General features: G+C 73.6%; 50 protein-coding genes (1 of these 50 running past the window's edge). 28 read left to right on the forward strand and 22 right to left on the reverse strand.

From position 1 onward, the window contains the following. Positions 1-62: 62 nt before the first annotated feature. Both ABT129_RS27050 and ABT129_RS27055 read right to left on the reverse strand, forming a co-directional pair. Positions 63-1,892: an ABC transporter ATP-binding protein gene (locus ABT129_RS27050; RefSeq protein WP_351906795.1), complete on the reverse strand. Its 1,830-nt coding sequence runs from the start codon at positions 1,890-1,892 to the stop codon at positions 63-65. Between the two features lie 71 nt (positions 1,893-1,963). Further along, entirely contained in the window at positions 1,964-3,661 is a 1,698-nt protein-coding gene (locus ABT129_RS27055) for an ABC transporter ATP-binding protein (RefSeq protein WP_351906797.1), read from the reverse strand. Positions 3,662-3,900: 239 nt separating this feature from the next. Here ABT129_RS27055 and ABT129_RS27060 point away from each other — a divergent pair, with 239 nt between their 5' ends. From ABT129_RS27060 to ABT129_RS27085, 6 genes are read left to right on the forward strand one after another with little or no spacing between them, the layout of a single operon-like run. Further along, positions 3,901-4,998: a FecCD family ABC transporter permease gene (locus ABT129_RS27060; protein WP_351906909.1), complete on the forward strand. Its 1,098-nt coding sequence runs from the start codon at positions 3,901-3,903 to the stop codon at positions 4,996-4,998. Continuing rightward, on the forward strand, positions 4,995-6,137 hold the full coding sequence (locus ABT129_RS27065; protein WP_351906798.1) for a FecCD family ABC transporter permease: 1,143 nt from the start codon (positions 4,995-4,997) through the stop codon (positions 6,135-6,137). The genes ABT129_RS27060 and ABT129_RS27065 overlap by 4 nt, the downstream gene beginning before the upstream one ends. After that, positions 6,134-7,045, forward strand: coding sequence for an ABC transporter ATP-binding protein (locus ABT129_RS27070; RefSeq protein WP_351906800.1), 912 nt, complete (start codon positions 6,134-6,136; stop codon positions 7,043-7,045). The genes ABT129_RS27065 and ABT129_RS27070 overlap by 4 nt, the downstream gene beginning before the upstream one ends. A gap of 26 nt (positions 7,046-7,071) precedes the next feature. Beyond that, entirely contained in the window at positions 7,072-8,643 is a 1,572-nt protein-coding gene (locus ABT129_RS27075) for an amidohydrolase (protein ID WP_351906802.1), read from the forward strand. Then, entirely contained in the window at positions 8,640-8,876 is a 237-nt protein-coding gene (locus ABT129_RS27080; protein ID WP_351906804.1) for a hypothetical protein, read from the forward strand. Before ABT129_RS27075 ends, ABT129_RS27080 begins: the two co-directional genes overlap by 4 nt. Continuing rightward, positions 8,867-9,592 (forward strand): 4'-phosphopantetheinyl transferase family protein, encoded by a 726-nt coding sequence (locus ABT129_RS27085; protein WP_351906806.1) that lies wholly within the window; start codon positions 8,867-8,869, stop codon positions 9,590-9,592. Before ABT129_RS27080 ends, ABT129_RS27085 begins: the two co-directional genes overlap by 10 nt. An 81-nt stretch (positions 9,593-9,673) precedes the next feature. On the opposite strand, the gene ABT129_RS27090 is transcribed toward ABT129_RS27085, so the two are convergent. Next, positions 9,674-9,820, reverse strand: coding sequence for a hypothetical protein (locus ABT129_RS27090; RefSeq protein ID WP_351906808.1), 147 nt, complete (start codon positions 9,818-9,820; stop codon positions 9,674-9,676). A 96-nt stretch (positions 9,821-9,916) separates the two neighbouring features. Here ABT129_RS27090 and ABT129_RS27095 point away from each other — a divergent pair, with 96 nt between their 5' ends. Then, on the forward strand, positions 9,917-10,747 hold the full coding sequence (locus ABT129_RS27095) for an N-formylglutamate amidohydrolase (RefSeq protein WP_351906810.1): 831 nt from the start codon (positions 9,917-9,919) through the stop codon (positions 10,745-10,747). 59 nt (positions 10,748-10,806) lie between these two features. Here ABT129_RS27095 and ABT129_RS27100 read toward each other — a convergent pair whose 3' ends face one another. From ABT129_RS27100 to ABT129_RS27125, 6 genes are all read right to left on the reverse strand, one after another. Beyond that, positions 10,807-12,042 (reverse strand): acetylornithine transaminase, encoded by a 1,236-nt coding sequence (locus ABT129_RS27100; protein WP_351906812.1) that lies wholly within the window; start codon positions 12,040-12,042, stop codon positions 10,807-10,809. Continuing rightward, positions 12,039-12,956: an acetylglutamate kinase gene (argB, locus tag ABT129_RS27105; protein WP_351906911.1), complete on the reverse strand. Its 918-nt coding sequence runs from the start codon at positions 12,954-12,956 to the stop codon at positions 12,039-12,041. Before argB ends, ABT129_RS27100 begins: the two co-directional genes overlap by 4 nt. 98 nt (positions 12,957-13,054) lie before the next feature. Then, positions 13,055-14,206: a bifunctional glutamate N-acetyltransferase/amino-acid acetyltransferase ArgJ gene (gene argJ / locus ABT129_RS27110; RefSeq protein WP_351906814.1), complete on the reverse strand. Its 1,152-nt coding sequence runs from the start codon at positions 14,204-14,206 to the stop codon at positions 13,055-13,057. Then, complete coding sequence (gene argC / locus ABT129_RS27115; protein WP_351906816.1) at positions 14,203-15,243, reverse strand: N-acetyl-gamma-glutamyl-phosphate reductase; 1,041 nt, start codon at positions 15,241-15,243, stop codon at positions 14,203-14,205. Before argC ends, argJ begins: the two co-directional genes overlap by 4 nt. Before the next feature lie 242 nt (positions 15,244-15,485). Then, positions 15,486-16,217, reverse strand: a complete 732-nt coding sequence (locus ABT129_RS27120) for a hypothetical protein (protein ID WP_351906818.1) — start codon at positions 16,215-16,217, stop codon at positions 15,486-15,488. A gap of 176 nt (positions 16,218-16,393) precedes the next feature. Then, positions 16,394-17,131 (reverse strand): beta-glucanase, encoded by a 738-nt coding sequence (locus ABT129_RS27125; RefSeq protein ID WP_502981924.1) that lies wholly within the window; start codon positions 17,129-17,131, stop codon positions 16,394-16,396. Positions 17,132-17,308: 177 nt separating this feature from the next. Here ABT129_RS27125 and ABT129_RS27130 point away from each other — a divergent pair, with 177 nt between their 5' ends. The 5 genes from ABT129_RS27130 (at position 17,309) to ABT129_RS27150 (ending at position 22,590) form a co-directional block, all read left to right on the forward strand. Beyond that, a complete protein-coding gene (locus ABT129_RS27130) occupies positions 17,309-17,998 on the forward strand; it encodes a TetR/AcrR family transcriptional regulator (RefSeq protein WP_351906820.1) in 690 nt (229 codons plus the stop codon). Between the two features lie 65 nt (positions 17,999-18,063). Continuing rightward, entirely contained in the window at positions 18,064-18,840 is a 777-nt protein-coding gene (locus ABT129_RS27135; protein ID WP_351906821.1) for an SDR family NAD(P)-dependent oxidoreductase, read from the forward strand. Positions 18,841-18,920: 80 nt separating this feature from the next. Beyond that, positions 18,921-19,961 (forward strand): NAD(P)-dependent alcohol dehydrogenase, encoded by a 1,041-nt coding sequence (locus tag ABT129_RS27140; RefSeq protein ID WP_351906822.1) that lies wholly within the window; start codon positions 18,921-18,923, stop codon positions 19,959-19,961. Between the two features lie 132 nt (positions 19,962-20,093). Then, on the forward strand, positions 20,094-21,752 hold the full coding sequence (locus ABT129_RS27145) for an FAD-dependent monooxygenase (RefSeq protein WP_351906823.1): 1,659 nt from the start codon (positions 20,094-20,096) through the stop codon (positions 21,750-21,752). A gap of 121 nt (positions 21,753-21,873) precedes the next feature. Beyond that, a complete protein-coding gene (locus ABT129_RS27150; protein WP_351906825.1) occupies positions 21,874-22,590 on the forward strand; it encodes a TetR/AcrR family transcriptional regulator in 717 nt (238 codons plus the stop codon). A 161-nt stretch (positions 22,591-22,751) separates the two neighbouring features. On the opposite strand, the gene ABT129_RS27155 is transcribed toward ABT129_RS27150, so the two are convergent. Beyond that, positions 22,752-24,320, reverse strand: coding sequence for a pectate lyase family protein (locus ABT129_RS27155; protein ID WP_351906827.1), 1,569 nt, complete (start codon positions 24,318-24,320; stop codon positions 22,752-22,754). 424 nt (positions 24,321-24,744) lie between these two features. On the opposite strand from ABT129_RS27155, the gene ABT129_RS27160 reads away from it, so the two are divergent. The 3 genes from ABT129_RS27160 (at position 24,745) to ABT129_RS27170 (ending at position 29,204) form a co-directional block, all read left to right on the forward strand. Next, positions 24,745-27,048, forward strand: a complete 2,304-nt coding sequence (locus tag ABT129_RS27160; protein ID WP_351906829.1) for an MMPL family transporter — start codon at positions 24,745-24,747, stop codon at positions 27,046-27,048. A gap of 4 nt (positions 27,049-27,052) precedes the next feature. Further along, positions 27,053-28,417: a sensor histidine kinase gene (locus ABT129_RS27165; protein WP_351906831.1), complete on the forward strand. Its 1,365-nt coding sequence runs from the start codon at positions 27,053-27,055 to the stop codon at positions 28,415-28,417. Between the two features lie 181 nt (positions 28,418-28,598). Beyond that, entirely contained in the window at positions 28,599-29,204 is a 606-nt protein-coding gene (locus ABT129_RS27170) for a response regulator (RefSeq protein WP_351906915.1), read from the forward strand. Positions 29,205-29,238: 34 nt separating this feature from the next. On the opposite strand, the gene ABT129_RS27175 is transcribed toward ABT129_RS27170, so the two are convergent. Continuing rightward, a complete protein-coding gene (locus ABT129_RS27175; RefSeq protein WP_351906833.1) occupies positions 29,239-29,952 on the reverse strand; it encodes a hypothetical protein in 714 nt (237 codons plus the stop codon). 367 nt (positions 29,953-30,319) lie between these two features. Between ABT129_RS27175 and ABT129_RS27180 the strand changes: the two genes are divergently transcribed. Beyond that, the gene (locus tag ABT129_RS27180; RefSeq protein ID WP_351906835.1) at positions 30,320-30,694 is read left to right on the forward strand and encodes a VOC family protein; all 375 of its coding nucleotides are present in this window, start codon (positions 30,320-30,322) and stop codon (positions 30,692-30,694) included. Between the two features lie 97 nt (positions 30,695-30,791). Here ABT129_RS27180 and ABT129_RS27185 read toward each other — a convergent pair whose 3' ends face one another. From ABT129_RS27185 to ABT129_RS27195, 3 genes are all read right to left on the reverse strand, one after another. Further along, positions 30,792-32,174 carry an amidohydrolase gene (locus ABT129_RS27185; RefSeq protein ID WP_351906837.1) on the reverse strand — a complete coding sequence of 461 codons (1,383 nt, stop codon included), beginning with the start codon at positions 32,172-32,174 and terminating at the stop codon, positions 30,792-30,794. A 50-nt stretch (positions 32,175-32,224) separates the two neighbouring features. Further along, complete coding sequence (locus tag ABT129_RS27190) at positions 32,225-33,520, reverse strand: amidohydrolase family protein (RefSeq protein WP_351906839.1); 1,296 nt, start codon at positions 33,518-33,520, stop codon at positions 32,225-32,227. 190 nt (positions 33,521-33,710) lie between these two features. Beyond that, the gene (locus tag ABT129_RS27195) at positions 33,711-34,406 is read right to left on the reverse strand and encodes a GntR family transcriptional regulator (RefSeq protein ID WP_351906841.1); all 696 of its coding nucleotides are present in this window, start codon (positions 34,404-34,406) and stop codon (positions 33,711-33,713) included. A gap of 264 nt (positions 34,407-34,670) precedes the next feature. Between ABT129_RS27195 and ABT129_RS27200 the strand changes: the two genes are divergently transcribed. Beyond that, a complete protein-coding gene (locus ABT129_RS27200; RefSeq protein WP_351906917.1) occupies positions 34,671-36,374 on the forward strand; it encodes a BCCT family transporter in 1,704 nt (567 codons plus the stop codon). Position 36,375: 1 nt separating this feature from the next. Here ABT129_RS27200 and ABT129_RS27205 read toward each other — a convergent pair whose 3' ends face one another. From ABT129_RS27205 to ABT129_RS27215, 3 genes are all read right to left on the reverse strand, one after another. Beyond that, positions 36,376-37,665: a sugar ABC transporter permease gene (locus tag ABT129_RS27205; protein WP_351906843.1), complete on the reverse strand. Its 1,290-nt coding sequence runs from the start codon at positions 37,663-37,665 to the stop codon at positions 36,376-36,378. Then, a complete protein-coding gene (locus ABT129_RS27210) occupies positions 37,662-38,441 on the reverse strand; it encodes an ATP-binding cassette domain-containing protein (protein ID WP_351906845.1) in 780 nt (259 codons plus the stop codon). Before ABT129_RS27210 ends, ABT129_RS27205 begins: the two co-directional genes overlap by 4 nt. A gap of 113 nt (positions 38,442-38,554) precedes the next feature. After that, a complete protein-coding gene (locus ABT129_RS27215) occupies positions 38,555-39,646 on the reverse strand; it encodes a sugar ABC transporter substrate-binding protein (protein ID WP_351906847.1) in 1,092 nt (363 codons plus the stop codon). Between the two features lie 214 nt (positions 39,647-39,860). Between ABT129_RS27215 and ABT129_RS27220 the strand changes: the two genes are divergently transcribed. Then, on the forward strand, positions 39,861-40,625 hold the full coding sequence (locus ABT129_RS27220; protein WP_351906849.1) for an ankyrin repeat domain-containing protein: 765 nt from the start codon (positions 39,861-39,863) through the stop codon (positions 40,623-40,625). A gap of 48 nt (positions 40,626-40,673) precedes the next feature. Here ABT129_RS27220 and ABT129_RS27225 read toward each other — a convergent pair whose 3' ends face one another. From ABT129_RS27225 to ABT129_RS27240, 4 genes are all read right to left on the reverse strand, one after another. Further along, positions 40,674-41,438, reverse strand: coding sequence for a hypothetical protein (locus ABT129_RS27225; protein WP_351906851.1), 765 nt, complete (start codon positions 41,436-41,438; stop codon positions 40,674-40,676). Positions 41,439-41,641: 203 nt separating this feature from the next. Continuing rightward, positions 41,642-42,529 carry a DUF4436 domain-containing protein gene (locus ABT129_RS27230; protein ID WP_351906853.1) on the reverse strand — a complete coding sequence of 296 codons (888 nt, stop codon included), beginning with the start codon at positions 42,527-42,529 and terminating at the stop codon, positions 41,642-41,644. A gap of 32 nt (positions 42,530-42,561) precedes the next feature. After that, the gene (locus ABT129_RS27235) at positions 42,562-43,743 is read right to left on the reverse strand and encodes an agmatine deiminase family protein (protein WP_351906855.1); all 1,182 of its coding nucleotides are present in this window, start codon (positions 43,741-43,743) and stop codon (positions 42,562-42,564) included. A 225-nt stretch (positions 43,744-43,968) separates the two neighbouring features. After that, positions 43,969-44,580 carry a TetR/AcrR family transcriptional regulator gene (locus ABT129_RS27240; RefSeq protein ID WP_351906857.1) on the reverse strand — a complete coding sequence of 204 codons (612 nt, stop codon included), beginning with the start codon at positions 44,578-44,580 and terminating at the stop codon, positions 43,969-43,971. Positions 44,581-44,755: 175 nt separating this feature from the next. On the opposite strand from ABT129_RS27240, the gene ABT129_RS27245 reads away from it, so the two are divergent. Both ABT129_RS27245 and ABT129_RS27250 read left to right on the forward strand, forming a co-directional pair. Next, positions 44,756-46,345, forward strand: coding sequence for a serine/threonine-protein kinase (locus ABT129_RS27245; protein WP_351906859.1), 1,590 nt, complete (start codon positions 44,756-44,758; stop codon positions 46,343-46,345). A 54-nt stretch (positions 46,346-46,399) separates the two neighbouring features. Continuing rightward, entirely contained in the window at positions 46,400-46,981 is a 582-nt protein-coding gene (locus ABT129_RS27250; RefSeq protein ID WP_351906861.1) for a TetR/AcrR family transcriptional regulator, read from the forward strand. A 38-nt stretch (positions 46,982-47,019) separates the two neighbouring features. Here ABT129_RS27250 and ABT129_RS27255 read toward each other — a convergent pair whose 3' ends face one another. Continuing rightward, on the reverse strand, positions 47,020-47,811 hold the full coding sequence (locus ABT129_RS27255) for a class E sortase (RefSeq protein ID WP_351906863.1): 792 nt from the start codon (positions 47,809-47,811) through the stop codon (positions 47,020-47,022). A 211-nt stretch (positions 47,812-48,022) separates the two neighbouring features. On the opposite strand from ABT129_RS27255, the gene ABT129_RS27260 reads away from it, so the two are divergent. From ABT129_RS27260 to ABT129_RS27295, 8 genes are all read left to right on the forward strand, one after another. Continuing rightward, positions 48,023-49,153 (forward strand): hypothetical protein, encoded by a 1,131-nt coding sequence (locus tag ABT129_RS27260; RefSeq protein ID WP_351906864.1) that lies wholly within the window; start codon positions 48,023-48,025, stop codon positions 49,151-49,153. A 334-nt stretch (positions 49,154-49,487) separates the two neighbouring features. After that, positions 49,488-50,504, forward strand: a complete 1,017-nt coding sequence (locus ABT129_RS27265) for an agmatine deiminase family protein (RefSeq protein WP_351906866.1) — start codon at positions 49,488-49,490, stop codon at positions 50,502-50,504. Between the two features lie 55 nt (positions 50,505-50,559). Next, positions 50,560-52,248 carry an ABC transporter substrate-binding protein gene (locus ABT129_RS27270; protein WP_351906868.1) on the forward strand — a complete coding sequence of 563 codons (1,689 nt, stop codon included), beginning with the start codon at positions 50,560-50,562 and terminating at the stop codon, positions 52,246-52,248. After that, positions 52,245-53,204 (forward strand): ABC transporter permease, encoded by a 960-nt coding sequence (locus tag ABT129_RS27275; protein WP_351906870.1) that lies wholly within the window; start codon positions 52,245-52,247, stop codon positions 53,202-53,204. Before ABT129_RS27270 ends, ABT129_RS27275 begins: the two co-directional genes overlap by 4 nt. Beyond that, positions 53,201-54,064: an ABC transporter permease gene (locus ABT129_RS27280; RefSeq protein ID WP_351906872.1), complete on the forward strand. Its 864-nt coding sequence runs from the start codon at positions 53,201-53,203 to the stop codon at positions 54,062-54,064. The genes ABT129_RS27275 and ABT129_RS27280 overlap by 4 nt, the downstream gene beginning before the upstream one ends. A gap of 41 nt (positions 54,065-54,105) precedes the next feature. Further along, the gene (locus tag ABT129_RS27285) at positions 54,106-55,197 is read left to right on the forward strand and encodes an ABC transporter ATP-binding protein (RefSeq protein WP_351906874.1); all 1,092 of its coding nucleotides are present in this window, start codon (positions 54,106-54,108) and stop codon (positions 55,195-55,197) included. Beyond that, positions 55,190-56,032, forward strand: a complete 843-nt coding sequence (locus ABT129_RS27290; protein WP_351906876.1) for an ABC transporter ATP-binding protein — start codon at positions 55,190-55,192, stop codon at positions 56,030-56,032. The genes ABT129_RS27285 and ABT129_RS27290 overlap by 8 nt, the downstream gene beginning before the upstream one ends. Then, positions 56,029-56,687, forward strand: partial view of an agmatine deiminase family protein gene (locus tag ABT129_RS27295; protein ID WP_351906878.1) — the 5' portion only. Its footprint extends 535 nt past the window's final position; 659 of the gene's 1,194 nt are visible here — the first part of the coding sequence; it begins with the start codon at positions 56,029-56,031; the stop codon falls past the right edge of the window. The genes ABT129_RS27290 and ABT129_RS27295 overlap by 4 nt, the downstream gene beginning before the upstream one ends.

The following is a 56,687-nucleotide window of genomic DNA, read 5'->3' on the forward strand; positions in this document are numbered from 1 at the left end:
GGGCGGTACGACCTTCGTCGTACCGCCCCCTCCCGCGTGGCCGAAAGGCCGCGACGCGGAACTCAGACGACCGGTGAGACCTGGGTGTCCGGGTCCGCGGCCGGGTGCGGGACCTTCTCCCCGGGCTCCTCACGGCTGGCGGACCAGGCGGCCCACAGGTCGGCGTACCGGCCGCCCGCCGCCACCAGCTCCTCGTGGGTGCCGGTCTCCACGACGCGGCCCTGGTCGAGGACGACCACCCGGTCGGCGGCCGCGGCCTGCGGCAGCCGGTGCGCGACGAGCAGCCCCGTGCGGCCTTCGAGCGCCCGCGCGGCCGCCTCCTCCAGGACGCGCGCGCCGGCGCTGCCCGCGTCGGCGGTGGCCTCGTCGAGGATCGCGATGGGCGGGTCCGCCAGGACCAGCCGGGCCAGCGCGAGGTGCTGCGCCTGCGTCACCGTCAGCCGGTGCCCGCCCTCGCCGACGACCGTGGCCAGGCCCTCGGGAAGTGCCTTCGCCCACTCCAGGGCGCCGACGCGGTCGAGCGCCGCGTGCAGCGCCTCGTCGTCGGCGTCGGGCCGGGCGAGGCGCAGGTCGTCGGCGAGGGTGCCGGCGAAGACGTGCACCTCCTGGCTGATGAGCGCCACGGCGCGGCGGACCCCGGCCGGGCCCAGCGTGCCGACGTCGACCCCACCGAGGGCGATCGAGCCCCCGGTCGGGCTGTGCACGCCGGCGATGAGCTTGGCCAGGGTGGTCTTCCCGGCGCCGCTCGCGCCCACCAGGGCCACCCGCTCCCCGCCGCGGACCCGCAGGTCGACCTCGTGGAGGACCGGGGCCCCGGAGCCGTACGCGTGGCTGAGTCCGGACACCTCGACCGTGCCGTCGGCGAGGGAGTGCGCCTCGCTCTCGGCCCGCTCCGCCGGGAGGTTCGACACGCCGACGAGGCGGGCGAAGCTCGCCCCCGCCGACTGCGCGTCGTCCAGGAGGAACAGGGTCGCGTTGATCGGGTTGAAGAGGCTGTGGAAGTACAGCGCGGCGGCCGTGGCCGTACCGATGCTGACGGAGCCGTTGTCCACGAGGACGAATCCGGTCGCGAGCATCGCGGCGAGCCCGATGAACTCGGCGAGGTTGAGACGCGAGAAGAAGCCGGTGACGATGTGGATGCCCCGCAGGCCCAGGTCGCGGGCGGCCGCGGACCGCTGCTCCAGCAGGTCGGCGTGGGTGCCGTTGAGGCGGAACGCCCGTACGGTCCGGACACCGCCGACGCTGTCGAGCAGCTGGTGCTGCAGCGCACCGGTGGCGATGCGGTGCTCGCCGTACACGGGCGCGGCGCGGCGCATGTACCAGCGCACCGAGAGCACCTGGACCGGGGAGGCGAGGAGCGCCGCGATCAGGAAGCGCCAGTCGAGCACGGCGAGTCCGACGAAGGTGAGCAGGATCGTCAGGGCCGAGCGGCTGAACTCGGGCAGGGCCTGCCGGACCGACTTGCCGATCATCGACACGTCGCTGGTGACCCGGGAGACGAGGTCGCCCGAACCGGCGGCCTCGACGCGTTCGAGCGGCAGCCGCAGCGCCCGCTCGATGAACTGCTCGCGCAGCGCGGCGAGGACCGTCTCGCCGAGCCGGGCCACCAGGGTGCTGCCGACGGCCGCGGCCGCGCCGCGTGCCACGGCCACGACGACGAGCAGGACCAGGGGGAGGGTGAGGGCGGCCGCGCCGCGCTTGTCCACCACGAGGTCGACGATGTGTCCGAGCAGGGGAGCGGTGAGCAGCCCGATGGCGGTTCCGGCGACGAGGACGGCGATCGACACCGCGGCGAGGGCCCGGTGGCCGTGCAGCATGGTGCGGAGCGCCGCGACGGACTCGGCGGCGGTGGCGGTCGGCAGCAGCACGCGGTCCGGGCTGGTTCCGCTCATGGTCTGTTCCGTCTCTCTCGTGCGTCCTTCGTCCTCCGGTGCCCGGCGGTCGGCCCTCTCGTCGGCGAGCGTCATGCGAGCACCGCCGCACGGTAGGTCGCGTCGGCCGCGAGGAGTTCGGTGTGGTGGCCGGTCGCCTGGACGGCGCCGTCCTCCAGGACCACCACGCGGTCGGTCACCGCGAGGAGCGCCGGGCTGGTGGTGACCAGGATCGTGGTGCGGTCCCGGCGGACCTCGCGCAGCCGCGCGGCGATGTGGGACTCGGTGACGGTGTCCACCGCGGTGGTCGGGTCGTGCAGCACGAGGACGGGCCGGTCGGCGGCGAGCGCGCGGGCCAGGGCGACGCGCTGGCGCTGACCGCCGGAGAGGGACCGGCCGCGCTCGGCGAGGAGGGTGTCCCCGCCGTCCGGGAGGAGCTTGGCGACGTCGTCGGCGGCGGAGGCCCTGAGGGCGCGCTCGACCGACGCGGTGTCGTCGCCGGCACCGGCCCGGACGTTGTCGAGCAGTGTGCTCTCGAAGAGGTCCGCGTCGTGGTGGGCGACGAGGACCGCCTTGCGCAGCGCGTCGGGGTCGAGCGAGGTCAGCGGGGTGCCGTCGAGCTCGATCGCGCCCTCGGCGGGGTCGGCCTCACGGGCCAGGCAGACGAGGAGGTCGTTGGCGGCGGCCGCGTCCCGGGCGACGATGCCGGTGAGGCTGCCGGCCGGGAGTTCGAGGTCGACGCCCCGGAGCGTGCCGAGCGTCACCCCGCGCAGGGTGACGTGTCCCGCGGTGCCGGCGGCGGGCGCCTGGTCCCCGGCCTCGACGGTGACGGGGGAGGCGAGCACCTCGGCGATCCGCTTGGCCGACGCGCGGCCCTGGGCGAGTTCGGCGTTGACGTAGGCGAGCAGCTGGAACGGGCCCAGGAGGAACTGCGCGAGACCGACGGCGGCCACCAGGTCGCCGACGCTGATGCTGCCGTCCATGGCGAGGTAGGCGCCCACCACACCGATGACGGCGATGAAGACGCCGGTCAGCGCGAGGACGGCGCCCTCGTGTCCGGCCCGGCTGCGCGCGGCGCGCAGGGCGGCGGAGAGCGAGTCCTGGCTCGTGGTGCGGTAGCGGGCCACGGCCGCCGACTCGGCGCCCATGCCCTTGAGGACACGGAGTCCGGAGACGAGGTCGGCGGCGACGCCCGAGGCGTGGGCGGCCCGCTCCTGCTCGGCCTCGCTGCGCTGTTCGAGCGGACGGCTGATGCGGTGTCCGAGCCAGAGCAGCGGCGGGATGCCGAGGAGGACGAGGAGTCCGAGCGGGACGGAGATCCTGAGGAGGGCGACGGCGCTGATCACGAGGGCGGCGACCGCCGACACCCCGTACGCGATGGCGGTGGCCACCGAGCCCACGCGGCGGGCGTCGTTGGTGGCGATGCTGGTCAGCGCGCCGGGGAGGCGGTTCGCGTCGGCGCCGCCCCGGGGGTCGAGCACCCGCGCGGCCAGGTCGAGCCGGAGCCGGTGCGCGGCGAGTTCGCCGCTGCCCTCGGTGATCCGGGCGCTGGTGCGGTAGCAGGTCGACAGGACCAGGAACAGCACGGCGAGGACGATGAGGAGGCGCAGCAGCGCCTCGGAGGAGCCGGTGGCCACCGCCGTGTCGATGGTGGCTCCGATCACCACCGGCACCAGGGCCTCACAGCCCTGGTGGGTCATCCCGAGCAGAGATGCCGTGATCACTCGGCGGCGTTGCCCTCTGATCGCCTGGCGGAGGACAAGTCCCCCCGTCGGTCCGCCCGTTGGCATGAGACTCCTTCACGGAGGTAGATGAGAAGATGATTGGTTAGGTAAGCCTACTCTGAGTTCGGAGCGGGTCGGTGTGGGTCGTGGGGAGTTGTGGAGAAGCCTCCGGCCGGGGCGCCGGGCGGGTCCTGTCCGGCGCGTTGACCTCGGGACACGGTTCGGTTAGCCTCACCTAAGTCGTGATCCGTCGGTCTGCGCACCGCCAGGTTCTCGCCGTACATCTGAACCGCCGCCAGGGGGAGTTGTCGTTGTCCGTCGAATCCCGGGTGGTGTCGGGACAGCAGCCCCAGGAGCACCCCGCGGAGAAGGGCACCGATCCCGCGGCGGCGCGCTCGGGCCGCACCGGCGCCGCGTTCCGGGGACTCGGTCTCGTCCTCGGCCTCGCCGCCCTCGTCCTCGTCGGACTCCTCAGCGTATGGGTGGGCACCCGGGGCATCCCCTTCACCGCCACCTGGCACGCCCTGTGGAACCCCGACGGGTCGGAGACGTCGGTCATCATCCACGACTACCGCATCCCCCGGACCCTCCTCGGCATCCTCGTCGGCATGGCGCTCGGTCTGGCCGGCGCCCTGATGCAGGCCCTCACGCGCAACCCGCTCGCCGACCCCGGCATGCTCGGCGTCAACCTCGGGGCCTCCGCCGGTGTGGTCGTCGCCATCGCCTTCTTCGGAGTCGCCGCACCCCTCGGCTACGTGTGGTTCGCCCTCGTGGGCGCCGCCGCCGCGTCCGTCGGCGTCTACCTGCTCGGCTCCTCCGGACGGAAACTCGCCTCGCCCGAGCGGCTGGTCGTCGCCGGAGCCGCCGTGACCGCCGTGCTGTACGCCTTCAACTGGGCGATCCTGCTGCTCAACCCGAGTGCCTTCGACCAGTTCCGCTTCTGGACCGTGGGCTCCCTCGCGGGCCGCTACTACGACATCGTCCTGATGGCCCTGCCGTTCGTCGCCACCGGCCTCGTCGTCGCCCTCGTCCTCGCCCCCTCGCTCAACGCCCTGGCCATGGGCGACCAGATGGGCCGGGCCCTCGGCGTGAACGTCGGCCGGACCCGCGCCCTGGGCGCCGTCGCCGTGATGCTCCTGTGCGGGGCCGCCACCGCCGCCGCCGGACCGATCGGCTTCGTGGGCCTCGCCGTACCGCACATCGCGCGCTTCGTGGTCGGCTCCGACCAGCGGTGGGTGTTCGCCTACTCGATGCTGATCGCCCCCGTCCTGCTCCTGGGCTCGGACGTCCTCGGCCGGGTGCTCGGCGCCCCCGGCGAGCTCCAGGTCGGCATCGTCACCGCGTTCATCGGCGCCCCCCTCTTCATCGCCCTGTGCCGTCGCCGAAAGCTGGTCATGCTGTGACTGCCGTACGGGAGGCGAAGGCCTCCGCGCCCGAACCGGCGCCCCGCAAGGTGCCCGGAGAGGCGTCCGGGCCCGCGACCGCCCCGGCCCTGCCCCGCGTCATCACCGGCCGGGTCCTCCGTACCCGCCGCGGAGGCGTCTCCCTGCGGGTCCGGGGCCGGACCCTCGCCGCCACCGCGGGCCTCCTCGTCGCGCTCCTCGTCGTCGCCGGCATCACCCTCACCACCGGCGACTTCGACCTCTCCGTCGGCGAGGTCGTCCAGGCGCTCACCGGAAACGGGAACGGGATCGCCGACTTCGTCGTCAACACCCTGCGCATGCCACGACTCGTGACCGCGCTGTGCGTCGGCGCGGCCCTCGCCGTGAGCGGCGCCATCCTGCAGAGCATCACGGGCAACCCCCTGGGCAGCCCCGACATCATCGGCTTCACCAACGGCTCCGCCGTCGGCGCGCTCGTCGTCATCGTCATGCTGCACGGCAGCATGACGCAGATCGCGCTCGGCGCCCTGGTCGGCGGACTCGCCACGGCCCTCGCCGTCCACCTCCTCATGATCGGCCGGGGCATCCAGGGCTTCCGCCTCGTCGTCGTCGGCATCGGCGTCAGCGCCCTGCTCCTCGCCGTCAACTCGTACCTGATCACCCGCGCCACCTTCCAGGAAGCCCTGGAGGCGCAGTCCTGGCTGATCGGCAGCCTGGGCAACCGGCTCTGGACGCACGCCCAGGCCATCGGCATCGCCGTCGCCGTGCTGCTGCCCCTCGCCTTCTTCCTCTCCCGCCGCCTCTCCATGGTCGAGATGGGCGACACCACCGCCATGGCCCTCGGCGTCAACGTGTCGCGCACCCGCACCGCGCTGCTCGTGATCAGCGTCGCCCTGGCCGCGTTCGCCACCGCGGTGACCGGACCCATCTGGTTCGTCGCCCTGGCCGCGCCCCAGGTGGCCCGCAGGATCACCGGCTCCTCCGGCCCCGCCCTGCTGCCCTCCGCCCTCATGGGCGCCGTCATGCTCGCCCTGAGCGACCTCGCCGTGCAACGGATCTTCGCCCCCGCGCTCCTCCCGGTCGGCACGGCGACCGGCTGCGTCGGCGGCCTCTACCTCATCTGGCTACTGGTCACCGAGTCGCGAAAGAGCCGCGCATGACTGCAACGAACCCTCCGGCCCCCCGCCTGCGCGCCGAGAACCTGACCCTCTCCTACGACCAGCGGACGGTGGCGAGCGACCTCGACGTCGAGATCCCCGACCGCTCCTTCACGGTGATCATCGGGCCGAACGCCTGCGGCAAGTCCACCCTGCTCACCGCCCTCGCCCGGATGCTCAAGCCGCGCACCGGACAGGTCTTCCTCGACGGCGCCGCCATCGCCTCGTACCGCTCCCGGGAGGTCGCCCGCCGGCTCGGCCTGCTCCCGCAGTCCTCCACCGCGCCCGGCGGCATCACCGTGGGCGACCTGGTGGCCCGGGGCCGCTACCCCCACCAGGGGCTGCTGAAGCAGTGGTCCGCCGACGACGAGGCGGCCGTGGTCGAGGCCATGCGCCAGACCGGCGTCCTCGAACTCGCCGACCGGCCCGTCGACGACCTCTCCGGCGGCCAGCGCCAGCGCGTCTGGCTCTCCATGGTCCTGGCCCAGCAGACCTCGATCCTGCTCCTCGACGAGCCGACCACCTTCCTCGACATCGCCCACCAGGTCGAGGTCCTCGACCTCTGCGCCGAACTCCACGCCCGCCGGGGCCACACGATCGTGGCCGTCCTGCACGACCTCAACCAGGCCTGCCGGTACGCCACCCACCTCATCGTGATGCGCCCGGGCGGCATCATCGCGGCCGAGGGCGACCCGTCGACGGTCATGACCGCCGAACTGGTCGAGGACGTCTTCGGCCTGCCCTGCCGGATCATCCCCGACCCCGAGACCGGCACGCCGCTCATGGTGCCCGCCGCACCCCGGGGGTACGCCCGGGCCGAGGGGACGGACCCGACCGACGCCGGCCTCGACGGGACGGCGACCGGGAACGGGCCGGCCCCGGCGGACACCGTGATGGCCAAGACCTCCTGACGACCGCGACCGGGAACGGACTGCCCATGCTCTGTACGAGGCTGACGAACGCGCGCGTTCTCACCATGGACCCGGACCACCCGGTCGCCCACGACCTCGGCATCTGGCGGGGCCGGATCGTGGGTCTGGACGCGGCCGTGACCTCGCTGCCCGCCCGCGAGGTCGTCGACCTCCAGGGCGCCACGGTGCTGCCCGGCTTCATCGACAGCCACGTCCACCTCGCGTGGGCGGGACTGAAGGCGACCACCCCGAGCATCGCCCCGTGCGAGCGCGTCGAGGACGTGCTCGCCGTCGTCGCCGAAGCCGTCTCCCGCAAGGCGCCCGGCGCCTGGGTCGACATCGCCGGCTACGACCAGCGGGCCCTGGGACGCCACCTCACCGCCACCGAACTCGACCGGGTCGGCCAGGGCCGCAAGATCTTCCTCATGCACGACTCGGGCCACGCCTGCGTCGTCAACAGCGCCGTCCTCGACCTCCTTCCGGCCGAGGTCCCGCACGAGGACGGCTTCCTCGCGGAGAGCGCCATGACCGCCGTACGGCGGCTCCGGCTCCCGTACTCCCAGGAGGAACTCGCCGACGCGATCGAACGCGCCGGCCGCGCCTGCCTCGCCGAGGGGATCACCGCCGCCGCCGAAGCGGGCATCGGCGGCGGCCTCCTCGGGCACAGCCCCGTCGAACTCGGCGCCTACCAACTCCTCAGGGACCAGGGCCGACTGCCCCTCCGCGTCCAGCTCATGGCCGCCGGCGACACCCTGCGCCCGCTCGCCGCGCACCGCGACGACGGCATCCCGCGCGCCCTCGACCTCGGCCTGCGCACCGGCTTCGGCGACGACTGGCTCTCCCTCGGCGCCCTCAAGATCTACACCGACGGCGGCATGATGGCCCGTACGGCGGCCCTCACCGCCCCGTACGAGGGCATGTCCACCACCGGACAGTTCCAGGACGACCCCGAGCGGATCGCGGAGCTCATCGTCGACGGCCACCTCGCCGGCTGGCAGCTCGCCGTCCACGCCATCGGGGACCGCGCCGCCGACCTCGCCCTCGACGCCCTGGAGCGGGCCCAGGGACGCAGGCCCCGCCCGGACGCCCGGCACCGGGTGGAACACGCCGGCCTGATCCGCCCGGACCAGCTGCCGCGCTTCGCCCGGCTCGGCGTCAGCGCCGTCGTCCAGCCCAACTTCCTCCGCTACTTCGGCGACGACTACGCGAACGTCATGGGGGAGGTGCGGGCGCCCTGGATGTACCGGGGCCGGGGATTCCTCGACCACGGCGTCACCCTCGTCGGCAGCTCCGACCGGCCGGTCACGGACGGCTCGCCGCTCCGCGCCATCCAGTTCATGGTCGAGCGCGCCTCCACCTCCGGCCGGCTGATCGGACCGGACGAGGGCATCACCGTCGACGAGGCCCTGCACGCCTACACCGCCGCCGGCGCGTACGCCTGCCACTGGGACGACAGTGCCGGAAGCCTCGCGCCGGGCAAGCGCGCCGACCTCGTGGTGCTCGGCGACGACCCCCGCCGCGTCGACACCTCACGCATCGGGGACATCGAGGTCGTGGCGACGTACGTCGACGGGCGCACCGAGAAGGAGAACCGGTGAGCGGGGCGGAGCCGGCCGGGCGGCACCTGGAACGCTTCGCGCCCCTGTGGGACGCGCCCGCCTCGCCGCCCCGGTGGGTGATCTGGCACCCGGACACCGACACCATGGTCTTCGACCGGGAGCTGAACCTCCCGGTGCACGTCGACGACGCGTCCCTGGACGAGGTCCTGCGCCGGATGCGCGAGGCCGGCGTACCGGAGAGCGACGAGTACCCGGGACGAGCGTGCGGATAGCGACCTCCGCGCCGGCGGAGCTGGGCACGGACCCGCTGCCCGCTCCCTGGCGGCGCGGCTCGGGCCCCCGCCTCTGGATCGTGCGGGTCGGCGCCTACACGGAACGGGCCGCCGCACGCCAACGGGTCCTCGACCCCGAGGAGTCGAGCCGGTGCCGGAGCTTCGTCCGCCCCGCCGACCGCGAGCGGTACCGGGCCGCGCACGTGGCGCTGAGGGAGTTGCTCGGCGCGTACCTGGACCGGGATCCCGCGGCCGTCCGCCTCGTCCGCGAACCGTGCCCGGGCTGCGGCGACGGCCACGGCCGACCCGCGGTGGAGGGGACCCCGCTCCACTTCTCCCTCTCGCACTCCGGTGACGCCGCCCTGCTGGGCTTCGCGGACACCCCGATCGGCGTCGACGTCGAGACGGAGCCCTCGCCCGAGGCCGCCGGGGAGGTGGCCGCCGCGCTCCACCCGCACGAGCGGGCGGAGTTGGCGGCCCTGCCGGCACATGACCGGCCGACGGCGTTCGGCCGTTGCTGGGCCCGGAAGGAGGCGTACCTCAAGGGCGTCGGCATCGGCCTGGGCGAGGACCCGTCCCGTACGTACGTGGGCGCGGGTCCGGCGCCCGGCGTGCTCCCCGGCTGGTCCCTGACCGACGTCCCGGCGTTCCCCGGGTACGCGGCGGCCTGCGCGATCCGGACGCCGGGGACGGGGGAGACGGCGGGCCCGGCGTGAGCCGACGCGACCTGTCCGTCGCGGGCGCCGGCGGGCCCGGTGCTCGCGCGGTTCCCACCGGCACCTGACCTCCCGAGGCCGTTACCGGCGTCCCCGCAGCCGTCCGAGCAGCCTGCGGGCCTGGTCGCGCTTGCGCGGGTCGGCGGCGGCCCGCCGGGCCGACGCGATCGTCCGCTGCCCCTGCGGGCTGCGGGTGAACTGCTTGATACGGGCTATCAGTCCGGACATGGGTCCTCCTCGGGACGTGTACCGTCCCCCTACCCTGGGCTGCCACGACCATGTCCGGGTCACCTCACCGGAACGCGACGCACAGCGAGGAACCAGATGAACGACGGCCCTCCCACCCCTCCTTCCTCCCTGTCCTCCGCAGCCCCGGCGTTCCGGCTCCACCCGGGCGCGCCCGACTCCCCGGTGATCCTCCACGTCCCCCACTCCTCCCGCGTCGTGCCCCCGGACGTGCGCAGCGGGATCACGCTCGACGAAGCGGCCCTGGCGCGGGAGTTGGACCACATCACCGACGCCCACACGGCGGAGGTGGCCGCCGCGGCGGCCGCGGCCGCCCCGCTCACGCCCTGGCGGTTCGTCAACGGGCTCTCGCGTCTGGTGGTCGACCCGGAGCGGTTCCCCGACGAGCGCGAGGAGATGCTGGCGGTGGGCATGGGCGCGGTCTACACCCGCACCACCCACCGCGAGGAGCTGCGCCCGGACGGTTTCGACGGACAGCCGCTGATCGACCGCTACTTCCGGCCCTACGCGCGGGCCGTGACGGACGCCGTCGCCGAGCGCCTCGCGGCGGTCGGGCGCGCGGTGATCATCGACGTCCACTCGTACCCGACGAAGGCCCTGCCGTACGAACTCCACGGCGACGGGTCCCGCCCGCCGATCTGCCTGGGCACGGACCCGTTCCACACCCCCGCGCCGCTGCTCGACGCGGCGCGCGAGGCCTTCGCCGGCTTCGGCGGCACGGAGCTGGACAGCCCGTTCGCGGGCACGTACGTGCCCCTGCGGCACTACGGGAAGACCCCGGAGGTCAGCGCGCTGATGGTCGAGATTCGGCGCGACCTCTACATGGACGAACCGGGCGGCCCCGCGGGGCCCGGACTGGAGAGGCTGGCGGACGCGCTCGCGGCCCTCGTCGCGCGGGCGTCCGCCTGACACCCTTCCTTCCTTCCGGCACCGGCACCGGCACCGGCGCCGGCACCACCGTCCGTGCGCTACGGGCGGCGCACGGCGGCCCGGTCGAGCACGGCGTCCAGGACCGCGGGCAGCGCCTCCACCAGCTCCCCGACCTGCCGCTCGGAGACGGTGAGCGCCGGAGCCAGCCGTACGGTCACGGGACCGGCGGCGTTGACGAGGAACCCGGCCTCCTGCGCCGCCGCCTGGACCAGGGCGGCGACCGGCTCCGTCAGCACCACACCGAGCAGCAGCCCCGCGCCCCGCACCTCCGCCACCAGCGGGTGCTTCAACGCCTCCACACCGGACCGCAGCAGCTCACCCATCCGTACGGTGTGACCGAGGAGGCCCTCCGACGCGATGGTCTCCAGGACGGCGGAACCCGCGGCGCAGGCCACCGGATTGCCGCCGAACGTGGACCCGTGCTGGCCGGGACCGAGCAGCTCGGCCGCGGCGCCGAACGCCACCGTGGCCCCGATCGGCAGGCCGCCCCCCAGCCCCTTGGCCAGGGTCACCACGTCCGGGTCCACCCCCGCCTCGGCCTGGTGCGCGAACCAGTGCCCGGTGCGGCCGATCCCGGTCTGCACCTCGTCGAGGACGAGGAGGCTCCCCGCCGCCCGGGTGATCTCGCGGGCTGCCCGCAGATAGCCCTCGGGCGCGGGGATGACGCCCGCCTCGCCCTGCACCGGCTCGACGAAGACCGCCGCGGTGTCCTCCGAGACGGCCGCGCGGAGCGCTTCCACGTCCCCGAAGGGCACGTGCGTCACCTCCCCGGGCAGCGGCAGGAACGGCTCGCGCTTCGCCGGCTGCCCGGTGAGCGCCAGGGCGCCCATCGTGCGGCCGTGGAAGCCGCCCTCCATGGCGACGACATGGGGGCGCCCGGTCCTGCGGGCCGCCTTGAAGGCCGCCTCGGCCGCCTCCGCCCCGGAGTTGGAGAAGAACACCCGGCCCGGCCGGCCGAAGAGCGCGAGGAGCCGTTCCGCCAGGGCGACCGGCGGCCCCGCGACGAACAGGTTCGAGACGTGGCCGAGCCGCGCGATCTGGTCGGTGACGGCCGCGACCACGGCCGGGTGCCCGTGCCCGAGGGTGTTGACGGCGATCCCGCCGGTGAAGTCCGTGTACGCGCGCCCGGATTCGTCCCGGACCGTGCAGCCCTCACCTTCGACCAGGGCCAGCGGGGGAGTGCCGTAGGTGTCCATCATGACGGCGCGCCAGCGGTCCGTCAGCGGGGACGCCGGAGCGGTGGCCGTCCCGGGGACGGTGGCCGGGGCGGTCATGCGGGCGTCTCCTCGTCGTGGGGTGCGTCATCGGGCGCGCTGTCGGGCAGGACCGTGGTGCCGGGGCTCTCCTCGGTGAGGACGCCCCGCAGGACGGCGTGCGGGGTGCGCCCGTCGAGGACGTGGACCCGTCCGACCCCCGACCGGACCGCCCGGAGGCAGCCCTCCATCTTCGGCAGCATGCCGCCCGCGAGTCCGGGGAGCAGCGCGTCCAGTTCCTCCGCGGTGAGCCGGGGGATGACCTCGGTGCTGCGGGGCCAGTCCGCGTAGAGCCCGGGGACGTCCGTGAGCATCACGAGCCGGTCGGCGCCGAGGGCGACGGCCAGGGCCGAGGCCGCGAGGTCGGCGTTGACGTTGTAGATCTCGCCGTCCGCCCCGCGCGCGACGGGGGAGACGACCGGGATGCGGCCCCCGGCGAGGAGGTTCCGCACGGTGTCCGGGGCCACGCTCACGATGTCTCCGACGAGACCGATGTCGACCGGCCGGCCGTCCACCCACGCCGGGCGGCGCACGGCCGTCAGCGTGTGGGCGTCCTCGCCCGACATGCCGACGGCGAAGGGGCCGTGGGCGTTGATGGCGCCGACGAGGTCCCGCTGCACCTGTCCGGTCAGCACCATGCGGACGACGTCCATGGCCTCCGGCGTGGTCACCCGCATGCCGGCCTCGAAGCGGACCTCCAGGGCGAGCCGGTCGAGCATCGAGCTGATCTGGGGGCCGCCGCCGTGCACCACGACCGGGTGCAGCCCCGCCTGCCACAGTTCGACGACGTCCTGGGCGAACGACCGCCGGAGGGCGGGGTCGATCAGGGTGCTGCCCCCGCACTTGAGGACGACGGTCCGGCCCTGGAGCTCCTCCGACCAGGGCACGTCCCTGGACGGCAGTTCCTCCGCCACCACCGCTGCCACGGTCTCCATCGCTCCCACCGCTCCCACGGCGTGCGCGGTCTCCACGACGTCCACGGCATCGACAGCGCGCTGCCCGTCGAGCATCCGCATTCCCGTTCCCCCTCCGGTCATGAGCTGTAGGCGCTGTTCTCGTGCACGTACGCGGCCGTCAGGTCGTTGGTCCAGATCTCGGCCGACGCCTCCCCGGCGCGCAGGTCCACGGTGACCGTGATCCGGCGGCCCGACAGGTCGACCTTCTCCCTGGGCTCCCCCGCGGCGCCGTCCCGGCAGACCCAGACGCCGTTGACGGCCACGTCCAGGCGGTCGGGGTCGAAGACGGCGTCGGTGGTGCCGATCGCCGAGAGCACCCGGCCCCAGTTGGGGTCCTCGCCGTGCAGGGCGCACTTGAGGAGGTTGTTCCTCGCCACCGAGCGGCCGACGGTCACGGCGTCCTCCTCGGACGCGGCGCCGACCACCGCCACCTCGATCTCCTTCGACGCGCCCTCGGCGTCCGATATCAGCTGCCGGGCGAGGTCGAGACAGACGGCGTGCACGGCCCCGGTGAAGTCCTCGTCCGCCGGAGTCACGCCGGAGGCGCCCGAGGAGAGGAGCAGGACGGTGTCGTTGGTGGACATGCACCCGTCGGAGTCCACCCGGTCGAAGGTGGTGCGGACGGCGGCGCGGAGCGCGGAGTCGAGGCGCGGTTCCGCGACGACGGCGTCGGTGGTGAGGACCACGAGCATGGTGGCGAGACCGGGGGCGAGCATCCCCGCGCCCTTCGCCATGCCGCCGACGGTCCAGCCGTCGCGGGTCACGACGGAGGTCTTGTGCACGGAGTCGGTGGTCTTGATCGCCACGGCCGCGTCCTCGCCCCCGTCGGAGGCGAGCCGTTCCGCCGCGAGCGCGATTCCGGCGGTGACCCGCTCCATGGGCAGGGGTACGCCGATGAGCCCGGTGGAGCAGACGGCCACGTCGTCGGGGGTCGCCCCGATCGCCAGGGCGGTCCGCTCGGCCATCGTCCGCGCGTCGTGGGCGCCCGAGGGGCCCGTACAGGCGTTGGCCCCGCCGGAGTTCAGGACGACGGCGGAGACCCGGCCGTCGGCGAGGGCGGCGCGCGTCCAGTGGACCGGTGCGGCCTGGACCCGGTTGGAGGTGAAGACTCCCGCGGCGGCCAACGCGGGGCCCTGGTTCACCACCAGGGCGAGATCGGGATCGCCGGATGTCTTGATGCCGGCGGCAACCCCGCTGGCGAGGAATCCTCGGGCGGCGGTCACGGTCACGGAGCCACTCCATTCATGGGCAGGCCGAGCCCTTCGGACAGGCCGAGGGCGACGTTCATGCTCTGCACCGCGCCACCGGCGGTGCCCTTCGTCAGGTTGTCGATCGCGCTCACGCAGACGAGGCGGCGGGCTGCCGGGTCCACGGCCACCTGCACCTGCACCGTGTTGGATCCGAGCACCGAGGCCGTGGACGGCCACTGGCCCTGCGGTAGCAGGCGGACGAACGGTTCGTCGGCGTAGGCGGCCTCGAACACCTCGCGCACCTCGGCGAGGGCGCCGTCGGCGGCCACGTGCGGGCGGAGGCGGGCGGAGCAGGTGGCGAGGATGCCGCGGGGCATCGGGGCGAGGGTGGGCGTGAAGGACACCGTCACCGGCTCGCCCGCCACCAGGGACAGGTTCTGCGTCAGCTCGGGGGTGTGCCGGTGGCCGCCCCCGACGCCGTACGGGGTCATGGACCCCATCACCTCGGAGCCGAGCAGATGGGGCTTGGCCGCCCGTCCGGCCCCCGAGGTCCCGCTGGCCGCCACGATCACGACCTCGGGTTCGACCAGGCGGGCGGTGTGCGCGGGGTAGAGCGCCAGGGTGATCGCGGTCGGGTAGCACCCCGGCACGGCGATCCGGGTGGTGCCCTTCAACTCGTCCCGGGCGCCGGGCATCTCGGGCAGGCCGTAGGGCCACGTCCCGGCGTGCTCGGTGCCGTAGAAACGTTTCCACTCGTCCGGGTCGCGCAATCGGAAGTCCGCCCCGCAGTCCACGACCAGCGTGTCGCCGCCCAGCCGTGCGGCGAGCGCCCCGGACTGCCCGTGCGGCAGGGCGAGGAACACGACGTCGTGCCCGTCGAGCTCCGCCGCCGAGGTCTCCGTCAGCACCCGGTCGGCGAGGGAGGTGAGCTGGGGCTGCACCTGGCCGAGGGTGCGTCCGGCGCTGCTGTGTGCGCTCAGGACGCCGATCTCGACTTCGGGATGGGAGGCGAGCAGGCGGAGGATCTCCCCGCCGGCATAGCCACTGGCGCCGGCCACCGCGACCCGTGAGGTCATGTTCTTCCGTCTCTCCTGATGCATGGGGACGTGGGGCGCACGGCCGGGGGTGACACCCCCAATCGGCACACCGAAACTTAACTTAGCCTAACCTAAGTATCGGTGGGGGTGGAATCGCCACTTCCCCGCGCGCCCGTGGGGCGGGCGTTCGCAACTGGTCATCAGGAGGAAAGAGTTGACGCCCGGTCGACGGCCCGGGGCGGGGGGCCCCGGGCCGAGGCCGGGCGGGAGGGCCCGGGTGGTCAGGCCGGGGAGCCCCAGGCGGTCGTCAGGCCGTCCAGCCACGCGGGCGGGAGCTCGGCCGCGTCCCACTCCTCGCGCAGCTCCGCCGGGGTGGCGGCGAGGCGTTCGAGCACGGCGACGCTGGTGGGGGAGTGGACGAGGGAGTAGCGGCCGTGGATCGCGATCGCGCTGCCGGGGCCGTACTCCGCGTAGAGCCGCTCGAAGTGCCCCTGGTGGGCCGAGGCGAACGCGGACAGACGTCCCGGGTACCCGGCCCGCTGCCGGGGGTTCATGGTGCGGAGCACGGCGCCCAGCACCTGCTCGGTGACCTCGGGATCGAGATCGGAGACGTCGGCGAACGACAGGTAGAGCGGGGTGACCGCCACCTTGGCCCGCTCCATCTCCGCCCTGCCGACGGGGGAACGCTCGTCGGGTGCGGAGGCCGACGGGCCGGAGGTGACGGCGTGGACCAGCGCCCGTTCGGCGAGGGCGCCGAGCTCCTCGGTGACCGCCAGGGCGCCGTCGGACCAGCCGGACGCGTACGGCTCCCCCTGCTCCGCCGGAGCGCTCCGGCCAAGACCGCTGATCTCCGTGTGCGCGAGGGCGAGGGCCCCGGCCTCGACGAGCCCGATCAGCTCCTCCGCGTCGCCGGTGTAGACCCCCGCGCGGGCGAGAAGCTGCAGGAGCGTGCTCTTCGCGTTGAGCACGCTGGCCGCGTCGAGCTGCTGCCGTCCCTCGTCGGCGGTGTCCATGGGGGTCCTCCTCGTCGTACGGGCGGCGCGCTGCGGGTGCGCGGGACGCTCCGTTCGAGCCTACGCAACACCCGTTGCCCCGTGGCCCGCATCCCCCGACTCTCGCGCGCGCGTCGCCGGGAGACGGGCGGGTCACGAGCCGTCACGAGCCGTGTCGCCGCCCCCGCGTGGTGGAGTCAGTCCCGGTATACGCGCAACTGCGCCACCTCGTACGACATCTCCGACACCCCGGGCTCGGGCGCCGGGTGGTAGCGGCCGGCGCAGACGGACAGGTTCACGATGAGGTGGGCACGCCAGGAGCGCCCCACCCCGCGGCGGTCGTCGAAGACCCGGGCGCCGTTCACCCACCACACCACGTTGCGGGCGCCGAACTCGACCCGCAGGTCGACCCACGCCCCCGGCCGGATCGCCGCGTTCCGGTAGTAGAGGTGGCGCCCCCGGATCCGGTTCGACAGCTCCAGGAGGTCGGGGTTGTCGGGGTGGTACTCGAAGACGTCGATCTCCTGCCCGCCGTCGAGCCAGGTCCAGATCGCCGGCCAGGCGCCCGTCTGCACCGGCAGCCGCACCCGCGCCTCCAGGACGTCGTCGGCCCGCACCAGGAAGGCCTCCGCGCTGCCCTCCGTGGTGAGCAGCCCCGCGTTCCAGTTGCCGTCGCGCCGGCGGGTCGCCCGGAAGACCCCGCTCCGGCTGTACGAGGGGTCCTCCACGAGGTGGTCGAGTTTGTTGTCGCCCGGATTGGTGGGCCCGCCGCCGGGATACGCCCAGGAGCGGCCCGCGACCCACTGCGCGACGGAGGAGAAGTCGGCGTCGAGCACGAGGGTCCCGGGGGTCCGCGCGGGCGCCCGGGAGGACGCCCCCGTGTCCCTGCCGGAGCGGCCGCGTCTCCGCAGCCTCTCGAAGAGGTCGGTCAGCACGGCACTCTCCTCTCATGCGGGCCCCGTCGGCCCCCGAACGATCTGCCCCACCCCGCCCTGTTCATGCGGCTATCGAGTGCCATTGGCGACAAGTCGTCAGATACGACGCTGTTCGGTGTGACACCTGGATTCCGCTGGAATGTCCCACTGGGACATTAATAGGTGTACGGTGCAGATATGAGTGCGGAGCGAGAGGACCGAATCCCACGGCGCGGCCCGAAGGGGGCGCGGACCCGTGAGGCGCTCGGCGAGGCCGCGCTGAGGCTCGTCCTCGAGCGCGGGCCGGCCGGGGTCTCCGTCGAGGACGTCACCGACGCTGTGGGCGTCTCCCGGCGCACCTTCAGCCGCTACTTCACCTCCAAGGAGGAGGCCGTCCTCGACGGCATCCGCGCCGACTGCGCCCGGATCAACGCGGCCCTGGCCGCCCGCCCCGCGAGCGAGACCCCCCTCACCGCCTACCGGGCCGCCCTCCGCAGCTGGCTCGCCGACCCGGTCACCCCGGCCTGGCACCGCCGCGACGGCGTCCGGGAGGTCCTCCGCCTCGCCGAGGACGAAGCTCCCCTGCGCGCCGTGCTGCGGAGGGTCCTCCTGGAGGGCGAGGCGGCCTCGGTCCGGCTGGTCGCCGCCCGGATCGGCACCGACCCGGAACACGACCTGCGGCCCGCCGTCGCCGTCGGCTCCGGCGCCGCCACCCTCCTGGCCGCCACCCGTGCCTGGGTGCTCGGCGGACCGAGGGAGGCGCTGCCCGCCCTGGTGGAGGAGGCCTTCGCCCTGCTGGCGACGGAACCGCCGCCGACGGAACCCCCACCGGAGACGCGACCGACGGAACCGCGACCGAAAGAACAGCGACCGACAGAGCCGCCGTAGACCGGCCGGTCCCGTCACGCCCCCTGAACCCGCCTTCCCCCCGTACACCCCCGCAAGGAACCACCATGACCCTCTCCCGTACCACCGACCACACGCAGGAGTTCGCCGGCAGGATCGCGCTCGTCACCGGCGGCGCCTCCGGCATAGGACTCGCCGTCGCCCGCCGCCTCGCCGTCGCCGGTGCCGCCGTGGCCGTCGCCGACCACGACGCCGAACGCGCCGCCGCCGCCGTCGCCGAGCTCACCGAGCACGGCGCCCAGGCCCTCGCCGTACGGATGGACGTCACCGACGACGCCTCCGTGGGCGCGGGCGTCGAGGCCACCGTCGCCGCCTTCGGCGGCCTGCACCTGGCGGTCAACAACGCCGGCGTCGCCGGCGCCCGCGTCCCGCTCGCCGAGACCCCGGCCGAGGAGTGGCGGCGCGTCGTCGCCACCAACCTGGACGGCGTCTTCCACTCGCTGCGCCACGAGCTCCCCGCGATCCTCGCCTCCGGCGGCGGCTCCGTCGTGAACATGGCCTCCATCCTCGGGACCAACGGCTCCGCCGGCAGCGCCGCCTACGTCGCCGCCAAGCACGGCGTCGTCGGTCTCACCAAGACGGCGGCACTCGAATACGCCGCCCAGGGGGTGCGTATCAACGCCGTCGGCCCCGGCTACATCGACACGCCCCTCCTCGCGGGCCTCGGGCAGGAGGCGTACGAGGCGCTGGTCGCGCTCCACCCCGCGGGCCGGCTGGGGCGCGCGGAGGAGGTCGCCGAGCTCGTCGCGTTCCTGCTCTCCGAGCGGGCGTCCTTCGTGCACGGCAGCTACCACCTCGTCGACGGCGCCTACGCCGCCCGCTGAGGCGCGCGGCCGAGAGCGACGGAGCCCGAAGGGGCCCGCAGGGGTCCGCGGGGCCCGAAAGAACCGGAAAGGAAAGCGTCATGAAGGCACTGCAGTACCGCACGGTGGGCGCCCCGCCCGAGGTCGTCACCGTTCCCGACCCGGAGCCCGGCCCCGGGCAGGTGCTCCTCAAGGTCACGGCCGCCGGCGTCTGCCACTCGGACATCGCGGTCATGAGCTGGTCCGCCGACCAGCTGCCCTTCCCGCTGCCGCTGACCCTCGGACACGAGGGCGTCGGCACCGTCGAGGCCCTCGGCCCCGGCGCGGAGGGCTTCGCCGTCGGTGACGCCGTCGCCGTCTACGGCCCCTGGGGGTGCGGCACCTGCTTCATGTGTTCCCAGGGCAAGGAGAACTACTGCCTGCGCGCCGCGGAACTCGGCATCAGGCCGCCCGGACTCGGAGCCCCCGGCGCCATCGCCGAGTACATGATCGTCGACAGCCCCCGCCACCTCGTCCCGCTCGGCGGCCTCGACCCCGTCCAGGCCGTACCGCTCACGGACGCCGGGCTCACCCCGTACCACGCGGTCAAGCGGTCCCTCCCCAAGCTCGTGCCCGGGAGCACCGCCGTCGTCATCGGGACGGGCGGGCTCGGCCACGTCGCCATCCAGCTCCTGCGCGCCATGACCGCGGCCCGGGTCGTCGCCCTGGACGTCACGGAGGAGAAGCTCGCCCTCGCGCGTGCCGTCGGCGCGCACGAGACGGCCCTGTCCGACGCGTCGGCGGCCGCCACGGTCCGTGAACTGACCGGCGGTCGCGGCGCCGAGGTCGTCCTCGACTTCGTGGGCGTCCAGCCGACCGTGACGGCTGCCGGTGCGATGGCCGCGGTCGAGGGCGACGTCACCATCGTCGGCCTCGGCGGCGGCGCCCTGCCGGTCGGCTTCGGATCCCTGCCGTACGAGGTCTCGGTCGCCTCGCCGTACTGGGGCACCCGGACCGAGCTGATCGAGGTGCTCGACCTGGCCCGCTCCGGCGCCGTCGACGTCCACGTGGAGACGTACGGACTGGACGAGGCACCGAAGGCCTACGAGCGCCTGCACGAAGGGCGTGTCAACGGCCGGGCGGTCATCCTTCCCCACGGCTGAGCCCTCCCCGCCGGGGCGGCCGAGTCGTCCCGCTCACACCGGAACCATGTTTCGGATACGCTGTATCCGAAACATGGTTCGAGGTGTGCCGCCTCCGTGCGGGCACCCGGGGGACGGCGAGGAGCCTCAGACATGCCGGAATCGAACGACACGCCCACACCGACACCCACGCCGATGCCCGCGTCCCTGCCCGTGTCTGTGCCTCCGGCGGCGGTCGGCGTCGACGCCGACGTCACGGTCGTCGGCGCGGGCCCCGCAGGACTCGTCCTGACGCTCGACCTGGCCAGGCGAGGCATCGCGGTACGCCTGGTGGAGCGGGACGAGAAGCGGTTCGAGGGCTCACGCGCCAAGGGCATCCAGCCCCGCACCCTCGAAGTCCTCGACGACCTGGGCCTGGTCGACGCCGCCCGCGCGGCAGGCGGCGCCTACCCTCCGATGGGCCTTCACCTCGGCCCCTTCACCAAGGCCTGGCGGATGCACGCCACCGCCCCCGACGGGGTCGGCACCCCCTACCCCGACCTCCTCCTGCTCCCGCAGTACGCCACCACCGCCCTCCTCCACGAGGCCGTCGAACGCCTCGGGGCGCGCGTCGACTTCGGCGCCCGCGCCGTGGAGATCACCCAGGACGACGAGGTCTGCACGGTACGCCTGGCCGACGGCCGACTGCTGAGGAGCCGGTACGTCGTCGGCGCGGACGGCGGCTCCAGCACCGTCCGCAAGGCCGCGGGCATCGCCTTCGAGGGTTCCACCGACGCGTCCGACCGGATGATCCTGGTGGACGCCGCCGTCGACGGCCTCTCCCGCGACCACTGGCACATCTGGCCCCGCCCGCGGGGCCGCGGCGTCGCGGCATGCCCCCTGCCCGGCGACGGCGACCGCTTCCAGATCATGATCAGGATCCGGCCCGGCGACCCCGTCGACCTCGGCGAGACCGCCCTCGCCACCCTCCTCCGCCGACGCGCCGGCCGCTCCCTCACCCTGCGCGACATCAGCTGGTCCTCGGTCTTCCGGCCCAACATCCGCCTCGCCGAGCGCTACCGCAACGGCCGTCTCCTGCTCTGCGGCGACGCGGCCCACGTCCACACGCCCGCCGGAGCGCAGGGCCTCAACACCGGGGTCCAGGACGCCCACAACCTCGGCTGGAAGCTCCAGCAGGTCCTCGCGGGCGCGGACGACGCGCTCCTGGACAGTTACGAACGGGAGCGCCGCCCCGTCGCCGCCCAGGTCCTGGGCCGCTCCACCGAACTCTACGAAGGGCTGCGCCGCGCCCGCCCCGGCGGCCTCACCCGGGGCCCGGAGGAGCACCAGCTCGGCATCTCCTACTTCGGCGGACCGCTCGCCCCCGCCGACGGGCCCCGCACCGCGACCCTGCGCTGCGGCGACCGCGCCCCCGACGCCGCCCTGCCCGAGGCCACCGGCACGGCGAGGCGCCTCTTCGACCTGTACCGCGGCCCGCACTTCACCGCCCTCGCGTTCGGAGCGGGCGCCGCGGCCGCCGTCGAACGCCTTCCCTGGCCGCCCGGCGGCGCCCCGTTGCGCCGCCACACCGTGCAGGCGTCCAGCACCCCTCGTACGCCGCGCGAAGCGGCCCTGCTCACGGCGTACGGCATCACGGAGGACACCGTCGTCCTCGTCCGCCCCGACGGCTACGTCGGCCACATCGAACACGTCGGTCCCCTCCGCCGCACAGCCGACCGGCCCGGCGGTGACCGCACTCCGGCCCCGTCCCCGGTCGTCGACCTCATGACCGCCGGGACCAAGGCCGGGACCAGGACCGGGGCCGCCGACTGACGGCGGCTGCGGCCAAGGACGGCGCACGCCCGAGGGGTACGGTGTCCACCGCACCACCGAAGGCCGTCGGGAGCAGCCGCGCGCAGGGCGGCGACCCGGCACAGTGAGAGAGGGCCCACCCATGGCCGCCACCCCACCACCCCCCGGCAGCCCGGCCTGGTGGGCCGCACGCCCGACCCCGACCGCCGCCGGCGCGCCCCGGCGCGGCCGCCCCTCACTGGACACCGCGCACATCGTCGGCACCGCCCTGGGTCTGGTCGACGAGCACGGCGTCCAGGCGTTCTCGCTGCGCATGCTCGCCGAGGCCCTGAACTCCGGGACGGCCACCCTCTACCGCCACTTCGACGGCAAGGACGAGATCCTGGCGTACGTCGTGGACCGGGTCCTGGGGGAGGTCGACCTGGACGGGCTCGCCGAGGCCGCCGACTGGCGCGAGACCCTCACCGTCACGTCCCGCCGGTTCCACGACACCCTGCGCCGCCATCCGCACACCCTGCCGCTCCTGATGGCGTACGTACCGGTCGGCCCCCACGGTCTCGCCCGACGCGAACGGGTCCTGGCGGCGCTCCTCGCGCACGGCCTCCCCGTCGACCTGGCCGCCCGTGCCTTCACCGCCGTCACGCACTACGTGATCGGCTTCACCGCCCAGCAGCACGGCCCCGCCGTGCCCGACGACCGCGCCGAACTCGCCGCCTTCTACCGGGGGCTCGACCCGGCCGCCCACCCGGCTCTCCTCCAGGCCGCCCGGTCGCTGACCTCCGTCGCGATCGAGGAGGAGTTCGACTTCGGTCTCACCCTCCTCGTGCACGGACTCGCGCACCTCGCCCCCGCACGGTGACCGCGCGCCCCTGAAATCCGCTGACGCCCCGCCTCCGCCATGGGAGCGTCTCGGGCAGGGCGCGGGCGCTCACGGGACGCGCCGCGTGCGAGGAATGTCGTCGGTCCGGTTCCGGGGCCGTGAGGCCGGAGGGCCGGAACCGGACCGACGACCCGAGCGGGTTATCCGGCGTAGGTCTCGAACTCGGCCACGCGCGGGGTCCCCGTCGAGCTGACGATCTCGAAGGTGATCTTCTTCAGCGCGGTCCGGGGGACGGCGATGACGCCCGCTCCGCTGCCGGAGCCGAGGACGGCGCCGGTGTCGCCGTTGAGGACCCGCCAGGACCCGATGGCCCCGGCCGAGCCAGCCGCCTCACGGATGGTGACGGCGGAGACGGTGGTCGCGGAGCCCCACTTGACCGACACGGAGCCGGTCGAACCGGCCGGTGACCAGAAGGTGCTCAGGTCGCCGTCCCGTACGTTGCCGTAGCTCGTACCGTCCGCCTTGCTCGAACCGTCGGCGCCGGCCCCGATGCTGAGGTTGGTCCCGCCGGGCTGGGTCGGTCCGGTGGTCGGCGTGGTGGGCCCCGGTGTCGGGGTGGTCGGCCGCGGCGTCGGGGTCGTCGCCGTGGGCGTGGGCGTCTGGGGCGAGCAACCGCCGTTCGACACGGCGAGTCCCTTACCGGCGCCCGCCGTCCGGCCGACGACGTCCGGCACGCAGGAGGCGGCGTCGAGGGTGTGGGCGTAGGGGACGGCGACGGTGGTGTTGGACTGCGGGTCGGGACCGGCCGGGTTGTTGTCGGTGCCGCGCGCGGACCAGGTCACGTTGTCGAAGACATTGCCGCTGACCTGCCAGTATCCGGCGGCGTCCGTGTAGAAGGTGCCCAGGACGTCCTTGGAGTCCTCGAAGTAGTTGTTGTCCACCTTGGCGCGGGCCCCGGCGCGGGAGTTGATGCCGGACTCGTTGATCCGCAGATAGTGGTTGTTGTACATGTGGGCGACACCGCCGCGCAGCAGGGGGGCGCGTGAGTCGATGTTCTCGTACAGGTTGTGGTGGTACGTGATGAAGCCGTTCGAGAGCTCCGTCTCGCTGGACCCGACGAGGCCGCCGCGGCCGGAGTTGCGCAGGATGCTGTAGGACAGGGTCACGTACTGGGTGTTGTCCTTCATGTCGAAGAGGCCGTCGTAGCCCTCCGACTCGCCTCCCGACGCCTCCAGGGTGACGTGGTCGACCCAGACGTTGCGGACGTCGCTCTCCATGCCGATGGCGTCGCCGCCGTTGGACGTGGGCGAGCCGGACTTCTTGACGTTCCTGACGGTCACGTTCTGGATGATGATGTTGCTGGACTCACGGATGTGGATGCCGAGTTGGTCGAAGACCGCGCCGGAGCCGACCCCGACGATGGTGACGTTGCTGATCTGCTTGAGCTCGATCACGCCGGCGGCGGTGTTGCAGCTGGTGCCCGACACCTTCGCGGTGTTGGCGTGGTTGACGGTTCCCTCGACCTCGATGGTGATCGGGGTGCTGCTGTCGGCCCGTGCGCACAGGGCCGCGTGGATCGCGGTTCCCGTGGTGGCCCGCACGGTCTGACCGCCGGCGCCGCCGGTGGTGCCGCCGTTCTGGGTCGCGTAACCGGTGGCGCCACCGGTCGCGGCCGATGCCTGGGGCATCGAAAGGACCACGCCGGTCGCGGCCGCGAGGGCCAACGCGCCCGCAGCCGCGTGAAGTCGAAGTGCGAGGGGTCGTCTCATGCTCGCCGTCCTTGTGTCGTCGAACGCTGGGGGTTGTTCCCGAGTGCGTACGCAGTGCGGTGCGGTGCTGGTGGAACGCCGTTCGGTCGAGAAGGGACCGCCCGTGGGCAGCCCTGTGCTAGGGCGCCCACAGACGGATGGAAAGCGCTTTCTGCTCCGGGACGATAAGGTGCCGCCGAAGGCGTGGCAAGGTTGTGCGCAAGGGAATCGAGGAGTGGATGGGAGCGCTCCCTCGGAGGCTCTCTCCGGGACTCCCTCCGAGGCTTCCGCCGAGATGCGTCCTGCGCCGTGTTCGGTGACTCGGGCCGCCCGGCGGGCGTCGTCGCGCCTGAGGAGGACGGCCTGTTGTCCACCGGTCGGTGGACAACAGGTTCAACCGGCCGAGCCTGTCGGCGAGACGGCCCCGGCGGCGAGTCTGGGACGCATGACGAACCCCACCGTACGGATGGCCCGCCTCAGCGCCCGGCACCCGTGGCGCGCGCTGATCGGCTGGATCCTCTTCGTGGCCCTCTGCCTCGGTACGGGCATGGCGCTCGGCGCCAACCCGGCGACCACCGAGGACTTCCGCATCGGCGAGGCCGGCCGTGCCGAGGCCCTCGCCGCCGAAGGCGGTCTCCAGCAGAAGCCCCTTGAGCGGGTCCTCATCCAGGCCGCGCCCGGCACCGGCCCCTTCGACCGGACCGAGGCCGAGGCCGCCGCAGCAGAGATCGGCGCCCGGATGCGGGGGCTGCCGGAGGTGCTCTCCGTGGCCGACCCGGTCGCCGACGCCGGACGCGCCTCCCTGCGGGTCGACATCACGATGAAGGGCGCCGAGCTCGACGGGAAGCGGCACGTGGACGCGTTGCTCGCGCAGACCGCCGACGTCGGTGCGGCGCACCCCCGGCTGCTCGTCGAGCAGGTCGGCGGCCCCTCCATCGGCAAGGGGGTCGACAAGCTCCGCGGCCAGGACCTCGCCCGTACCGAGATCATCGCGCTGCCCGTCACCCTGATCACCCTGCTGATCGTCTTCGGGTCGGTGGTCATGGCCGTCGTGCCGCTGCTGCTCGCGATCTCCTCGATCGTGGCCGCGGTGGGCCTGTCGATGGTCGCCTCGCACGTCTTCCCCGACGCCGGCGTCGGCACCAACGTCATCCTGCTCATCGGCCTGGCCGTCGGCGTCGACTACACCCTCTTCTACCTCAAGCGGGAACGCGAGGAGCGGGCTCGGGCCGCCGACGGGCGCCTGGCCACACAGGCCGTCGTGGAACTCGCCGCGGCGACCTCGGGCCGGGCCGTGGTCGTCTCCGGGCTGGCCGTGGCCGTCTCCAGCGCCACCCTCTACCTCGCGGACGACGTCATCTTCTCCTCCATCGCCACCGGAGCGGTCCTCGTCACCCTGGTCGCCGTCCTGAGCTCGCTGACCGTCCTGCCCGCGCTCCTCGCCCTGCTGGGCGAGCGCGCCGAACGCCGCAAGGCCCGCAAGGAAGCCCGTAGGGACGCCCGGTCGGAGGCGGACCGCGCCGCCGACCGGTCCGCTCGGGGCGGTGTCTCCCGCGCCCTTGGTACGGAGGGCGGCCCGGGCACGGGGGACGAGGGCGCGACCCCGCCGGCCGCCCCGCGTGCGGGGGGAGGCCGGATCACGGCCGCGATCCTCCGTCCGGTCGCCAAGCACCCCGCCGTGACGCTCGCCGTGTCCTGCCTCGCCCTCCTCGCGCTCGCCCTGCCCGTCCTGAGCATCAACATCACGGAGATGAGCCGCGAGACGCACTCCCGCGCCATCCCCGCCATGCGGACGTACGACCGTCTCCTCGCCGCCTATCCCGAGCTGAGGTCCATGCACCAGGTCGTCGTACGCGCGGACGCCCGGCGAGCCGGGGAGGTCACCGGAGCCCTGCGCGCACTCGCCGAGCGCGCCGCCGCCGAGGACCCGGCGATCAGCGGCACGCCCGTGCTGCGCGCTTCGGCCGACGGCCGCACCACGCTCCTGGAGATGGCGGTCCACCGGTCCGTGAACAGCGCCGAGGCCCGCACCTCGCTCGACCGGCTCCGCGGCGAACTCGTCCCCGCGACCGTCGGCGCACTGACCGGTACGGAGGTGGCCGTCACCGGCGAGGTCGCCCGCTACGCCGACTACCCCGCCCACCAGAAGCGCAAGCTGCCGCTCATCGTGGGGGCGCTCCTGCTGGTCACCTTCGCGATGACCGTGTGGGCGTTCCGGTCGGTGGTCCTCGGGCTCGTCGGCGTACTCCTCAACCTGCTCTCCGCGTTCGCCTCACTGGGCCTGCTGGTCCTGGTCTTCCAGAACGAATGGGCCGAGGGGATCCTCGACTTCACCTCCACGGGCTCGATCGGCTCCCGTGTCCCGCTGTTCCTCTTCGTGATCCTCTTCGGTCTCTCCATGGACTATCAGGTGTTCGTGATCAGCCGGATCCGCGAAGCGCGCCTCGGCGGCGTGCCCACCCGGCAGGCGGTCCTGCAAGGTCTGGCCTCCTCCGCGGGGGTGGTCACCAGCGCGGCCGTGGTGATGGTGACGGTCTTCGCGAGCTTCGCGGCGCTGCACCTGATCGAGATGAAGCAGATCGGGTTCAGCCTGGCGGTCGCGGTGCTGCTGGACGCCTTCGTGATCCGGATCCTGGTCCTGCCCTCCCTGATGCTGCTGCTCGGCGAGGCGAACTGGTGGCCCGCGCGCGGAACGCGCCCCACCGGGAGGCCCGAGCGGACGGAACGTCAGCCGGTGTCCGTAGGCTGATCGGATGACCGACCGGATGAGCGTGCGGAGCACCGACGGAGCGGCCGACGAGGCGTCCGAGAGGGCACCCGGCCGGACCGTCGGGACGAGGACGGACGAGCCGGCGGAGCGCGCGGCCGGGGGGACGGGAGACACGGTGGTCGAGGAGGCGGCCGGGGGTAGGGGAGACGCGGTGGTCGAGGAGGCCGCCGGGGGTACGGGCGGCGCGGCAGCCGGGCGGACGCCCGAACGGACCACCGAGCCCCCGGCGCTCACCGCCCTGCGCCGCTGGTACACCGCCGCCTGGCTGCTGCTGGGCCTGATCCCCTCCGTCGTCGCCGTCGGCAACGACTCGGGGCCCGCGAAATGGGCCTCCGTCGCCCTCGTGGGGCTGGCTCTCGCCCACACGGCCACCCACCGCGCCCGGAACCACACCCCCGGCTACCTGGCGGCCCTGGCCGCCGGTCTCGGCGTGATGGCGGCTCTCCCGGGCGGCGGTGCGGCCCTGCTCGTCGTCGCTCTCCCGCAGTTCTGGTTCCAGACCCGCGGGCGCCGGGCCGCGGTCCTGTCCAGTGGCTGCGCGACCGCGGCCACCGTGGTGGGGAGCCTCCTGCGGGACTCGCCGGGCAACGCGGTCGCGGCCCTCACCGGATACGCGGTGTCGGTCGTGGCGGGAATCCTGCTCCACCGTCTGGTCGCGGACGGCGAGGCCCGCTCCACCGCGCTGGCCGCCGAACTGTCACTCATCCAGGAGCAGTTGGCGGAAGCCCACCGCCGCCGGGGCGCGGCCGACGAGAGGGAGCGCATGGCCCGCGAGATCCACGACACCCTTGCCCAGGGATTCGCCTCCATCATCGTGCTGGCCGAGGCGGCCCGGACCGGCCTCGACGGAGATCCGGAGCGCACCGCCCGGCAGTTGCGTTCCATCGAGCGGACCGCCCGCGAGAACTTCGCCGAGGCCCGGGTCCTCGTGGGCTCGGCCCCGCAGAGCGGTCTGACCCCCGGCTCGGTGGTGCCGACCCTGCGCCGCACCCTGGAGCGGTTCGCGCAGGACACCGGGATCACGGTGGAGGCGGAGCTCCCCGAGGACGTCGACTGCGACCAGCAGACCCGGATCGCGCTGCTGCGCTGCACCCAGGAGTCCCTGGCCAACGTGCGCAAGCACGCCGACGCGAGCACGGTCGGCGTGGTCCTCACCCGGCATCCGCACGCCATCGAGCTGGAGATCACCGACGACGGACGGGGCTTCGTGGTCGAGGAGTCGCGGGGCTTCGGACTCGACGGCATGCGCAAGCGGCTGGCCGAGCTCGACGGCGAGCTGACGGTGACGAGCTCGGTCGGGGACGGCACCCGCGTCCTCGCGACCCTCCACACGAACGGAACGGCCTGACATGCCCTCAGCCCACGATTCCCGCGACCCGCACGACCCGCACGACCCGCACGACCCGCACGACCCGCACGACCCGCACGACCCGCACGACCCGCACAAGCATCACGAATTGCATGCATCGCACGGACCGGGGGCCCCGGGGGCCCCGATCCGGGTCGTGGTCGTCGACGATCACACCGTGATGCGCGCGGGGGTGATCTCGCTCCTGGCGCCCGTTCCGGACATCGTCGTCGTCGGCGAGGCCGACGACGGGAGCACGGGCCGCGACCTGGTCGAGCGGCTGAGCCCCGACGTCGCGCTGGTCGACCTGCGGATGCCGGTCATGGACGGGGTCGCGGCCACCGCCGCGATCACCGCGGGTCCCGCCCCGACCCGGGTGCTCATCCTCACCACGTACGACACGGACGTCGAGATCGAGCGGGCGGTGGAGGCCGGTGCCATCGGCTACCTGCTGAAGGACACCACCGCCGTCCAGCTCGCCGAGGCCGTGCGCGGCGCCGCCCGCGGGGAGACCGTCCTCGCCCCGCGCGTCGCCGAACGCCTGGTCGCCCGGATGCGCCGCCCCGCGCCGGTCGTCCTGACCCCGCGCGAGCGGGACGGGCTGGGGGCGGTGGCCGACGGCCTGTCCAACGCCGAGATCGGCAGGCGCCTGGTGATCTCCGAGGCGACGGTCAAGACCCATCTCCTGCGTGTCTTCGCCAAGTTGGACGTCAGCGACCGCACCCGGGCGGTGGTCGTGGCCCTGGACCAGGGCCTCCTGCCCGAGCGCGAGATCCCGCACCGCTAGGAGGGGAGGCCGCAGGCCGGCGGCGGTGAGGTCCTCAGCGGGCGGGAGTCGCCGCGCACGAGCGATCACCGGCGTCGCCGAGTCGGAACGGAGCGCGGGAGGTCGTGGTGTTGCGCCGGAGCGTCAGCAGGATCTCGCCCTTCGTGTGGTCCGGGAACCACACGGCGTACAGCGTGCGCGCGCCCTTCGCGGTGGTGCCGATCCGCAGGACCTCGACGGGCTCGCCGCCGCAGGACGCGGACGTGACCTCCTGGTGGTCGGCGGCGAAGACACGGCCCCAGCCGTTCGCGAACGAGGTGAAGAGCCCGCTGATCCTCGGGTGCTTCGCCACGGGCGGATCGTTCGGGCGGGTCACGCACGTCCGCCGGAAGACCAGGTCCCCGGCCACCGACGCGGAACAGAGCCGATGGTCGGCGGTCTCCCAGACGTAGGCCGCCTCGCCGTTCGGCCATGCGTCGATCAGCATCAGCCCCGCCGGACCGGGCGCATCGGGCTTGAGCTCCACCGCCTCCGAGAGGGCCGCACGCGTGCGGCCCGCGACCTCCGCCCGGGTGGCCGGCCGCGACGCCGACGGCGACGGGGGCTCCGCCACGGACGGCGACGCGGAGGCGGAGGGCGGTGGCGCGGCGACCGGCCTGCCGGCCCCGTCCGTACAGCCGCTCAGGGCAGCCGTGACCATCGCGGTCGTGACGACGGCGGTCCGCAGCCGGTGTCGCATGTCGTTCTCCCCCGTGCCGATCATGTTCATGGCGCGGAGTGGAGCCTAGCGGCGCCGGCGGCCGTGCGAGCGGGAATACCGGTGGAGCGGAACCGCCGCGCACCCCCACCGCGCCGCCGAACCCAGTCGCGTCCGGGCAGGCTCACCACCGTCAGCGCGCGGAACCGGGCGCCGATCGGCCGGAGAACACGCTTGTCGCCACAGTCTTGATCAAGTAGCGTTCCTCGACGTGAACACCGGACCGGCGATTCGACGCCATACACAGACGGGCCATCCGGTGGACGACTGACCGCTCGGCGGGTGCGTCGAAAGCACCCTCCCGGTTCGGCACGAGGACCCCCCAGCGCGCAAGCGCCGCAAGTCCTTTCCGTGTCGAATCAACAGCGAGGTCATCCACATGGCAGTCACGTTCAACCACACCATCATCGCGGCCAAGGACAGTCACGAGTCCGCGCGGTTCTTCCGCGACCTGCTCGAACTGCCCGAGGCGCCCTCCTGGGGCCCCTTCGTCAACGTCCAGCTCTCCGACGGCGTGTTGATCCAGTTCGCCGCGCCCCCGGTCGACATCCAGATGCAGCACTACGCGTTCCTCGTCGACGACGAGCTCTTCGACCGCGCCTACGGGCGGCTCCGCGCGCAGGGGATCGAGCACTGGGCCGACCCGCAGATGCGGCGCCCCGGCGAGACCAACACGGATCACGGCGGTCGCGGGGTCTACTTCAAGGACCCCGCAGGTCACGCCTTCGAGCTGATCACGCGGCCGTACCTGTAGTCGGCCGGCGCCCGGAGCCGCGAGGCGGCCGGCCGGGCACCCGAGCGGGGTGCCCGACCGGCCGCGGTCGGCGCCGGAGTTCCCGGCCCGGCCGTGCTCAGTCGAGGAACTCGCCGTCGCGCGCCACCACGACGCCGCCGTGCACCACCATGTCGCGGCGAGGCATGTCCACGACGACCTGCGGCAGGCATTCCCCCTTGACGAGCACGAAGTCGGCCGGGGCGCCGGCCGTGAAGTCGGCGTGGGCCAGGCCCATCACGTCCGCGCCCCCGTGTGCCGCGACGTCGTGACAGTCCGTCAGCTCCTCGTCGAGGCGCACGTCCGTCACCCAGCCGAGGATGTGCGCGCGGTGCATCATGTCGGCGTTGCCGAACGGGCTCCACGAGTCGCGCACGCCGTCGGAACCGAGTCCGACCCGCACGCCGTACTCGCGCAGGCGGGCGATCGGCAGGACGAGCGAGTCGGACGGCGCCACCGTCGTCAGGGCGATGTCCTGATCGCCCAGGTCCTGCGCGATCGAACCGAGTTCACGGTCCGTCAGGCCGGGCAGGCAGAAGACGTGGCTGACCGTGACCTTCCCGGCGAGGGAGAGGGCGCGGGTGCGGTCGACGATGCCGCGCATCGCCTTCATGCCCTTCTCGCCGCGATCGTGCAGATGGATGTCCACGCCGACGCCATGGCGGTCCGCGATGCCGAAGACGGCGTCGAGCTGCGCGTCGAGGGCGTCGTCGAACCCGATCGGGTCGATGCCGCCGATCATGTCGACGAGGCCCTGGCGGGCCGCCTTCTCCAGCAGCGCCACCGTGCCCGGCGTACGGATCACACCGTGCTGCGGGAAGGCGACGATCTGGACGTCCAGGGCGTGACGCAGCCGTTCGCGCGCCTCCGCCACGCCCTCCACCCCGGCCAGGCCGTAGGCCGGGGCCACGTCGGCGTGGGCCCGCATGGCCCGGGTGCCCCGGGAGACGGCGTGCGACATCAGCCCGTACGCCCGCTCCTCGACCGGGCGGCGCTGGCTGCGGAACAGCTCCACGTCCTGGGCGACGTAGTCGGCGATGCCGCTCGCGGGGCGCCGTGACACCCAGGAGCCGCCCCAGGTCGTCTTGTCGGGGTGGATGTGCGCGTCCACGAGGGAGGGCAGGGCGATCCGGCCGCCGCCGTCGACGACCTTCGCGCCGCGGGGCGCCGGGCGGTCCGAGACGCGCCCGTCGACGACCACGAGATCCCTGGCCCTGGCGCTCCCGAACGGACGGACGTCACGGAAGACCACCGTCCGCGCCCGGTGCCCCGCGGCCCCGGACGGCGCCGCCTCGGCGGACACGGACGTGGTGGCCGCCTGCGCGGACGTGGCGGTGGTGGCGGCGGTGGCCGTGGCACCGGCCAGGGCGGCGGCGCCGGCCAGCATCGTGCGGCGGGAGAGCGCGCCGGGGGAGGACGGAGACGGGAGCGATGTCGCGGACGAGGACGAGGGGGACGGCATGAGGACTCCTTCGAGGGGGTGGGGTGATGGGCCCGGTACGCGGTCCCGGGTCAGGTCAGGACGCCCGCCCGGACCACTTCCACCGGCTGCTTCAGTACGCCGGCGTCGGCGAGCGGGTCGCCGCTCAGGAGGATCGCGTCGCCCGCGTAGCCGCGGGCCAGGCGGCCCACCGAGCGTTCGAGGCCCAGGAGGCGGGCGGCGCCGGTCGTCGCGGTGCGGATCGCGTCGAGGGCCGGAAGACCGGCGGCGCGCATCAGCGCGACCTCGCCGCCGATCGGGTCCACCGCACCGCCGGACGAGTCGGTGCCGGCGGCGAGCGGGACGCCGAGCTCGTGGGCGGCGAGCACCGCCCGCTTCAGCACCGGGAGGTACGCGCGTCCGCGTTCGGCGAGGACCGGGTCCGAGGACTCCGCCAGGCCGGCGATGGCGGTGAGGGTCGGCGTGAAGAACGTGCCCCTGCGCCGCATCTCGCGCAGGGTGTGCTCGCCGACGAACGCGCCGTGCTCCAGGGACCGGATGCCCGCCGTCACGGCGTCGTGGCAGCCCCGCTCGCTGTAGCTGTGGCACAGGACGCCCTTGCCGCGGCGACGGGCCGCCGTGACGATCTCGGCGAGCTGCTCCCGTGAGTAGACCTGGGCGAGCGGGTCCTGTTCGGGGAGCCCGGCGCGTTCGTTGACCCGGGTCTTGATCACGTCCGCGCCCCGGTCGAGGTTCACCTCCACCACGCGCCGCAGGGCCTCCGCCGAGCGGACGCCGTCCTTGAGGCGGGCGAGGGGGGTGAGGTCGGGGTCGGCGAGCACGGTGTCGCCGAGGTCCGGGGTGACGAAGACCCCGGCGGCCTTCAGGCGGGGCGCGAGGGCGGGGGAGTGCCGGGCGAGTTCGCGGACGGCGATGTCCTGGTAGAACGCGGTCGATCCGCTGCGCGCGCTCGTCGCGCCCTTGCGGACGGCGTCGCGGGCCTCCGCGGCGGTGCTGAGGTGGATGTGCGCGTCGACCAGGCCGGGCAGGACCCACCGGCCGTGGGCGTCGAGCACCTCGACCCCCCGCGGCACGGCGACCCGGTCGCGTCGGCCGGCCGCGCGGACGGTCCCGTCCTCGATGACGACGACGGCGTCCTCGGTGACCTCGCCGGTGGCCGGGTCCAGGAGGGTGCCGCCCCGGATCACCAGGTAGCCCTGCCGGGCGGGGGAACCGGAGCCGCCGTGCCGGCCTCCGGCGGGGGCCGGCCCGGCGGAGGCGGCCGCCGGTCCGGCGGCCGCCACGGTGCCGGCCAGGGCGGCCGCACCGGCGAGGACGCCGCGGCGGGTCAGCCTGCCGGGGGGCGGCGGGATGGCTTCGACGCACATGGGTGCTCCTTGGGGGAAGGGGCCGAGGGCTTCCCCGTTTTGTATACCAAGCTGGAGGCGAGCGACAAGGGAGGTGGTCGGGAGATCCGGAAAGGACCGTTCCGTGACGTCGTCGAGCGTCGAGGGGTGCGTCGTCACCCCTTTTTGGTATACGAATGACCCAGGGCGTTTCCCGGGAGGCCGAAGGCCCTCAGGCGTCGCCGAAGAGGGAGCGCAGGGCGACCGTCCTGCTGTCCCGCACGTGCAGCAGCGTGCTCGCCGCCGCCGCCTCCGCGTCCCCCGCGGCGATGTGCCGGTACATCTCGGCGTGCTGGGCCCGCATGTGCGCGGGCTCCTCGCGCAGGCCGAAGACCAGGCGCAGCTGCCAGCTCAGCTGCTCCATGGTGCGGGCGAGCAGCGGGTTGCCCGACATGGCCACGACGGACTCGTGGAACGCCGTGTGGGCGGCCACCTCGCGGGTCCCCTCGTCCGCCGCGGCCGCCGACTCGGCCTGGTGGAGGGTGGCTTCGAGCGCGCCGAGCCCCCGGGTGTCGCCCGCCGCGCGTGCCCGCGCCGCGAGCCGGGACGCCTGGACCGCCAGCGGCTCCCACACCTCGTACAGGTGCTCCACGTCCGACCGTTCCAGGCGGCGCACGCGTACCCCGCTGTGCGGGAGCAGTTCCAGGAGCCCCTCCGTGACCAGGGCGCGCAGCGCCTCGCGGACCGGTACGCGGGACATGCCGAGCTCCTCGGCGACCTCGCGCTCGACGAGGCGGGCGCCCTGCGCGTACCGCCGGTCGACGATCCGCTGGAGGACGGCCTCCCGCGCGCGCGTGCCGAGCGGGACCGGGGCGGGGAGCGCGGCCTCGTCGCCGTTCGCCGAGCCGTTCCTGTGTCTGTCCGCCACCTGTTCCGACCTCTTCCGTCCACGTCCGCCCCGCGCTAGGGCCGCCCGGGGCGAGGATACGTCGGGCCGTTGCGGGCCACCGGTCAAGCCGTGGAGGTCTGTTGGTCCCCGGTGTTCGCTCCCGGCTGTGGTACTGCCTTACAGAGACATCGTCATGTTTGTGTTGAAATACCGCATTGCCGGTGAAAGGTGTCATCTGTGTCAGAGGAAGATCAGGGGCCCGACGACCGCGGAGCGGGCGCCGAACGGAGCGGCAGGGAGGGACTGCCGGTGACGGCGGACCTGCCCGGCCGCGCGGACCACCACCATCGCGCCCGTACCGACCGGATCGTGTTCGGTGTCACCGCCGTCCTCACCGTGGCCTTCGTCGTCTGGGGCGCCACGGCCACGGGCAGCCTGGAGAGCGTGTCGAGCAGCCTCCTGGACGGGCTGATCCGCAACGGCGGCTGGGCGTTCATGCTGGCCGCGTCCGGCTTCGTCGTGTTCGCGCTCTGGCTGGCGATCAGCCGGTACGGGCGGATCACCCTCGGCCAGGAGAGCGAGGGCCCGGAGTTCCGGACGGTGTCCTGGATCGCCATGATGTTCAGCGCCGGTATGGGCATCGGCCTGATGTTCTACGGCGTGAGCGAGCCGCTCGCCCACTACGGGACCCCGCCGCCCGGCACCCATCCCGTCGACTCGGCCGAGCGGATGCAGATCGCCATGGCCACCACGCTCTTCCACTGGACGCTCCATCCGTGGGCGATCTACGCCGTGGTGGGGCTCGCCATCGCGTACTCCACGTTCCGGCGCCGGCGCCGGCAGACCATCAGCGCGGTCTTCGTCCCGCTGATGGGGGAGAAGCGGGCGTACGGCGGACCCGGCCGGTTCATCGACATCCTGGCCATCTTCGCCACGCTGTTCGGCTCCGCCGCCTCGCTCGGGCTCGGCGCGCTCCAGATCGGCAGCGGCTTCGAGGAGCTGGGCTGGATGGAGAAGGCGGGCACCGGGCTGCTCGTCACCATCATCGCCGTCCTGACCGTGGCCTTCGTCTTCTCCGCCGTGTCCGGGGTGGAGAAGGGCATCCAGTGGCTCTCCAACATCAACATGGTGCTGGCCGCCGTGCTCGCCCTGTTCGTGTTCGTCGCCGGACCCACCATCATCGTGCTCGACCTGCTGCCCACCTCGATCGCCGCCTACATCGGCGACCTGCCGCAGCTGGCGGGCCGCACCGAGGCGACCAGCGGCTCGAACATCCACGACTGGCTCGGCAGTTGGACCGTCTTCTACTGGGCCTGGTGGATCTCGTGGACGCCCTTCGTCGGCATGTTCATCGCCCGGATCAGCCGTGGCCGCACCATCCGCCAGTTCGTCGGCGGCGTCATCCTGGTGCCCAGCACCGTCAGCCTCGTGTGGTTCGCCGTCTTCGGCGGTACGGCGATGAAGCTCAGCGAGCAGGGCGAGCTGGCGGCGGAGAGCACCCCGGAGGGGCAGCTCTTCGGAGTGCTCCAGGAGTTCCCGATCGCCGGTGCCATGAGCCTGCTCGTGATGATCCTCGTCGGGATCTTCTTCGTGTCGGGCGCGGACGCCGCCTCGATCGTCATGGGCACCCTCTCGCAGCGCGGCTCCTTCGAGCCCACCCGCCCCGTGGTGGTCTTCTGGGGCGTGGTGACCGGCGCGGTCGCCGCGATCATGCTCCTCATCGGCGACGGCCAGGGCGACGCCCTCGCGGGTCTGCAGAACCTCACGATCCTGGTCGCGGCGCCGTTCGTCCTGGTGATGATCGGGATGTGCGTGGCCCTGATGCGGGACCTCCGCGAGGATCCGCTGATCGTCCGCGGCGAGGTCGGCGTGGAGGTCATGGAACTCGCCGTGATCGCGGGCCACGAGCAGTACGACGGCGACTTCGAACTCCGTATCGGTCCCGGCACCGCGGACTCGGACGCGCCCACCGGCACCGGCACCGGCACCGGCACCGGCGGGTCCTGAATCACGCCCTGCCGGCGGCCTTCTGGCTCCTCCTGGACAGCGAGTCGACGACCACGGCGGCCAGGAGGACCGAACCCGTGATCATGAACTGGACGGCGTTGCTGACGCCCATGATGTTCATGCCCGACTGGATGGAACCGATCACCAGGGCGCCGAGCAGGGCGGACCACACCGTGCCGCGGCCGCCGAAGAGGCTCGTGCCGCCGATGACGGCGGCGGCGATGACGTTCATCAGGAGGTTGCCGCCGCCGGAGGTCTGGCTCGCGGACTGGATCTGGCCGGCGAGGAAGAGCCCGCCGACCGCCGCCATGGTCCCGGCGATCGAGAAGACCGACATCCGCACGAACGGCACGCTGATGCCCGCCCTGCGCGCGCCCTCGATGTTGCCGCCCACCGCGAAGATCCGGCGGCCGTACGTGGTGCGCCGGAGCACGAAGTCCAGGAGCACCAGCACGATCAGGAAGACGAGGAGCGCCAGGGGCAGGCCCTGGTACCGGTTGAGGATGTACGCGGTGGCGAAGGCGATCGCCGCGATGACGACCGTACGCAGCACGATCTCGGCGACCGGCCGGGACGGCACCCGGGCCGCCCGGCGCCGTTGGGCGTCCAGGAGCGAGGCCGCCAGGAACAGCCCGACGCCGACGGCCGCCGCGATGTAGGCGGCGGCCGGGCTGTGGTAGATCGTCGAGTAGAGCCGGGAGACGATCGACTCGCTGGGGATGTTGACCGTGCCGCTGCTGCCGAGCACCTGGAGCATCAGCCCGTTCCAGGCCAGGTTGCCCGCGAGGGTGACCACGAACGCCGGTACCCCGACCTTCGCGAAGAAGAAGCCCTGGATGAGTCCGACCGCCGCGCCGCCCCCGATGGCGATCAGGAGCGCCAGCCACTCGTTCATGCCGTTCAGGACGTTCAGCACCGCGAAGATCGCGGCGCACAGACCGCTCACCGAACCCACGGAGAGGTCGATCTCGCCGAGCAGCAGCACGAAGACGATGCCGACCGCGATCATGCCGGTGCCGACGATCTGCTGGCTGAGGTCGGACAGGTTCTGGGCCGAGAGGAACGTGCTGTTGAGGCTGCCGAACACCGTCCAGATGATGATCACGGCGAGTACGACCGGCAGCGACCCGAGCTCTCCGCTGCGCAGCTTGCGCCGGAACTCGTCGAGGTACCCTTTGACGCCCTCCTCGCGGACGAGGAGCCGGGTGTCGACGGCGGGCATGGCGCCGGACGCCGGTTCCTGACTGGCGTCGTCGGCGCCGGAGGGGCTTCGGCCCCGGTCGCGTCTCATCGGTCGTCCTCCAGCTTGCGGGCCTGACGGCGCGTGACGGCGCTGTCGGTGGCCCCCGTGATGGCGGAGATGATCTCCTCGGTGGTCGTGGAGCGCTTGTCGAAGAAGCCGTTGTTCCGGCCGAGGCGCATCACCGCGATCCGGTCGGCGACCGCCATCACGTCCACCATGTTGTGGCTGATCAGGATGGTGCCGAGGCCCTGCTCACGGAGCCGCTCGACCAGGTCGAGGACCTCCGCGGTCTGCTCCACACCCAGCGCGGCGGTCGGCTCGTCGAGGATGACCACCTTCGGCGAGCCGATCAGCGAGCGGGCGATGGCCACCGTCTGGCGCTGACCGCCGGAGAGGGAGGCGACGGGGATGCGGACGCTCGGGATGCGGATGGAGAGGGTCTGAAGGAGTTCGCGCGCCCGCTGGTCCATGCGGACCTCGTCGAGAACGCCGAAGCGGCGCAACTCCCGCCCCAGGAACAGGTTGGCGACCACGTCGAGGTTGTCGCAGAGCGCCAGGTCCTGGTAGACGGTGGCGATGCCGAGGTTCTGGGCGTCGTGCGGCCGGCCGATGGAGACCGGCCTGCCCTCCCAGGTGATGACGCCCTCGTCGGGCGGGTTCACCCCGGCGATCGACTTGACGGCGGTGGACTTGCCGGCGCCGTTGTCGCCGACCAGCGCGACCACCTCACCCGCGTGTACGTCCAGATCGAAGTCCTTCAGCGCCTGGACCGCGCCGAACCGTTTGGAGATGCCCCGGAGTGTGAGCACGGGTGCCTCAGGCAAAGGAACCGCCTCCTCCGCTCGCCCGCTCGCGCGGGTCCGAGCCCCGCCGGGGCGACCGCCGTCCCGGGCGGGACGCCCCGGGCCGAAGCGCCCGGGACGGAACCGCCGTGCCGCTACTGGAGTCCGGCCTCCTTGCAGGCCGCGGCATACGTCGGGGTACAGATCTCCTGGACCGTGTACAGGCCGTCCTTGACGACGGTGTCCCCGATGTTGGTCTTGTCGACCACGACCGGCGTGAGCAGGTTGGCCGGGACCTTCTGGCCGCTGCCGCTGGTGACGGTGGTGGGCGTCAGGTCGGCCGGCAGCGGCTTGCCCTCCGCGAGGTTGACCGCCATCGTCGCCGCGATGTCCGCCTCCGGCTTGTACGGCTTCATGACAGTGATCGTCTGGGTGCCGAGCAGGATGCGCTGGATCGCGTCGAGCTGGGCGTCCTGGCCGGTCAGCGGCACGTTGATGCCCGCCGCCTTCAGGGCGGTGGCGATGCCGGCGGCCAGTCCGTCGTTGGCCGAGTACACGCCGACGATGTTGTCCTTGCCCAGGGCGCTGATCGCGCCGGACATCTGCTGGTTGGCGTTGTTCGGGTCCCAGTTCGGCGTGTCGTACTCCTTGCCGATCTTCACCTTGCCGTCCAGGACCGAGTGCGCCCCGGCCTTGAACTCCGCCGCGTTCGGGTCGGTCGGCGACCCGTTGTGCATCACGATCTGGCCGCTCGCGGCCTTGTCGCCGAGCGCGTCGAGGAGCGCCCGGCCCTGGAGTTCGCCCACCTTGCGGTTGTCGTACGAGACGTACGCGTCGACCGGACCCTGCGCGAGGCGGTCGTAGGCCACGACCTTCACGCCCGCGTCACGGGCCTTCTGCACGGACGACTGGATCGACTTCGCGTCCACCGCGTCCAGGATGAGCACCTGGTCGCCCTTGGCCAGCGCCGTGTTCACCTGCTGTTGCTGGGTGGTCGCGCTCTCGGCGGCGTTGTAGTAGTCGATCTGGGCGTTCGGTGCCAGTTCCTTGATCTTGGCCTCGATGTACGGCCGGTCGAACTTCTCGTACCGCGTGGTCTTGCTCTCCGGCAGCAACAGGCCGATCTTCACGTCTTGCCGCGCCGCAGACGCCGCGCCCGGCTGGACGGCCCCGCTGGTCGCCACCGCGCCCAGACAGAGGGCGGTGGCTCCGGCCAGGGCTATCGCGCCCCGCAATGTACGGGTCATGGGAGGCTCCTTCCGTACTCCCCTCCCGCCGCCTCACGAGTGCGGGAACGAGGATGCACATGTGGCCTATATATCGACATTAGCCGCAAGCCGGGGACCGGCAAGCGGGTGAGACGGCTCCGGCCGGGCGGCGCCGCTCCGCCGGCTCGGGCGCGACGGCGCCGGTTCCGGCCGGGCCTGTGCGGTCCCGTCCCCGATGCGGCACCCTGTCCGCATGCCCACCCCGCGCACACTGCGCTCACAGGACCCCGTCGCCGTCGCCGTCACCGAGGCCGTCCGCACCGGCGACCTCGACGCCCTGCGCGGACTGCTCGCCGCACACCCCTGGCTCGCCGCCGCCCGGGTCGTCGAGGAGCGGGAGGGCCACGGCCCCGGCGGGCGGAGCCTGCTGCACCTGGCCGCCGACTGGCCCGGCCACCGGCCCCGCGGCCCCGAGACCGTCGCCGTGCTCGTCGCGGCCGGCGCCGACCCGGACGCCCGCTTCACCGGGGCGCACCGCGAGACGCCCCTGCACTGGGCCGCGAGCAACGACGACGTCCCCATGATCGACGCCCTCGTCGCCGCCGGAGCGGACATCGAGGCCGACGGCGCCGTGATCGCGGGCGGCACGCCCCTCGCCGACGCCCGCGCCTTCGGACAGTGGCGCGCCGCCCGCCGGCTGCTCGAACTGGGCGCCCGCCCGACCTTCCAGGACGCCGCGACCCTCGGCCTCCTCGACCGGGTCGAGGCCCGTCTCGCCGCCGATCCGCCGCCCGCTCCCGAAGAACTCACCGAGGCGTTCTGGGGGGCCTGCCAGGGCGGCCGCCTCCCCACCGCCGTCCGCCTCCTGGAATCCGGCGCGGACATCGACTGGATCGGCTGGGACGACCTCACCCCGCTGGACGTCGCCCGCGCCGGGAAGGCGGACGAGGTCGTCGCCTGGCTGACGGCTCGCGGGGCACGGACCCGCGCCGAACGGGAGGCGGCCGACGGCGTGTGAGCGGCCCCGGCCCCGCACGCGAACGAAGGCCCCGTGCGGGGCCGGGCCTCAGGTCCCGTCGGTGACCTCGGTCGTGCCGGTGGTCCGCAGCAGCCTGAGGAAGGCCTTCAGGCCGGTGATGATCTCCTCGTTGTCGGTGAGCCGGTTCACCGTCGTCTCGAACTCCCGCGCCAGCGCGGCGATCCTCCGGTCGGTCTCGTCGGCACGTCCGTGCGCGGAGAGGGCGACGGCGTCCACCGTGCGGCGCAGCTCGGCGAGGGCCCGGTACTGCTCCTCCGCCTTGCCGTCGAGAACACCGGCCCCGCTCTCCAGGGCGGCCACCCGGCCGGTCAGCGCCACCACGTCGTCGCGCGGGAACGTCACGTCCTTCAGCAGGACGCCGAGCCTGCCCCGCAGCTGCCCGAAGTACGCTCCGGCCGGTCTGAAGAACGTACTGACGAGGAAGAACCCGGCGAACCAGTAGCCGGCCCCACGACCGGTCGCGGCGGCCACCGCGAGCGCCACGCCGGCCGTCACCACGTGCCCGGCGACGGCGACCCGCAGCATCGCGCGTGCGATCCGCCGCGCCTCGCCGTCCCGCTCCTCGGAGACGACGATGCCCTTCTCCCGGCTGACCGCGATCTCGGCGAGGACCGCATGGGCCCGGAAGTACAGGTTCCACGGGGCCGTGAGGAGCAGCAGGAGCCAGAGCAGCCCCAGGACGCCCGCCCCCACGGCCAGCACCGTCCCGGGCGGTGCCCCCACCGCGTACGCCAGCACCAGCGCTCCGACCGCGAGCCCCGCAGCCACGAACGCCCCCACGACCTTGCTCATGCCGCCCCCTCCGCGCCGGTCCACACCCTGGCGTCATGGTCCCGCCGCGCCCCGCTCCCGGCATGAGTACCGCTACTCAGATCCTCGGAACGGAAGCGCGGACGACGGAACTCGGAGCGGAGGCGTGGACGACGGAAGGGGGCGGAAGCGTGGACGCCGGGAGGGGAGCGGCACCGACCGCGGAGCCGGGAGGGGACGGTGGGTCAGCCGATCGTCGGCGGCGCACCGCGCGGCGGCGGCGGGCCCTCCGCCCGTACGGCGCGGACGACCACCACGATCACGCAGAACGCGATGAGCGTCTCCGCCCAGAAGAACGCCAGGTAGTCCAGCAGACTGCCGATGGGCGGCGCGCCCGGCGCGGTGTTGCGGAAGGCGGCCAGGGCGAACAGCGTGGCCGCCATCCAGCCCAGGGCCGGCCAGGTCAGCCCCATGCGCCGCCGTACGAGGTGCCAACCGCCCATCAGTACGGCGACGGCGAGGGCCCACATCGCCACCATCATGAACACCGCGAAGACGAGCACGCTCCGGGAGCGGGCCACCTCCGCCGAGAACACGGCGGCGCCCCGGATCTCGGAGGTGTCGACGGCCAGGGCGAACAGCGCGTCCCGGTTGGTGAGCGTCATGCGGACGGGAACGCTCTCGCCGCCCTGCACGGCTCCGAACTCCATCTCCGCCCCGTACGCGTCGAAGGGATAGTCCGTGACCGCGCCGCCCGTCAGGGCGACGGGCACGTCGACCGTGGCGATCCGGCTGTGCGCGGGGAAGGTGAGGTCCCCGCGCACGGACGACGAGGTCTGGAGGGTCAGATCCTCGGCGGGGGAGATGCCGCCCGCCTCCGCGAGCGTGCCGCGCGGGGTGACGAGGACGCGCAGGACCAGCTCCCGGCCGGCCGCGTCGACGCGCTGCACCGAGGCGTCGATGTCGATCCGGTCGGGAGCCCGTCCTCCGGCGGTGTGGCGGGTGTCCAGGTCCTGGCGTTCGCCGAACTGCAGCCACAGCCCGCAGAGGGCGGCCGCCGCGACGGCCAGGAGCACGAGTGCCGTGCTCAGCGGCCCGCCGGGGGGCCGTGGTGGACGTCGCTTCAGGGACACGGCCGTGCTCCAGGGTGGGGAGGAAGGGTGACTCAGGCGGCGGGCTTGCCGGGCTGGTCGTGGGTCGCGCAGTGGATGCCGCCGCCACCGGAGGCGATGGTGTCGATCTGCACCTGCACGACGTCCCGCTTCGGGAAGTGCTCCTGGAGGATGCCCCGGGCCCGGTCGTCGGCCGCCCGGTCGCCGAACTTCGGCATGAAGACGGAGTCGTTGGCCACGTAGAAGTTGGCGTACGTCGACACGAAGTCGTCGCCCTCTCCGGTGATCCGGTCGAGGTCGGGCTGCGGCAGGTCGACGATCTCGAAGCGGCGGCCGCGCGCGTCGGTCGCCTTCTCCAGCACCGAGCGGGCCTGGTCCGCCGAGCGCGACCAGGAGTCGGGCGGCGAGCCGGGGAACGCCTGGTCCAGCAGGACCACACCGGGGGCGGTGAACCGTACGAGGCTGTCCACGTGGGCGTCGGTGATGTCCTCGCCGCGCACACCCGCCAGCCAGACCACCTTCTCCACTCCGAGGGTCTCGATCAGCTCGTCCTCGATCTGGTCCCGGGTCTTCCCCCGGTTGCGGTTGTCGTTGACGATCGAGCTCTCCGTGACGAGGAGGGTGCCCTCGCCGTCGGTCTCGAACGAGCCGCCCTCGGCGACGAGCGGCGCCTGCTCGCGGGGGATGCCGTACTTGCGGAGCAGCAGACGGCCCACCTGGGCGTCGTTGGTGTGCTCCTGCTTGTTGCCCCAGCCGTTGAAGTTGAAGTCGACCCCGATCAGCTCGTCGCCGTCCTCCACGAAGACGGGAACGGTGTCACGGGCCCACAGGTCGTCCACCGGGAGCGGGATCACCTCCACCTGCGAGCCGCAGGCCCGCTGCGCCGCCGCGACCTGGGCGGGCCGGGCCATCATGACGACCGCCTCGTATTCGGCGACGGCGCGGGCGATCCGGGCGATGTCCTCCCGTACGTAGGGCAGGTCGTCCTCCCAGACGGAGGCGAGCGCCGGCCACGACATGAACGTACGGGTGTGGCTGTCCCACTCGGCGCCGAACCGGCGCTCGCCGGCCTCGGAGGCGGGGCGGGAGGAGCCGGTGGCGGCGCGGGACGAGGCGGCGGGGCCGGCCGACGCGGACTCACCCGGGCCGCAGGCCGCGGCGCCGAGGGCGAGGGCGCCGCCGATGCCGGCGAAGGCGCGCAGGGTCGAGCGGCGGGAGGGAGGAAGGTGGGACACGCTGTGCTCCGATTCATGGGCTGGCGAGACTATCCAGCGTCGGCGGGCGGATCGTGGTGACGCGCGCGCGGCATGGCGGGATTCGCGGGCCTGGGCTTCACGCGGGTGACCCGGCGTACGGAGACGGGGTACCCGGGACGTGAGTGGGGGTGGGCCGTGGCGCCACTCTGACACTGACTGGATTTTCAGTCAAATAGCCCGGGCGGCGTGGCGTCGTGCCCACGGTCAGCCCGTGACGCACACGGTCCGCCGGTCCGGCAGGTCCAGCCGCCGTACCTCCGCCGCGATCGCCTCCCGCATCAGCTCGCGCGCGTGGCCCACCGGCAGGATCCCGATGAGCCAGCGGGTGCTCAGTCCTTCGAGGAGGGCGGTGAGCCGCTCCGCCGCCGCGACGAGGTCCGCGTCCGGGAGCGGGGGTCCGACCCGGCCCAGGAGGTCCGCGACCTCGCGGACCCAGCCGGCGCCCGCCCGCGCCAGCTCCTCCCGCAGTTCGGGGTCGAAGACCGCGCCGGCCCGCAGCTCGCCCCAGGCGGTGCTGTTCTCGCGGACCTCCGGCAGGTCCTGGAGCTCCAGGAGGAGCCGCCGTTCCAGCTCCCGGCGCGAGGAGGCCGGATCGCGCGGGCCCGGGGGGTCCCGGCGCGTGAACCTCTCCGCGCGGGTGCCGATGAACCCCAGCGTGCTGCGCAGCAGGCCCGCGCGGTCCTCGAAGTGGTAGTACACGAGCGCCTTGGAGACCCCCGCCTCGGCGGCCAGCTCCTCCATCCGGAGGCCGCGCACGCCCCGGCGCGCGATCACCCGCGCCGCCGCCTCCAGGATCGTCCGTCTCCGGTCCCTCATTCCCGTACCCCTCTCACCGTTCCCCCGGTCGGCGACCGGACTCGTGTTGACTGAAACTTTAGTCAACGGCACGATCAGGTGGAGGGCGCGCCGTGCGCCCGTACGCGCGCCGGCGGGCTCCTCTCTCCTGGACCCCGCCCCGAAACGCCGTTCCGCACCGCCGAAAGAGCCGCCGATGTCCTCCTCCCCACCCGCCGGGACGCAACCGGCCCACGCGCCGCTGTCCCTCGACGACCCCCGTGAGATCGGCGGCTACCGTGTGCACGCCCGGCTCGGCGCCGGCGGAATGGGGGTCGTCTACCTCGCCCACACGCCGGGCGGGCGCCCCATCGCGGTGAAGGTCGTCCGGGAGGACTTCGCGGCCGACCCCGAGTTCCGGCGGCGCTTCGCCCAGGAGGTCGCCAGCGCCCGCCGCATCCACGGCCTCTTCACCGCGCAGGTGGTGGACCACGGCGTCGACGAGGCCGTCCCCTGGCTCGCCACCGCGTACGTACCCGGCCCCTCGCTCCAGCAGGTCGTCGAGCGGCACGGGCCGCTCCCCGCACGCACCGTCCTCCTGCTCGTCGCGGGCATCGCGGAGGCCCTCCAGGCCGTGCACGCGGCGGGCGTGGTCCACCGCGACCTCAAGCCCGCGAACGTCCTGCTCGCCGAGGACGGCCCTCGCGTCATCGACTTCGGCATCGCGCGGGCGGCCGACGCCACCGGGCTCACCGGCACCGGCCTGCGGATCGGTACGGCCGCCTACATGGCCCCCGAACAGGCCGTCGGCCTTCCGGTGACGTCCGCGACCGACGTCTTCGCGCTCGGCGCGCTCGGCGCCTACGTGGCCGGAGGAGCCCTGCCGTTCGGCACCGGGCCCGAATCGGCCGCGCTGTACCGGGTCGTCCACGAGCCCGCCGACCTCTCCCGGGTGCCGGGGGAGCTCCGCGCCCTTCTCGGCCGGTGCCTGGCCAAGCGGCCGGAGGAGCGACCCACCCCGGCCGAGCTGATCGCCGCCGTACGCGCGCACCCCGCGGTCGGCCCGTCTCCGGAGTTCGCCGGGGGATGGCTGCCGGGAGCCGTGAGACAGGAGATCGCCGGACGGGGGGCGGGCGCGGACACCACGCCTCCGCCGCCCCCGGCGTACCCCACGCCGCCCGCGGACCCCGAGGTGCCGACCCCGCACGCCCTGCCCACCCGCACGGCCGGGCCGCCCGCGCCGGTGCGACCGCCCACGCGGCGGGCCCAGGCGGTGGACGAGGGCGCGCGGGCGGCGCCGGGCCGGGCCCGCCGCGGACGGCGGCGCGCGATCCCGCTCGCGGTCGCCGTCGTCGCCCTGCTCGCCCTGTCCGGCGCGGCCGCCTACCACCTGACCGGGCCTCGGACCCCGTCCGGCGCGACCGCCGGAGCCACGTACACGCGCGGCTTCCCCGACGTCGAACTGACCGCCCCCGACGGCGGGTACGAGTTCGACCTCGCCGCCGGGAAGGTGGTGCCCGCCGAGACCGCCGCCTGGTACCTCGCCCGCGAGGGCGGGGAGCTCGTCGTGCCCGAGGACACCGACGCCTTCGTCGCCTCCGGATACACGCTGAGCCCCGCCGACTGCGAGCGGGGCATCGACTCGGAACCGGTCACCCGCCTTCCGCTCGACGACCTCGCCGACGAACGCCCCTTCTGCGTCCGCGCCTCCGACGGCGAGCGCCTCGTCATCGCGCGCCTCGTCGAGGCGGAGCCCGGCGCCGGCCCCGTCACGGTCGTGGTCGGCCAGTACCGGGCGGGCCGCTGAGCGGCGGTGCCGGCGACGATCACATCGCCCGGCCGTCCGGATAGGGTTCACGGCATGTCGTCTCGCAGTACTCAGATTCTTGAAGCGGCCGCCCGGGTGATCGCCCGGCGCGGGGTGCGCGGGCTTCGCGTGGAGGAACTCGCCGCGGAGGCAGGGGTCTCCACCGGCCTGATCTACTACCACTTCAAGGACCGCACGGGGATCCTGCGGCACACGCTGGAGTTCATCAACGACCGCGCGGAGCGGTACACCACCTCCCGGGACCCCGAAGCGGAACCGCTCAGCGCCCGCGAGGAACTCGACGAGGTCCTCCTCCTCGAACTCCAGGACACCCCGGAGGTACGGGAGAACAGCTCGGCCTGGGGCGAACTGCGGGCGAGCGCCGTCTTCGACCCGGTTCTGCGCGAGGACCTGGCGAGGGCGACCCTGGTGTGGGTGCAGGAAGTCGCCGCGCTCCTGGGCCAGGTCCAGCCGATGGCACCGGCGGCCACGCTCGCCGCGTCGGCGGAACGGCTCACCGCCCTCCTGGAGGGTCTGAGCATGCGCTGGCTCAGCGGAGGCCTCGCGGTCGACCACGCGCGCACCCTGCTGCGGGAGGCCGTCGACGTGGAGTTGGCCGCCCTGCGGCAGCCGTAGCGGGCACCGGCCCGGTACGGAGTCCGCGCGCCGGACGCCTACGCGGGGCGGGTGGAGGTCAGGACGCCGACCTTGTCGATGCGGTGCTCGGGGTTGTTCTGGGCGTCCCGCCAGAAGTTGCCCGCCGCGTTGTCCTCGGGCGTCGCGCAGGTGGAGAGCGTGATCATGGCCCGGGTGGGCTTCTCGCCCGGCTCGCCCGGCACCGCCGCCCGCTGCTCGGCGAGCGAACGGGCCGAGCGGAAGGACGTGGTCCGGGTCTCGACGATCTCGTAGGTGTAGACGGTGCCCTCGGCGACGACGCGCACCTCGTCCCCCACCTCGACCGAGGGCAGTTCGCGCAGGGGTCCGCCGGCCGAGAGCCGGTGGGCGGTCACCAGGTAGTTGCCGATCTCGCCCGGCCCCACGCCACCGCGCTCACCGTAGGGACTCGCGGCCACACCGCGGTCCTGGAGGCGGGTGCCGGCGGCGTCGTCGGTCGTCCCCTCGTACGGCACGACGTCCAGGTCCTCGACCCCGATCGACGGTATGGACACCTCGGCGGCGACGGGCCCCCGGGGCGAGGGGGCCGGCGAGGTCGCGGGGGTGACCGGGGGAGCGCTGGCGGGAGGGGCGGGAGCGGGAGGGGCGGCCTCGGCCGAGGGGCCCGACTCCGTGGCCGCCGGGACCACCGATGTCGGGCCGTGCGCGCCGGTGGCCGTGGCGTCGCCGTCCGCGCAGCCGGAGAGCGCGGCGACCACCGCGACCACCGCGCCGAGGACGGCGCCCCGGACCCGGCGGCCGACCCGGCCGCCGGACGATATCGGGGGAGACGCTCCACGCTTCGCACCCATCTCCCCAGGATGACCCACTCCCCGTCCTCCGGCACCCACGGCGGCCATCCGCACGGTCGGCCGCCCTCCCGTACTCGCGGCGGCCATCCGAGCGGCCGAGGCCCGGGGCCGCCGTATCCCCGGTGCCCCGCCCCGGCCTCTCCGCCGGAAAACGGGTTGGCCGGCCGCCGCCCCGCTGTCATGATCCCTCTGTTTCCCTGACGGAGGACATTTGTTCGTATTCGTGTGTGCCGAGTGCGGCGCCGAGCTGACCACCCCGTTGTCCCAGGTCGTCCTGCCGGCCCACGCCCATCAGTCGTACGGGAACGGGACACAGCTTCCGGTGCTCATGGAGTCGGGCACGTTCGCCGTGGATCCCGAGCCCTCGGGACCGCCGTGGCGGACGTGGGAGGAGATCGGTCCCGAGGAGGCCGCCGCCCGTGGTGTCTACGCGCCGGACCACCCCGTCCCGGGCGGCGCGCCCGGTGCGATCGTCCTCGCGCCCGGCGACGCCCCGGGCACCCGTCTGATCCCGGAGCACGGCGGGGGCGGCTACTGCTGCGGTCTCGGCAGGGCCGACGGCCCCAACGTGGCCTGCGTGGCGTGCCGGCTTCCCGTGGCGACCCGGATCGACGACTGCTCGCTCTGGCAGGCGCTGTGGCTGGTCCCGGACGCCGTGCGCCGCCTTCCCGTCGACGGCGCCGACGCCACGCCGCGTTCCTGGGCGCGGGTGATGGCGGAGGGGGTGAGCACGCCCCCGTTCGAGGCGATGGCCGGGTGGGGGTCGCGGACGCGGGTGGCCCACTGGACGAATCACTGGTGGTCCTGGAGCCCTCGATGGCAGGCGGCGGTCGGCCAGGCGCTCGCCCACCTGCTCGCGGCCTCGGAGGGGCGGCCGGTGACCGTCCCGGACGGCCTGGCGGGGGAGGTGTTCCGGCCCGCGCTCGACGCCCTGCTGCCCCCGGGGCCGGGGGCGCGTCGCGCGGCCCTGGCCGGTCCCGGACTGCCCGACCCGGAACCGGACGCCGACATCCTCCTGGTGCCGGCCCATCCGCAGACGGGGGAGACCTGGACCCCGCCGCCAGGCCCGGCCCGCGAGGCGTACCGGGTGCCGCTGGCGTTCGGGGTGTGGCGGGGGCTGGTCCTTCCCGAACGGGGCCGGCCCGTCCCCGCCTCCGGCGGCCTGCCCGAAGGCGTTCTCCGGGACGACTACGACCCGTCGGCGTCACGGCCCCGTCCGCCGTTCCAGGCCGACGGGCGGGCGTTCCGGCATGCCATGGTGCGCATTCCGGCCGTGCGCGGTCCGTGGCTGAGGGAGCTCATGGGGGACGGCGCGCGGTTGAGCGGAGCGGGGTTCTTCTAGGGCGCGGCCCGGGCCGGTACCGGAACATGTTCACGCACCCTTCATCTCTTGACTGATTTTTCAGTCAGTGCCACAGTGAGGCCGTCGCCGGGCTCCGCCGGTCCCGCCCGCCCCACCTCGGGCTCTCGGGTGCGGGGCGAGCAGGGGTGGCCCGTCTTCTCGCCCTCCCCGACCCTTCGCCGGGGGAGGCGCGGAAAGAGCCCCTGACGTGCGCGAGGTCGAGATGCCTCCTTGCCCCCGCCGAGCGCGACCAAGCCGGATCTCCTCGCTCAAGGCCTTGACTGAAAATTCAGTTAAGGCCACGATCCATCCCACCGATCGAAATGAGACACCGATGACCACCACGTACCGCATGCCCGCCGAATGGTCCGAGCACGAGGGCTGCCTGATGGCGTGGCCCACCCGCGCGGAGCTGTGGAACGGCGTCCTCGACGCCGTCAAGAAGGAGTACGCGGACGTCGCCCGCGCCGTCGCACGGTTCGAGCCCGTCACCATGGTCGCCCCGCCCGGCTTCGCCGCCGACGCCCGCGCCCACTGCGGCGAGGACGTCACCGTCGTGGAGCTGCCCCTGGACGACTCCTGGTTCCGCGACTCCGCGCCGCTGTTCGTCCTGGACGGCGACGGACACCGCGCCGGCGTCGACTTCCGCTTCAACGCCTGGGGCCGCAAGCACCACCCGTACGACTCCGACGACCGGGTCAGCGCCCTCATCCTGGAGCACCTCGGCGTCGACCGCATCGCCTCCGACATGATCCTGGAGGGCGGCGCGATCACCGTCGACGGCGAGGGCACCCTCATCACCACCGAGCAGTGCCTCCTCCACACCAACCGGAACCCGGACCTGACCCGCGACCGGATCGAGGCCGAGCTCAAGAGCCGGCTGGGCGTCAGCAAGGTGATCTGGCTTCCGTACGGCGGTCTCCTCGACACCGAGACCGACGGCCACGTCGACGGTGTGTGCGCCTTCGCCGCCCCCGGCAAGGTCGTCGTCTCCCTGCCCGACGACCCCGAGCACCCCGACTACGCCCGGATGCGCGCCAACCGCGCCGTCCTGGAGGCCTCGACCGACGCCCGGGGCCGCGCCCTGGAGATCGTCGACGTCCCCCAGGTCGCGTTCGCCGAGGTCGCCGGCGGCCGGGTGGAGGTCTCGTACCTGAACTTCTACCTCGCCAACGGCGGCGTCGTGGTCCCGGTGGCCGGAGTGCCGCAGGACATGGCCGCCCTGGAGGTCATCGCCGCCGCCTTCCCGGACCGCAAGGTCGTCGGCGTCCGGGCGCCGGTCATCGCGTACGGCGGGGGTGGCGTGCACTGCATCACCCAGCAGATCCCGGCGGCCCGCCCCGCCGCGTAACGCCACCGGCCGCCACCGCGTCACCCACCGCGTACGAACGAAAGAGAGCGCGACGATGAGCACCGCACCCCCACCCCGCGTCCCCCGACGCCGCCCGGGACCGCTCCGCGGCCGGTCCGTCCCCGCGACGGCCGCGCGGACCGTGCTCGCGGTCCTGTCCTCGGTCGCCGTGCTCGCGGCCTGCGCCGGTCCGCCCCGCCCCGGTACCGACGGCCCCGGGGCGTCGTTCACGCTCTCCGCCGGCACCCCGCGGCCCAAGGGCGACGTCGACTCCTTCACCTGGGCGCTGTACGCCGAGCCGCCGACGCTCGACCACACCGTCGCGTTCGACTACCCGCAGAACACGATCCTCTCCAACGTGTGCGAGAGCCTGATGCGCTGGACGCCGGGCCTCACCCTCGAACCCGGGCTCGCCGAGAAGGCGTCCAACCCCGACCCGACCACCTGGGTGTACGACCTGCGGCGCGGGGTGCGCTTCCACGACGGCCGGACCATGACCGCCGACGACGTCGTCTTCAGCCTCGGCCGCCAGCGGGACCCGGACAACGCGGCGGCGTGGGCCCAGAACTTCCAGAACGTCACCGCGGTACGGAAGACGGGCCCCCTCCAGGTCACCGTCAAGCTCAAGAAGCCCGACTCCCAGTTCCCCCAGTACATGGCGACGGCAGCCGGTGTGGTCGCCTCCAAGGCCGGGGTCACCGCCGCGGGCAAGGACTACGGCACCTCCGGCGGCCTCGCCTGCACCGGGCCGTTCTCCCTCGGCGCCTGGCAGAAGGGCCAGTCGCTCGAACTCGACCGCTTCGACCACTACTGGGGCACCCGGGCCAAGGCGGGCAAGGTCGTCTTCCGCTTCCTGACCGACCCCTCCGCCCGTACCAACGCCCTGCTCAGCGGTGAGGCCGACGGCGGCTACCTCATCCCGACCGAGAGCTACGCGCGCCTCAAGGGCAGCGGCGTCGGAACCCTCTACTTCGGCGAGGGCCTCAGCACCGTCAACGTCAACATCACCAACATGAAGGGCCCGCTCCGCGACGTCCGCGTCCGCCAGGCGCTCTCCCTCGCCCTGGACCGCTCCGGATTCGTACAGGCCGGACTCGGCGGAGCGGGCACCGTCACCAACTCCCTCACCACCCGGGCCGCCTGGGCGGGAGCCTCCCCGGAGACGCGCGAGGCCGCCTTCGCCGGCCTGCCGCCCACCGACCGGGACATCGAGAAGGCGCGCGCGCTCGTCGAGGAGGCGGGGGCCACCGGCAAGAGCCTGACCGTCGCCACCAGCTCGATCGGCCAGGACGTCTCCCTCCTCGCCACCGCCGTCCAGGCGGCGGGCAGCCGGATCGGGCTGAACATCAACCTCAAGTCCGTCGCCCCCAACGCCTTCACGGCCCTCTTCACCGACCCCGAGGCGCGCGAGGGCATCGACATGTTCCCGCTCACCTACTACCAGTCGATCACCGACCCGCTGGACCTCCTCACCAACTTCAGAACCGGCGCGTACCTCAACTTCGCGGGGTACAGCGACAAGCGGTACGACGCGCTCGTCGACCGCGCCACCGCCGCCTACGACCGGGACAGCCGGCTCCGGACCGAGACCGAGCTCCAGAAGCACGCGGCCGAACAGCTGCCGTGGATCCCGGTCGCCGAGTGGCCCACCGCTGTCTTCCTCAACAAGAGGATCACCGGCGCCCCCACGACCATCGCGTACATGTACTACCCGTGGGCCGCCGACGTCGGGGCCGCGCCGTGAACTTCCTGAGATTCGCCGTCCGGCGGGCCGCCGAGATGGCGGCCACCCTCCTCGTGGCGTCGTTCGTCGTCTTCGGCGCGATGTACCTGGCGCCCGGCAGCCCCGCGAGCTTCCTGCTCTCCGGCCGCTCGGCCTCCCCCGAGGCGCTCGCCGCCGTCAACGCCCAGTACCACCTCGACGACCCGTTCGCCGTGCGCTACCTGCGCTGGCTCGGCGACATGGTCCAGGGCGACTTCGGCCGCTCCCTCACCTACCGCACCGACGTCTCCCGGCTCCTGGCCGACCGGCTGCCCACCACCCTGCTGCTGATCACCATGGCGCTCCTCGTGGTCGTCGTCGTCGGCCTGCTGCTCGGCCGCGTCGCCGCCGTACGCGGCGGGGCCACCGACTCCGCCGTCCTCGTCGCCACCACCCTCGCCGTCGGCACCCCGTCCTTCGTCGCCGCCGTCCTGCTCCAGGGCCTCTTCGCCGTCAAGCTCGGCTGGTTCCCCAGCGGCGGCGCGGGCTCCGGATTCCTCGACCAGGTCTGGCACCTGACCCTGCCGGCGATCGCCCTCGCGCTCTACCTCATCGGCATGCTCGCCCGGGTCACCCGCTCCGCCATGCTCGAAGCGCTCGCCGGCGAACACGTCACGGTCGCCCGCAGCCGGGGCGTCCCCGAGCGGCAGGTCATCCGCCGGCACGTCCTGCGCAACTCCCTCGGGACCGTGCTCACCACCGGCGGACTGATCGTCTCCACCCTGCTGGTCTGCACGATCCTCGTCGAGACCGCCTTCAGCGTCGGCGGCATCGGCCAGCTCCTCGAACTCTCCACCACCACCAAGGACTTCCCGACCGTCCAGGCCATCTCCCTCATCATCGTGGCCCTGTTCATGGCGGTGAACCTGGTCGTCGACCTGCTGCTGCCGGTCGTCGATCCCCGGATCACCCTCGGCACCCGGGGGGCGAGCGCATGACCACCGTGCTCACCCGGCGCCCCGGACTCGCGAAGCTCCGCGCCCCCGGCTCCGGCCGCTCCCCGCTCCACCTCGTCTGCCTGGGACTCGTCGGACTCGTCGTCGCCGCCGCGCTCCTCGCGCCCTGGCTCGCCCCCCACGACCCCAACGCCGTCGACCTCGGCGGCGCGCTCGCCGGACCCTCCGCCGAGCACCCGTTCGGCGTCGACGCCGCCGGCCGCGACACCCTTTCGCGGATCCTCCTCGGCGCCCGCACCTCCCTGCTCGGCCCGCTGGGCGTCGTCGTCTTCTCCACCCTCGCCGGGGTCGCCATCGGCACCGCCGCGGCCTGGCGCGGAGGCTGGCTCGACTCCCTGCTCTCCCGCGCCACCGAACTCGTCTTCGCCTTCCCCGGGATGCTCCTCGCGGTCCTCGTCATCTCCGTGTACGGCGAGGGGCTGCTCGCCCCCGTCGTCGCGCTCGGCCTGGCCTACCTGCCGTACGTCAGCCGGCTCACCCGCTCCCTCGTCCTGGCCGAACGCGCCCGCCCCTACGTCAGCGCCTACCAGGTCCAGGGGCACTCGGCGCTCCAGATCTGTCTGCGCCACATCCTCCCCAACATCGCCCCCGTCGTCCTCGCCCAGTCCACGATCAACTTCGGCTACGCCCTCATGGACCTGGCCGGCCTGTCCTTCCTCGGCCTCGGCGTTCCGCCGCTCACACCGGACTGGGGCCGCATGGTCTTCGACGGTCAGACCGCCGTCCAGCACGGCTACCCGCTCTCCGCGATCCTGCCGTGCCTCTTCGTCGTCCTCACCGTCGTCGCGTTCAACGTGGTCGGCGAGCGCTGGGCCGACCGCGTCGCAAGGAGGGACGGATGACCCCGCGACCGATGACACGACGACCCCTCACCCGATGGGCCATGAACGGACCGACCACCCCGCCCGACACCGGACCGGCCACCGTCCCCGGCACGGGACCGACCACCGCGCCCGGCACCGGGGCGGCCACCTCGCCCGACGATCCGCCGGCCACCACGCTCGACGTCCGGGGTCTGCGGATCACCCTCCCGGGGACCGCCCGGCCCGTCCTCGACGGGATCGACCTCACCGTCGGCCGCGGCGAGACCGTCGCCCTCGTCGGGGAGTCGGGCTCCGGGAAGACCCTCACCTCACGCAGCGCCCTCGGCCTGCTGCCCCCCGGCGCCGCCACCGGGGGAACCGTCCTGGTGGAGGGGCACGACGTCCTGGCCATGGGCACGGACCGGCTGCGCGCCCTGCGCGCGGAGACCGTCGCCATGATCTTCCAGGACCCGCGCGCCGCCCTCAATCCGCTGCGGCGCATCGGCGACTTCCTCACCGAGGGCGTCCGCTCGGCCGGGACCGCGGACCGGGCCGGGGCCACCGCGCGCGCCGTCGAGCTCCTGGAGGCCGTCGGCCTGGACGCCACCGCCCTGGAGAAGTACCCGAGCCAGGTGTCCGGCGGCATGCTCCAGCGCGTCATGATCGCCGCCGCGCTCATGGGCGACCCCGCCCTCCTCCTCGCCGACGAACCCACCACCGCCCTCGACGTCACCACCCAGGCGGAGGTGATCGCCCTCCTCGCCCGGCTGCGGAAACACTTCGGCACCGGACTGCTCTTCGTCACCCACGACCTCGACCTGGCGGCGGCGATCAGCGACCGCGTGTACGTCATGTACGCCGGCCGGATCGCCGAGACCGGCCCCGCCGAGGCCCTCTTCGCGCGCCCACGCCATCCGTACACCGCGGCCCTGCTCGCCTCCACGCCACGGCTCACCACCCCCGGCGGCCGGCTCGCCGCCATCCCCGGACAGCCGCCGGACCTGCGCACCCCCCTCACGGGCTGCGCGTTCGCCGCCCGCTGCCCGCTCGCCACCGAGGTGTGCGACGAGCGGGCCCCCGAGCCCCGCCCGGTCTCCGGGGGAGCGGTGCACCTCGCCGCCTGTCACCACAGCGAGCGGGTCACCGCCGAAGGGAGCGCCGTCGATGTCTGAGCCCCTGCTGCGGGCCGTGGACCTGCGGCGCAGCTTCGGAACCGTGCACGCCGTGGACGGGGTGTCCTTCACCCTCCCCGAGGGGGGTTCGCTCGGCATCGTCGGCGGCTCCGGCTCGGGCAAGACCACCACCGCCCGCATCGTCGTCGGTCTGGAACGCGCGGACGCCGGTGAGGTACGGGTACGGGACCGGGTCCGGCCCGCCCGAGCGCGCGGCAGGGCGGAGCGCCTGGCCAGGGCCCGCGAGGTGCAGATGGTCTTCCAGGACCCCTATCTCTCCCTCGACCCCAGGACCGGCGTCGACCAGGTCCTGCGCGAGACCCTCCGCCTGCACTTCCCCGACCGCGACCCCGAGCCCCGCATCCGCGAACTCCTGGACCAGGTGGGCCTCGGCAGCCGGGCCGCCGAGGCCCTGCCCCGACAGCTCTCCGGCGGGCAGCGCCAGCGCGTCGCCATCGCCCGCGCCCTCGCCGTCGAACCGGCCGTCCTCGTCCTCGACGAGGCCGTCGCCGCCCTCGACGTGTCCGTCCAGGCCCAGATCCTCAACCTGCTCGCCGACATCCGCGAGCAGACCCCGATCGGCTACCTCTTCATCACCCACGACCTCGGCGTGGTCCGGTGCGTCACCGACGAGGTCCTCGTCATGCGCCACGGCAGCGTCGTCGAGGCCGGCGCCACCGCCGAGGTGCTCGCCGCGCCGCAGCACCCGTACACCCGGCTGCTCCTGGAGTCCGTCCCGCACCCCGGCTGGAACCCGGACCGGATCGCGGCGGCCCGGCAGGAGCTCACGTCCCCTCTCGCACAGCCCACCCCAGCACACAGGAGGCAGAAGTGAACCGACCTGAGGCGAACCGGACCGAGGAGAACGCGTCCGAGGAGAACGCGACCGAGGCGGGCCGCCACGCGCGGCGGGGCCTGAACCGACGGGGCTTCCTCGTCGCGGCCGGAGTGACCGCGGCGGGCGCGGCCCTCGCGAGCACCACGACGGAGAACCGCGCCCGGGCCGCCACGGCCGCCGGCCCGTTCCGGGTCCCGGTCGAGGACGTCCGGCACACCCGCACCTGGATGTGCTGGCCGGACAGCACGTCGATCTGGGGCAACAAGCTGAGCGGCGTCCAGGCGGACATCGCGCTGATCGCCCGGACGATCGCGAAGTACGAGCCCGTCGTGATGTGCGCCAACTCCGGGAGCGCCGCCAAGGCCCGCCAGCTCTGCGGCTCCACGGTCACCGTCATCAGCTCCATCCCCGTCGACGACTGCTGGACGCGCGACACCGGTCCCGTCTTCCGGGTCGACGGGACCGGCGGCCTGGACGCCGTCGGCCTCAACTTCAACGGCTGGGGCAACAAGCAGGCGCACGCCAAGGACGCCCTCGTCGCCGGGCGGATCGCCTCCTACGTCGGCGTGCCGATCACCTACGCGGGCCTGGTGGGCGAGGGCGGCGCCATCGAGCAGGACGGCGCCGGCACCCTGATGGCCACCCGCAGCAG

This window comes from Streptomyces sp. NPDC002057 (assembly GCF_040296665.1).
Classification (GTDB): Bacteria; Actinomycetota; Actinomycetes; order Streptomycetales; family Streptomycetaceae; genus Streptomyces.

Excerpts from the sequence above, each read along its gene's own strand:
- ABT129_RS27280 (WP_351906872.1), top strand. The coding sequence starts at position 53,201 with ATGACCACCGTGCTCACCCGGCGCCCCGGACTCGCGAAGCTCCGCGCC.
- ABT129_RS27225 (WP_351906851.1), bottom strand. The coding sequence starts at position 41,438 with ATGAGCAAGGTCGTGGGGGCGTTCGTGGCTGCGGGGCTCGCGGTCGGA.
- ABT129_RS27190 (WP_351906839.1), bottom strand. The coding sequence starts at position 33,520 with ATGTGCGTCGAAGCCATCCCGCCGCCCCCCGGCAGGCTGACCCGCCGC.
- ABT129_RS27075 (WP_351906802.1), top strand. The coding sequence starts at position 7,072 with ATGCTCTGTACGAGGCTGACGAACGCGCGCGTTCTCACCATGGACCCG.
- argC (WP_351906816.1), bottom strand. The coding sequence starts at position 15,243 with ATGACCTCACGGGTCGCGGTGGCCGGCGCCAGTGGCTATGCCGGCGGG.
- ABT129_RS27270 (WP_351906868.1), top strand. The coding sequence starts at position 50,560 with ATGAGCACCGCACCCCCACCCCGCGTCCCCCGACGCCGCCCGGGACCG.
- ABT129_RS27185 (WP_351906837.1), bottom strand. The coding sequence starts at position 32,174 with ATGCCGTCCCCCTCGTCCTCGTCCGCGACATCGCTCCCGTCTCCGTCC.
- ABT129_RS27130 (WP_351906820.1), top strand. The coding sequence starts at position 17,309 with ATGAGTGCGGAGCGAGAGGACCGAATCCCACGGCGCGGCCCGAAGGGG.
- ABT129_RS27095 (WP_351906810.1), top strand. The coding sequence starts at position 9,917 with ATGAACGACGGCCCTCCCACCCCTCCTTCCTCCCTGTCCTCCGCAGCC.
- ABT129_RS27145 (WP_351906823.1), top strand. The coding sequence starts at position 20,094 with ATGCCGGAATCGAACGACACGCCCACACCGACACCCACGCCGATGCCC.
- ABT129_RS27055 (WP_351906797.1), bottom strand. The coding sequence starts at position 3,661 with ATGCCAACGGGCGGACCGACGGGGGGACTTGTCCTCCGCCAGGCGATC.
- ABT129_RS27135 (WP_351906821.1), top strand. The coding sequence starts at position 18,064 with ATGACCCTCTCCCGTACCACCGACCACACGCAGGAGTTCGCCGGCAGG.
- ABT129_RS27175 (WP_351906833.1), bottom strand. The coding sequence starts at position 29,952 with ATGAACATGATCGGCACGGGGGAGAACGACATGCGACACCGGCTGCGG.
- ABT129_RS27150 (WP_351906825.1), top strand. The coding sequence starts at position 21,874 with ATGGCCGCCACCCCACCACCCCCCGGCAGCCCGGCCTGGTGGGCCGCA.
- ABT129_RS27050 (WP_351906795.1), bottom strand. The coding sequence starts at position 1,892 with ATGAGCGGAACCAGCCCGGACCGCGTGCTGCTGCCGACCGCCACCGCC.
- ABT129_RS27255 (WP_351906863.1), bottom strand. The coding sequence starts at position 47,811 with ATGGGTGCGAAGCGTGGAGCGTCTCCCCCGATATCGTCCGGCGGCCGG.
- ABT129_RS27120 (WP_351906818.1), bottom strand. The coding sequence starts at position 16,217 with ATGGACACCGCCGACGAGGGACGGCAGCAGCTCGACGCGGCCAGCGTG.
- ABT129_RS27285 (WP_351906874.1), top strand. The coding sequence starts at position 54,106 with ATGAACGGACCGACCACCCCGCCCGACACCGGACCGGCCACCGTCCCC.
- ABT129_RS27165 (WP_351906831.1), top strand. The coding sequence starts at position 27,053 with ATGACCGACCGGATGAGCGTGCGGAGCACCGACGGAGCGGCCGACGAG.
- ABT129_RS27070 (WP_351906800.1), top strand. The coding sequence starts at position 6,134 with ATGACTGCAACGAACCCTCCGGCCCCCCGCCTGCGCGCCGAGAACCTG.
- ABT129_RS27170 (WP_351906915.1), top strand. The coding sequence starts at position 28,599 with ATGCGCGCGGGGGTGATCTCGCTCCTGGCGCCCGTTCCGGACATCGTC.
- ABT129_RS27180 (WP_351906835.1), top strand. The coding sequence starts at position 30,320 with ATGGCAGTCACGTTCAACCACACCATCATCGCGGCCAAGGACAGTCAC.
- ABT129_RS27265 (WP_351906866.1), top strand. The coding sequence starts at position 49,488 with ATGACCACCACGTACCGCATGCCCGCCGAATGGTCCGAGCACGAGGGC.
- ABT129_RS27240 (WP_351906857.1), bottom strand. The coding sequence starts at position 44,580 with ATGAGGGACCGGAGACGGACGATCCTGGAGGCGGCGGCGCGGGTGATC.
- ABT129_RS27290 (WP_351906876.1), top strand. The coding sequence starts at position 55,190 with ATGTCTGAGCCCCTGCTGCGGGCCGTGGACCTGCGGCGCAGCTTCGGA.
- ABT129_RS27245 (WP_351906859.1), top strand. The coding sequence starts at position 44,756 with ATGTCCTCCTCCCCACCCGCCGGGACGCAACCGGCCCACGCGCCGCTG.
- ABT129_RS27215 (WP_351906847.1), bottom strand. The coding sequence starts at position 39,646 with ATGACCCGTACATTGCGGGGCGCGATAGCCCTGGCCGGAGCCACCGCC.
- ABT129_RS27090 (WP_351906808.1), bottom strand. The coding sequence starts at position 9,820 with ATGTCCGGACTGATAGCCCGTATCAAGCAGTTCACCCGCAGCCCGCAG.
- ABT129_RS27250 (WP_351906861.1), top strand. The coding sequence starts at position 46,400 with ATGTCGTCTCGCAGTACTCAGATTCTTGAAGCGGCCGCCCGGGTGATC.
- ABT129_RS27160 (WP_351906829.1), top strand. The coding sequence starts at position 24,745 with ATGACGAACCCCACCGTACGGATGGCCCGCCTCAGCGCCCGGCACCCG.
- argB (WP_351906911.1), bottom strand. The coding sequence starts at position 12,956 with ATGGAGACCGTGGCAGCGGTGGTGGCGGAGGAACTGCCGTCCAGGGAC.
- ABT129_RS27100 (WP_351906812.1), bottom strand. The coding sequence starts at position 12,042 with ATGACCGCCCCGGCCACCGTCCCCGGGACGGCCACCGCTCCGGCGTCC.
- ABT129_RS27220 (WP_351906849.1), top strand. The coding sequence starts at position 39,861 with ATGCCCACCCCGCGCACACTGCGCTCACAGGACCCCGTCGCCGTCGCC.
- ABT129_RS27205 (WP_351906843.1), bottom strand. The coding sequence starts at position 37,665 with ATGAGACGCGACCGGGGCCGAAGCCCCTCCGGCGCCGACGACGCCAGT.
- ABT129_RS27140 (WP_351906822.1), top strand. The coding sequence starts at position 18,921 with ATGAAGGCACTGCAGTACCGCACGGTGGGCGCCCCGCCCGAGGTCGTC.
- ABT129_RS27155 (WP_351906827.1), bottom strand. The coding sequence starts at position 24,320 with ATGAGACGACCCCTCGCACTTCGACTTCACGCGGCTGCGGGCGCGTTG.